Origin of the sequence: Nonomuraea cavernae (assembly GCF_040655715.1) — a bacterium.
Classification (GTDB): Bacteria; Actinomycetota; Actinomycetes; order Streptosporangiales; family Streptosporangiaceae; genus Nonomuraea; species Nonomuraea cavernae_A.
Genome location: NZ_JBFAKL010000019.1, coordinates 1 through 57,671, shown reverse-complemented (window position 1 = coordinate 57,671; position 57,671 = coordinate 1). Strand labels below are relative to the sequence as shown.

At 72.0% G+C, this 57,671-nt stretch carries 48 protein-coding genes (1 of these 48 running past the window's edge); 26 read left to right on the top strand and 22 right to left on the bottom strand.

What is annotated here, in order from left to right; translation table 11 throughout:
• The 3 genes from AB0I38_RS25870 to AB0I38_RS25860 form a co-directional block, all read right to left on the bottom strand.
• Positions 1-895: the 5' portion of a coiled-coil domain-containing protein gene (locus tag AB0I38_RS25870; RefSeq protein WP_358472313.1), read on the bottom strand. The gene continues 107 nt to the left of window position 1, outside the view; only the first 895 of its 1,002 coding nucleotides appear in the window; the start codon lies at positions 893-895; its stop codon lies off the left edge, out of view.
• A gap of 166 nt (positions 896-1,061) precedes the next feature.
• Positions 1,062-1,580 carry a hypothetical protein gene (locus AB0I38_RS25865; RefSeq protein WP_358472311.1) on the bottom strand — a complete coding sequence of 173 codons (519 nt, stop codon included), beginning with the start codon at positions 1,578-1,580 and terminating at the stop codon, positions 1,062-1,064.
• A gap of 2 nt (positions 1,581-1,582) precedes the next feature.
• Complete coding sequence (locus AB0I38_RS25860; protein ID WP_358472309.1) at positions 1,583-2,344, bottom strand: DUF4239 domain-containing protein; 762 nt, start codon at positions 2,342-2,344, stop codon at positions 1,583-1,585.
• Between the two features lie 292 nt (positions 2,345-2,636).
• Here AB0I38_RS25860 and AB0I38_RS25855 point away from each other — a divergent pair, with 292 nt between their 5' ends.
• Positions 2,637-2,987, top strand: coding sequence for a hypothetical protein (locus AB0I38_RS25855; RefSeq protein ID WP_358472307.1), 351 nt, complete (start codon positions 2,637-2,639; stop codon positions 2,985-2,987).
• Positions 2,988-3,031: 44 nt separating this feature from the next.
• Here AB0I38_RS25855 and AB0I38_RS25850 read toward each other — a convergent pair whose 3' ends face one another.
• Positions 3,032-3,667 (bottom strand): Lrp/AsnC family transcriptional regulator, encoded by a 636-nt coding sequence (locus AB0I38_RS25850; protein WP_358472306.1) that lies wholly within the window; start codon positions 3,665-3,667, stop codon positions 3,032-3,034.
• 108 nt (positions 3,668-3,775) lie between these two features.
• Here AB0I38_RS25850 and AB0I38_RS25845 point away from each other — a divergent pair, with 108 nt between their 5' ends.
• The 7 genes from AB0I38_RS25845 to AB0I38_RS25815 all read left to right on the top strand — a co-directional run bounded on the left by AB0I38_RS25845 (position 3,776) and on the right by AB0I38_RS25815 (position 10,537).
• Complete coding sequence (locus AB0I38_RS25845; RefSeq protein ID WP_358472304.1) at positions 3,776-5,350, top strand: ABC transporter substrate-binding protein; 1,575 nt, start codon at positions 3,776-3,778, stop codon at positions 5,348-5,350.
• 19 nt (positions 5,351-5,369) lie between these two features.
• Positions 5,370-6,482: an ABC transporter permease gene (locus AB0I38_RS25840; RefSeq protein WP_358474368.1), complete on the top strand. Its 1,113-nt coding sequence runs from the start codon at positions 5,370-5,372 to the stop codon at positions 6,480-6,482.
• Positions 6,479-7,345 carry an ABC transporter permease gene (locus AB0I38_RS25835; protein ID WP_358472302.1) on the top strand — a complete coding sequence of 289 codons (867 nt, stop codon included), beginning with the start codon at positions 6,479-6,481 and terminating at the stop codon, positions 7,343-7,345. Before AB0I38_RS25840 ends, AB0I38_RS25835 begins: the two co-directional genes overlap by 4 nt.
• Entirely contained in the window at positions 7,342-8,199 is an 858-nt protein-coding gene (locus AB0I38_RS25830; RefSeq protein ID WP_358472300.1) for an ABC transporter ATP-binding protein, read from the top strand. Before AB0I38_RS25835 ends, AB0I38_RS25830 begins: the two co-directional genes overlap by 4 nt.
• Positions 8,196-9,101, top strand: coding sequence for an ABC transporter ATP-binding protein (locus AB0I38_RS25825; RefSeq protein ID WP_358472298.1), 906 nt, complete (start codon positions 8,196-8,198; stop codon positions 9,099-9,101). Before AB0I38_RS25830 ends, AB0I38_RS25825 begins: the two co-directional genes overlap by 4 nt.
• Before the next feature lie 52 nt (positions 9,102-9,153).
• Positions 9,154-10,131, top strand: a complete 978-nt coding sequence (locus tag AB0I38_RS25820; protein ID WP_358472296.1) for a M24 family metallopeptidase — start codon at positions 9,154-9,156, stop codon at positions 10,129-10,131.
• A gap of 139 nt (positions 10,132-10,270) precedes the next feature.
• On the top strand, positions 10,271-10,537 hold the full coding sequence (locus AB0I38_RS25815; RefSeq protein ID WP_358472294.1) for a DUF6401 family natural product biosynthesis protein: 267 nt from the start codon (positions 10,271-10,273) through the stop codon (positions 10,535-10,537).
• A 139-nt stretch (positions 10,538-10,676) separates the two neighbouring features.
• Here the strand turns inward: AB0I38_RS25815 and AB0I38_RS25810 are convergent, their stop codons facing one another.
• A complete protein-coding gene (locus AB0I38_RS25810; protein ID WP_358472292.1) occupies positions 10,677-11,522 on the bottom strand; it encodes a mechanosensitive ion channel family protein in 846 nt (281 codons plus the stop codon).
• Positions 11,523-11,909: 387 nt separating this feature from the next.
• Between AB0I38_RS25810 and menC the strand changes: the two genes are divergently transcribed.
• Positions 11,910-13,010: an o-succinylbenzoate synthase gene (gene menC / locus AB0I38_RS25805; protein ID WP_358472290.1), complete on the top strand. Its 1,101-nt coding sequence runs from the start codon at positions 11,910-11,912 to the stop codon at positions 13,008-13,010.
• Positions 13,011-13,029: 19 nt separating this feature from the next.
• On the opposite strand, the gene AB0I38_RS25800 is transcribed toward menC, so the two are convergent.
• Complete coding sequence (locus AB0I38_RS25800; protein ID WP_358472289.1) at positions 13,030-14,340, bottom strand: serine hydrolase domain-containing protein; 1,311 nt, start codon at positions 14,338-14,340, stop codon at positions 13,030-13,032.
• A gap of 260 nt (positions 14,341-14,600) precedes the next feature.
• Between AB0I38_RS25800 and tuf the strand changes: the two genes are divergently transcribed.
• Entirely contained in the window at positions 14,601-15,767 is a 1,167-nt protein-coding gene (gene tuf, locus AB0I38_RS25795; protein ID WP_358472287.1) for an elongation factor Tu, read from the top strand.
• 12 nt (positions 15,768-15,779) lie between these two features.
• Here tuf and AB0I38_RS25790 read toward each other — a convergent pair whose 3' ends face one another.
• Both AB0I38_RS25790 and AB0I38_RS25785 read right to left on the bottom strand, forming a co-directional pair.
• Entirely contained in the window at positions 15,780-18,614 is a 2,835-nt protein-coding gene (locus tag AB0I38_RS25790) for a glycoside hydrolase family 2 TIM barrel-domain containing protein (protein WP_358472285.1), read from the bottom strand.
• Between the two features lie 54 nt (positions 18,615-18,668).
• A complete protein-coding gene (locus AB0I38_RS25785; protein ID WP_358472283.1) occupies positions 18,669-21,341 on the bottom strand; it encodes a tetratricopeptide repeat protein in 2,673 nt (890 codons plus the stop codon).
• Positions 21,342-21,640: 299 nt separating this feature from the next.
• Here AB0I38_RS25785 and AB0I38_RS25780 point away from each other — a divergent pair, with 299 nt between their 5' ends.
• The 5 genes from AB0I38_RS25780 (at position 21,641) to AB0I38_RS25760 (ending at position 25,617) form a co-directional block, all read left to right on the top strand.
• The gene (locus AB0I38_RS25780; RefSeq protein WP_358474326.1) at positions 21,641-22,252 is read left to right on the top strand and encodes a MauE/DoxX family redox-associated membrane protein; all 612 of its coding nucleotides are present in this window, start codon (positions 21,641-21,643) and stop codon (positions 22,250-22,252) included.
• A 201-nt stretch (positions 22,253-22,453) separates the two neighbouring features.
• Positions 22,454-22,663 carry a hypothetical protein gene (locus tag AB0I38_RS25775; RefSeq protein ID WP_358472281.1) on the top strand — a complete coding sequence of 70 codons (210 nt, stop codon included), beginning with the start codon at positions 22,454-22,456 and terminating at the stop codon, positions 22,661-22,663.
• A 90-nt stretch (positions 22,664-22,753) separates the two neighbouring features.
• Positions 22,754-23,320, top strand: a complete 567-nt coding sequence (locus AB0I38_RS25770; protein ID WP_358472279.1) for a TlpA disulfide reductase family protein — start codon at positions 22,754-22,756, stop codon at positions 23,318-23,320.
• Between the two features lie 9 nt (positions 23,321-23,329).
• Positions 23,330-25,150, top strand: coding sequence for an ABC transporter ATP-binding protein (locus AB0I38_RS25765; RefSeq protein WP_358472277.1), 1,821 nt, complete (start codon positions 23,330-23,332; stop codon positions 25,148-25,150).
• Positions 25,147-25,617, top strand: a complete 471-nt coding sequence (locus tag AB0I38_RS25760) for a S26 family signal peptidase (RefSeq protein ID WP_358472275.1) — start codon at positions 25,147-25,149, stop codon at positions 25,615-25,617. The genes AB0I38_RS25765 and AB0I38_RS25760 overlap by 4 nt, the downstream gene beginning before the upstream one ends.
• 113 nt (positions 25,618-25,730) lie before the next feature.
• Here AB0I38_RS25760 and AB0I38_RS25755 read toward each other — a convergent pair whose 3' ends face one another.
• The gene (locus AB0I38_RS25755; RefSeq protein ID WP_358472274.1) at positions 25,731-27,110 is read right to left on the bottom strand and encodes an NAD(P)/FAD-dependent oxidoreductase; all 1,380 of its coding nucleotides are present in this window, start codon (positions 27,108-27,110) and stop codon (positions 25,731-25,733) included.
• Complete coding sequence (locus tag AB0I38_RS25750) at positions 27,107-28,801, bottom strand: hydroxysqualene dehydroxylase (protein ID WP_358472272.1); 1,695 nt, start codon at positions 28,799-28,801, stop codon at positions 27,107-27,109. The genes AB0I38_RS25755 and AB0I38_RS25750 overlap by 4 nt, the downstream gene beginning before the upstream one ends.
• A gap of 109 nt (positions 28,802-28,910) precedes the next feature.
• On the opposite strand from AB0I38_RS25750, the gene AB0I38_RS25745 reads away from it, so the two are divergent.
• Positions 28,911-29,501 (top strand): TetR/AcrR family transcriptional regulator, encoded by a 591-nt coding sequence (locus AB0I38_RS25745; protein WP_358472270.1) that lies wholly within the window; start codon positions 28,911-28,913, stop codon positions 29,499-29,501.
• Here the strand turns inward: AB0I38_RS25745 and AB0I38_RS25740 are convergent.
• From AB0I38_RS25740 to AB0I38_RS25730, 3 genes are all read right to left on the bottom strand, one after another.
• On the bottom strand, positions 29,467-30,711 hold the full coding sequence (locus tag AB0I38_RS25740) for a M20 metallopeptidase family protein (protein ID WP_358472268.1): 1,245 nt from the start codon (positions 30,709-30,711) through the stop codon (positions 29,467-29,469). The two genes, AB0I38_RS25745 and AB0I38_RS25740, sit on opposite strands and share 35 nt — an antisense overlap.
• Positions 30,712-30,802: 91 nt before the next feature.
• Positions 30,803-34,186, bottom strand: coding sequence for a phosphodiester glycosidase family protein (locus AB0I38_RS25735; RefSeq protein WP_358472266.1), 3,384 nt, complete (start codon positions 34,184-34,186; stop codon positions 30,803-30,805).
• A 73-nt stretch (positions 34,187-34,259) separates the two neighbouring features.
• Positions 34,260-36,527: a hypothetical protein gene (locus AB0I38_RS25730; protein ID WP_358472264.1), complete on the bottom strand. Its 2,268-nt coding sequence runs from the start codon at positions 36,525-36,527 to the stop codon at positions 34,260-34,262.
• 337 nt (positions 36,528-36,864) lie between these two features.
• Between AB0I38_RS25730 and AB0I38_RS25725 the strand changes: the two genes are divergently transcribed.
• Together AB0I38_RS25725 and AB0I38_RS25720 are read left to right on the top strand one after the other, a co-directional pair.
• Complete coding sequence (locus AB0I38_RS25725) at positions 36,865-37,473, top strand: hypothetical protein (RefSeq protein WP_358472262.1); 609 nt, start codon at positions 36,865-36,867, stop codon at positions 37,471-37,473.
• A 253-nt stretch (positions 37,474-37,726) separates the two neighbouring features.
• Positions 37,727-38,449, top strand: coding sequence for a VIT1/CCC1 transporter family protein (locus AB0I38_RS25720; RefSeq protein ID WP_358472260.1), 723 nt, complete (start codon positions 37,727-37,729; stop codon positions 38,447-38,449).
• A 17-nt stretch (positions 38,450-38,466) separates the two neighbouring features.
• Here AB0I38_RS25720 and AB0I38_RS25715 read toward each other — a convergent pair whose 3' ends face one another.
• The 6 genes from AB0I38_RS25715 to AB0I38_RS25690 form a co-directional block, all read right to left on the bottom strand.
• On the bottom strand, positions 38,467-39,102 hold the full coding sequence (locus AB0I38_RS25715; protein ID WP_358472259.1) for a LysE family translocator: 636 nt from the start codon (positions 39,100-39,102) through the stop codon (positions 38,467-38,469).
• A gap of 37 nt (positions 39,103-39,139) precedes the next feature.
• Positions 39,140-41,323, bottom strand: coding sequence for an alpha-galactosidase (locus AB0I38_RS25710; protein WP_358472257.1), 2,184 nt, complete (start codon positions 41,321-41,323; stop codon positions 39,140-39,142).
• 61 nt (positions 41,324-41,384) lie between these two features.
• Positions 41,385-43,016 (bottom strand): glucose-6-phosphate isomerase, encoded by a 1,632-nt coding sequence (gene pgi / locus AB0I38_RS25705; RefSeq protein ID WP_358472255.1) that lies wholly within the window; start codon positions 43,014-43,016, stop codon positions 41,385-41,387.
• A gap of 94 nt (positions 43,017-43,110) precedes the next feature.
• Positions 43,111-44,817: an IlvD/Edd family dehydratase gene (locus AB0I38_RS25700; protein ID WP_358472253.1), complete on the bottom strand. Its 1,707-nt coding sequence runs from the start codon at positions 44,815-44,817 to the stop codon at positions 43,111-43,113.
• A gap of 182 nt (positions 44,818-44,999) precedes the next feature.
• Entirely contained in the window at positions 45,000-45,443 is a 444-nt protein-coding gene (locus AB0I38_RS25695; protein ID WP_358472251.1) for an ATP-binding protein, read from the bottom strand.
• Between the two features lie 50 nt (positions 45,444-45,493).
• Positions 45,494-45,919 carry an ATP-binding protein gene (locus AB0I38_RS25690; protein WP_358472249.1) on the bottom strand — a complete coding sequence of 142 codons (426 nt, stop codon included), beginning with the start codon at positions 45,917-45,919 and terminating at the stop codon, positions 45,494-45,496.
• A 90-nt stretch (positions 45,920-46,009) separates the two neighbouring features.
• Between AB0I38_RS25690 and AB0I38_RS25685 the strand changes: the two genes are divergently transcribed.
• The 5 genes from AB0I38_RS25685 to AB0I38_RS25665 all read left to right on the top strand — a co-directional run bounded on the left by AB0I38_RS25685 (position 46,010) and on the right by AB0I38_RS25665 (position 51,834).
• Positions 46,010-48,313 carry a phosphoketolase family protein gene (locus tag AB0I38_RS25685; RefSeq protein WP_358472248.1) on the top strand — a complete coding sequence of 768 codons (2,304 nt, stop codon included), beginning with the start codon at positions 46,010-46,012 and terminating at the stop codon, positions 48,311-48,313.
• A complete protein-coding gene (locus AB0I38_RS25680; protein ID WP_358472247.1) occupies positions 48,289-49,458 on the top strand; it encodes an acetate/propionate family kinase in 1,170 nt (389 codons plus the stop codon). Before AB0I38_RS25685 ends, AB0I38_RS25680 begins: the two co-directional genes overlap by 25 nt.
• A 173-nt stretch (positions 49,459-49,631) precedes the next feature.
• Entirely contained in the window at positions 49,632-50,114 is a 483-nt protein-coding gene (locus AB0I38_RS25675) for a cation:proton antiporter regulatory subunit (RefSeq protein WP_358472246.1), read from the top strand.
• An 8-nt stretch (positions 50,115-50,122) separates the two neighbouring features.
• Positions 50,123-51,283 carry a cation:proton antiporter gene (locus tag AB0I38_RS25670; RefSeq protein ID WP_358472245.1) on the top strand — a complete coding sequence of 387 codons (1,161 nt, stop codon included), beginning with the start codon at positions 50,123-50,125 and terminating at the stop codon, positions 51,281-51,283.
• A 104-nt stretch (positions 51,284-51,387) separates the two neighbouring features.
• Positions 51,388-51,834 carry a nitroreductase family deazaflavin-dependent oxidoreductase gene (locus AB0I38_RS25665; protein ID WP_358472243.1) on the top strand — a complete coding sequence of 149 codons (447 nt, stop codon included), beginning with the start codon at positions 51,388-51,390 and terminating at the stop codon, positions 51,832-51,834.
• Positions 51,835-51,866: 32 nt separating this feature from the next.
• On the opposite strand, the gene AB0I38_RS25660 is transcribed toward AB0I38_RS25665, so the two are convergent.
• A complete protein-coding gene (locus tag AB0I38_RS25660) occupies positions 51,867-52,721 on the bottom strand; it encodes a helix-turn-helix domain-containing protein (RefSeq protein ID WP_358472242.1) in 855 nt (284 codons plus the stop codon).
• Positions 52,722-52,868: 147 nt separating this feature from the next.
• Here AB0I38_RS25660 and AB0I38_RS25655 point away from each other — a divergent pair, with 147 nt between their 5' ends.
• Positions 52,869-53,468, top strand: a complete 600-nt coding sequence (locus AB0I38_RS25655; protein WP_358472240.1) for an NADPH-dependent FMN reductase — start codon at positions 52,869-52,871, stop codon at positions 53,466-53,468.
• A gap of 61 nt (positions 53,469-53,529) precedes the next feature.
• Positions 53,530-54,942, top strand: a complete 1,413-nt coding sequence (locus AB0I38_RS25650; RefSeq protein WP_358472238.1) for a dihydrolipoyl dehydrogenase family protein — start codon at positions 53,530-53,532, stop codon at positions 54,940-54,942.
• 7 nt (positions 54,943-54,949) lie between these two features.
• On the opposite strand, the gene AB0I38_RS25645 is transcribed toward AB0I38_RS25650, so the two are convergent.
• The gene (locus AB0I38_RS25645; protein ID WP_358474305.1) at positions 54,950-55,552 is read right to left on the bottom strand and encodes a DedA family protein; all 603 of its coding nucleotides are present in this window, start codon (positions 55,550-55,552) and stop codon (positions 54,950-54,952) included.
• Positions 55,553-55,705: 153 nt separating this feature from the next.
• On the bottom strand, positions 55,706-56,644 hold the full coding sequence (locus AB0I38_RS25640) for a fatty acid desaturase family protein (protein WP_436838783.1): 939 nt from the start codon (positions 56,642-56,644) through the stop codon (positions 55,706-55,708).
• Positions 56,645-56,968: 324 nt separating this feature from the next.
• Here AB0I38_RS25640 and AB0I38_RS25635 point away from each other — a divergent pair, with 324 nt between their 5' ends.
• The gene (locus AB0I38_RS25635) at positions 56,969-57,412 is read left to right on the top strand and encodes a CBS domain-containing protein (RefSeq protein WP_358472236.1); all 444 of its coding nucleotides are present in this window, start codon (positions 56,969-56,971) and stop codon (positions 57,410-57,412) included.
• Positions 57,413-57,671 lie beyond the last annotated feature (259 nt).

Sequence of the window (57,671 nt, the reverse complement as noted above, 5' to 3'; positions counted from 1 at the left end):
AGATGATGTACATGATGCCGAGCCGCTTGGCGTTCTTGATCGCCCAGGCGGCGATCTGGTCGCCGCGCCGCACCTCGTCCGCGGTCGGCATCGCGCCGCCGCGGCTCAGCATGAAGTCGCACGCCCGCCCCAGCGGGTGCTCGCCGCCGTCCTGGATCGCCCGATAGCACCCGATCCCGTACGGCACCGCGAACCGTTCCTGGATGAGCATCTTGACCAGGCGCATCCGGGGGGTGACGTGGTCGAGGCCCTCGGGCAGTTGCGGGACCCAGGTGCCGTCGGAGCGCCGCACGCCGGGCGCCTTGTGCAGCTGGTCGATCTTGTCCCTGATCTTCTCGATCAGCTTCTCGGCCTTGGCCTTGCGCTGGTCAAGGTCCTTCACCTGCCGGCCGAGCTCTTCGGCAGTGGCGGCCGCCTCGTTCCTGGCCTGTTCGTGGCCGTCTCTGACCTGGGCGAATCCGCTCAGCCTGGCGTTCTGCAGGTCTGTGAGGTGACGGCTGAGCGCGAGCCTGCCGAGGACGTGGCTCGGGTCCTCGGTGCGCGAGATCATCACCGCCTCGTTGGAGGCGCCGCCGGTGTAGAGGGCGACGGCCATGGTTCTCAGCTGGGTGGACTCGTGGTCGAAGACCTGTTGCGCGGCGGCCAGCTTCGCCTTGGCCGCCTTTTCCGCCTTCTCCGCCTTCTCGTGGGCGATGCGGCCGTTGTAGTAGTCGGCGATCAGCGTGTCCGACTCCTTCTGGAGGGCCGCGAGTTCCTTCCTGAGCTGGACGACGGTGGGTTTGGGCGCCGCCTGTCCGGGCGTCGCGACCGTCGTCACCACCAGCACCGCGATCACCGTGAGGGTGAGGGCTCGGAGCGGACCGCACCGCCGTCCGGCGGGGGACGCAACCGCCACGCTTCTCCTTCGCCCGTGGGACAGGGCGGATCCCCGGCGGTCGTGACAGGCCGCAGGGCGCCCTCTTTCGGAGCTGATAGTAGAGGATCACGCGACTTCCCTCGCAATTACCGCATCTTTGGCGATATGGCCTGAACATGGTGCCGCCGAGGGCCTGGCGGCGACGTCAGCGGGCGAAGGCGATGGCCGTGGTGGACGCGATCACCGTCGTCAGCACGACCATGAGGAGCACGGTGCGCAACGGGCTGCGGCGCTGAGGCGGGGGCTCGGCGGGCGCGACGCGCGGCCGTGCCGCCTCGACCCGGACGGGCTGCGGGGTCGGCTTCGGAGAGCGGGTGGTGCGCACCGGCGCCGGAACCCGGACCTCGGCCCGCACCGCGCGCGGCGTGGGGACCCGCGTGGGCGTGGGTCTGGGCGTGGGAGTGACTCGGGGGGTCGGGCTGCGCGTGGGGGCCGGCGTGGGCGTCGGAGCTGGGGTAGGGGTCACGATCACCGGCGGCACGATCTCCGGCGGCGCCCCGCACGCTCCGAGATGGATGCTGACCAGGGGCAGGTCGAGGCAGAGCGTCACCCCGAGGAAACCGGAGGAGGGCGGCCCGCCGTCGGGGTCGGCGGCGGCCGGGCCGCTCACGCACAGGACGAGCAGGGTGCCGGCGAGGAGCAGCGGCGTGCGCCTGACACCCACGGTCACACGCCTCCGGAGATCCGGGCGAACTGCTGGAGCGCGGTCCGGAAGGCGTCGGGCCCGACCGCGAGCGGTCCGTCGAAGACGTGGGAGATGTCCGCGGTCAGGTAGGTGCCGAAGCCGAGCATGGCGGCCATCGCGACCAGCGGGAGGATCGCGGCGCCGCGCGGACGCGCGCCCGCGAGGAACGGGAACACGATGACCACGACGCCGGTGAGGATGGTCAGCACCAGCACCCCGGACGGCGGGGTGGTGGCGGCGTCGGCGGTGCGCTGGGCGCGCGCGGCGGCCAGCGCGGCCAGGTGCTCCAGCACTTCGGCCTTGGCGTTCAGGGCGTCGGCGTCGGTCGTCTCGATCGCGGTGACCCTGGTGCGGAGCGCCTCGAGCCGCTCGGTGGACACCGGGTCCATCCGGCCCTGCCCCATGACCGGCCATTCGTCCCTGACCACGAAGGCGACGTAGTCGCGCAGCCCCGCGCGGACCAGGTCGGGGTCGGGCAGGTCGGTGGCCGACCAGTAGGCGTCGATCGCCGCCTGGCTCTCGGCGTGGGTGTTCTGCCTAGCGGCGTCGGCGGTGGTCCACGGAACGATGATCGCGATGGCGAAGACCAAGAGGAACATCGCCGACAGCATCGAGCCCGCGTGGCCCGCCGAGGGCCCGCCGGGCTCGGGGTCGTCGCTGCCCTTGCCCGCCAACCTGAACAGCAGCGCGGCGAGCGCCACCACGCCGACCGCCGCCGCGACCGCGAATATGTACGCCATCATGAAGATCTCCAAAGCCGGGTACGAATACTGACCGTCACCTGACTATCACAGTACGCATCCGGAGTGTTGGCACTACGCGGGTAAAACAGCGGCCAAGCGCGAAGGCGCGGGTTTCGAGCCACTTCCGGGGGCTTGGAGGACCACTTCCGAGGGCGTGGAGACCGACGACTGGACGGGGAGCCGCCGTCCGGCGCCGGGACGACTGGACGAATCGTCCGGGCGGGGTCAGCGGGTCACGCCATTCGTCCAGCCGTGCTGGCGTGATCGGGAAATACCAGCACCATGACTCCCCGTGAACCTTCTCAACGGCCGCAGATTCGTGATGGTGAGCTCGACGGCGAGCGCGGTGGACCCGGAGCGGCCCACCGAGTTCAGCTACCAGGAGGCGGACGGCGTGGTCTGGGGCAGCTACACCGGCGACACCGTCATCCACGGCCGCTTCGTCGGCACCAGGGATGGTGACGTGGTCTCGATCGCGTACGCGCACGCGCTGAAGGCGGGCGGCAAGGCGGGTGGCCAGGGCACCAGCCGCATCGAGACCGAGGCCGACGGCAGGCTCCGGCTGGTGGAGGAGTTCCGGCTCAAGGGCGACGACACATTGCACGTGAGCGTGTGCACCGAGGCCGCCGCCCCACGCGGCTAGCCCCGCCGCCGCTCACTCGTCCTCGGGTGGCCGATGGGCCCCGCTCACTCGTCCCTCCGCAGGGCGGCGCGGCCCTCGGCGGCGCCGACGAAGCGCATCTTGCCCAGCGGCACGTCACCCTGGGTCTCCTGCGCGCCTCGCCGGGCGGATCGCGGCTTGCCGCGGTCACTCGGCAGCACGTACGGCCGCTTGAGCACCTCGTCCAGGATGAACACGGTCTCCGTCGCCTTCACGGCGGGGATGCCGGCCAGCCGGTCGGTCACCATGGCGTGCACCTCGGCCACGTCCGCCATCCGCACCAGGATCATCGCGTCGTGCTGCCCGGTGGTGATCGCGCAGTACTCGACCTCGGGCATCCTGGCCAGCTCGGCCCTGAACTGCTTCCACATCTGCTGGCGCACGGTCACGAAGATCAGCGCGGTGATGCCGAGACCGGTCCTGACGTGGTCGATCTCGGCGGTGAACCGCTTGATCGCCCCGTCCGCGCGCAGCGCCTCGAACCGGGTGTAGGCACTGGCCCGGGAGATGCCCACCCGCTCGGCCAGCGCGGACACCGAGATCCTGCCGTTCTCGCGCAGGACCTCGAGGATCTTCAGATGGGTGGCGTCCAGTTCGAGACCGATGCCGATCCGTCCAGACGAAGCACCACCGCTGCCAGCATTTCTGGAACTTTCACTCATTGATACCCCTTGCCCATTTATATACGTCTTGCCGACCAGACAATGCCTGGACGATCTGCCGGACAATCCTCGGCGTATACCGACCAATCGTCCATCTGGAGGACACTCATGGCGACCCGCTCGCAGACGGCGGCTGTGTTGCTCGCCGGTGCACTCGCCCTCGCCGCCTGCGGAAGCGGCGGCGCCCAGGCGCCTGCCGCCCAGAGCGGCGCGAAGACGCTCGTGATCGACACGTCCTTCGACCTCAAGACGGCCGACCCCGGCCGCACGTACGAACCCACCGGCCTGATCGTGGGCAAGGCCACCTATGAGACCTTGCTCACCTTCGAAGGCGCCGACGTGACCAAGCCGGTGCCCGCCCTGGCCGAGTCGTACGAGCTGTCGGAGGACGGCAAGGTCGTCACGCTCAAGCTGAAGCAGGGCGCGACGTTCGCCGACGGCTCCCCGATCACCGCGGACGACGTGGTGTTCTCGCTCAACCGGGTGCGCGACATGAAGGGCACCCCGTCGTTCCTGCTCGACGGCGTCGAGGTGGCCAAGACCGACGACACGACGGTCACCCTGACGTCGAAGGCGGCGAACCCGGCCCTGCCGTACATCCTGCCGAACCCCGCGCTCGGCATCCTCAACAGCAAGGTCGCCCAGGCCAACGGCGCGACCGCGGACGCGCAGGACAAGGCCGAGCAGTACCTGAACGCCAACTCCCTGGGCTCCGGCCCGTACACGATCGAGTCGTTCAACGTGAGCAGCCAGGTCGTGCTCAAGGCGAACCCGAAGTATCACGGGACCAAGCCCACTTACGACAAGGTCGTGATCCGCAACGTCGAGGCGGCCACGCAGAAGCTGAACGTGCAGCGCGGCGACAGCCAGGTGGCGCTCAACCTGTCCGGCGACCAGGTGACCGGCATTCCGTCGACCCTGCAGGTCAAGAAGACGGCCTCGGCCAACGTCATCTTCCTGCTGGCCAACCAGAACTCCGGCGTCAGCAAGACCACGCCCAACCCGAAGTTCGTCGAGGCGGTGCGCAAGGGCGTCGACTACGCCGGTCTGCTGGAGCTGGCCGGCGAGGGCGCCACGCTGGCTCCCGGTGTGATCCCGTCGCAGCTGCTGGGCGCGCTGCCCGCGGGCGAGGCGCCGAAGCGTGACGTCGAGGGCGCCAAGGCGGCCCTGGCGGCCAGCGGGCTGTCCAACCCGACGGTCAAGCTGGAGTTCCCGTCCGAGCTGACCGTCAACGGCCTGTCCTTCCAGCCGCTGGCCGAGCGGGTCCAGGCCAACCTCAAGGAGGTCGGCATCACGGTGGACCTGGCGCCGGCGCCGGTGTCCGTCGCCCTGGACAACTACCGCAACGGCAAGGAGGAGATGGGCCTGTGGTACTGGGGCCCGGACTACCCGGACCCGAGCGACTACCTCGTCTTCACGCCCGGCAAGACGGTCGGCGAGCGGGCCGGCTGGAAGGCCGGTTCGGACAAGACGATCGAGGAGTCCGCGGAGAAGGCGGCGGCCGCGGTGGGCGACGACGCGCGCAAGGAGGCCTACGCCGACATGCAGCGCAAGCTCAACGCCGCGGGCCCGTTCATCCCGCTCTTCCAGCCGAGCCAGAACATCGTGACGGCCGCCTCCGTGACGGACGTCGAGTACCACCCGGTGTGGACGGTCGACATCGCCGACCTCGGCGCCAAGTAGGACCAGCGACGTGTCCGAGATGGACGACGCCACGGGCGCGGCGGTCTCCCCGCCGCGCCCGTCCGGCGATCCCCCGCCCGCCACGGCCCGGGGACGGCGGCGCGGCGGGAAGCACCCGTTCGCCCGGTTCCTGATCCGGCGCATCCTCACGGCCGTCCTGCTGGCCTGGGGCATCACGCTGGTCACGTTCGTGCTGACGAACCTGGTGCCGGGCGACCCGGTGGCCGCCAACCTGGGCCAGCGGGCGCTGGGCGACCCGGCCATCGTCGCCCAGTGGAAGGCCGAGCACGGGCTGGACAAGCCCCTCTGGCAGCAGTACGGGCTCTACCTGCAGGGTCTCGTCCAGGGCGACCTGGGCACCAGCCAGCAGAGTCACCGGCCGGTCAGTGCGGACCTGGCCGAGTTCGTGCCGGCGACCCTGGAGCTGGCCGGGGCGGCGATCGTCGTCTCGCTGATCCTCGGCGTGGCGTTCGGCGTGGTGGCGGCGCTGCGCCGGGACCGGTTCGCCGACCACGCGCTGCGGGTGCTGAGCCTGATCGGCATCTCGGTGCCGACGTTCTGGCTGGCGCTGGTGGCGTTCTACGTCTTCTTCTTCCGGCTGCAGATCACGCCGGGCAGCGGGCGCGTGGACCCGGCGCTCGGCGGCGCGCCACCGGTGACCGGGCTGCAGACGATCGACGCGCTGCTGGCGGGCCGGTGGGACATCTTCGTCTCGGCGGCCGGTCACCTGGTCACGCCCGCCCTGGTGCTGGCGCTCTACACGATCGGCCTGCTCACCCGGTTCACCCGCTCGGCGGTGCTGGAGGTGCTGGGCCAGGACTACGTGCGCGCCGCCCGGGCCAAGGGGCTGCCGGGCCGGGTGATCCTGTTCCGCTACGTGCTGCGCTCGGCGCTGGTGCCGATCATCACGGTGGCGGGCCTGGCCTTCGGCAGCCTGCTGTCCGGCACGGTGCTGGTCGAGGCGATCTTCGCCTGGCCGGGCATCGGCCAGTACGCCTACAAGAGCGCCACCACCCTCGACCTGCCCGCCGTCATGGGCGTCGGCCTGGTCGTGGGAGTGGTGTACCTGGTCATCAACCTGATCGTGGACGTCCTGTACGGCGTCATCGATCCCCGCGTGAGGTTGCAGTGAGACGGGATCGCAAGGGGCTGCTCGGACGGCTCCCGGAGGCGTGGCGGCAGCCGCTGGCCGTGGTGGGCATCGTGGTCGCGGTGGCCTGGCTGGTCATCGCGGTCGCCGCGCCGGTGCTGGCGCCGTACGACCCGCTGGCCCAGGAGCTGCCGCGGCTGGCTCCGCCGGGCCCCGGTCACTGGTTCGGCACCGACCAGCTCGGCCGCGACGTGCTCAGCAGGGTCCTGTACGGCGCGCGGGTGTCGATCCCGCTGACGTTGCTGCTGGTCGTGATGTCGGTGCTGGTCGGCGGCCTGCTCGGCGCCTGCGCCGGATATTTCGGCAGATGGGTGGGAGAGTCGATCATGCGGCTGGCGGACCTGGTGTTCGCCTTCCCCACGGTCATCCTGGCCATGGTGGTGGCCGCCGCCCTGGGCGCCAGCCTGACCAACGCGGTGCTGGCCGTACTGGTGGTCGCCTGGCCCTCCTACGCCCGGGTCACCCGGGGGCTGGTGCTCGGCGTACGGGAGCGGGAGTTCGTGCTGAGCGGGCGGCTGCTGGGCTTCTCCGCCTGGCGCTCGCTCCGCGTCGACGTGCTGCCGAACGTGACCGGCCCGGTGCTGGTGCTGGCCACGCTGGACATCGGCACCGCGCTGCTGCTGCTGTCGGGCCTGTCGTTCCTCGGCCTCGGCGCCAAGCCGCCCTCCCCCGAGTGGGGGGCGATGGTGGCCGGCGGCGTGGAGGTGTTCGACAGCTGGTGGGTGGCGACGTTCCCCGGGCTGGCGATCCTGACCGTCGTGCTGGCGTTCAACTTTCTCGGCGACACGCTGCGCGACGCCCTGGACCCGCGTACGGCCCGTGCCATCAAGGAGCGTGCACTGTGACCTCCCGGAGCGTGCTGGACATCAGCGGGCTGAAGGTGTCGATCGGCGGCAGGGAGGTCCTGCGCGGCGTCGACCTGTCCCTGACCGAGGGCCGGGTGCACGGCCTGGCCGGGGAGAGCGGGTCGGGCAAGACCATGACCGGCCTGGCCGTGCTCGGGCTGCTCCCGCACGGCGCGCGGGCCGGCGGCCGCATCGCGCTCGGCGACCGCGATCTGCTGACGCTGCCGCCCAAGGAGCTCAACCGGGTACGCGGCGGTGAGGTGGCCATGGTCTTCCAGGACCCGGCGACCAGCCTGCACCCGATGCTCACGGTCGGCAGACAGCTGACGGAGCACATGCGTCACCACCTCGGCGTGGGCAAGGCGGAGGCGAAGGCCAGGGCGGTCGAACTGCTCGGCAAGGTGCGCATCCCGGGCGCCGAGGATGCCTACGGGCGGTTCCCGCACCAGTTCTCCGGCGGCATGCGCCAGCGCATCGCGATCGCGATCGCGCTGGCCTGCTCGCCCAAGGTGCTGATCGCCGACGAGCCGACGACCGCGCTGGACGTGACCGTGCAGGCGGGCGTGCTGCGGCTGCTGCGCGGCCTGTGCGACGAGCTCGGGCTGGCGGTGCTGCTCGTCACCCACGACCTGGGCGTGATGTCGGCGATCGCCGACGAGGTGAGCGTGATGCGGGAGGGCCTGGTCGTCGAGACCGGGCCACGCGGCCGGGTGCTGCGCGAGCCTGAGCACCCCTACACCCGCGCGCTGCTGGACGCGCTGCCCGACTCGTCGCCCGAGTCGCCCGAGTCGCCCGACTCGTCACCTGAGCCGTCTGGCTCGTCACCTGATTCGCCGCCGGGAGAGACCTCATGACGCTGGACATCAGGGACCTGGTCGTGGAGCACCGCTCCCCCGGCCGCCCGGTCGTGCGGGCGGTGGCGGGGGCGAGCCTGACCGTCAGCCCGGGCGAGGTCGTCGGCCTGGTCGGCGAGTCGGGCTGCGGCAAGTCGACGCTGGCCCGCGCGGCCTGCGGGCTGAACCCGGTCACCGAGGGCTCCATCACCTTCGAGGGCCGGCCGGTCGCCCCGCTGGGCCTGCGGCGCAGGCGGGAGACGGGCATCCAGATGGTGTTCCAGGACCCGTACGCGTCGCTGAACCCGCGCCGCCGCGTGGGCGACCAGATCGCCGACGGGCTGCGGACCGCGCGCGACACCGCCGCCACCCCCGCCGACCTGCTGGAACGGGTGGGCCTGCCGCGTGACTTCGCCGGACGGCACCCGCACGAGTTCTCCGGCGGGCAGCGGCAGCGCGTCGCGATCGCCCGGGCGCTGGCGGCCAGGCCGCGGATGCTGATCGGCGACGAGCCCATCTCCGCGCTGGACGCCTCGGCCCAGGCGCAGGTCGCCACCCTGATGCGGGACCTGGCGGTGGACGCGGGCGCGGGCCTGCTGTTCATCAGCCACGACCTGTCGGTGGTGCGGCTGATCGCCGACCGGATCGCCGTCATGTACCTCGGCAAGATCGTCGAGGTGGGCGACACGGCGAAGGTGTGGGCCGACCCCCGGCACCCGTACACGCGGGCGCTGCTGGGGGCCATCCCCCGGCCCGACGGGATGGGCGTGCTGCCCGCCGAGCTGCCGGGGGACGTGCCCGATCCGGCGAACCCGCCGGGAGGGTGCCGGTTCCACCCGCGCTGCCCGCTCGTCATGGACGTGTGCCGGACCGAGGAGCCCGGCTTCGGCCCGGTCGCCTGCTGGCTGCACGAGCCGAAATGACGGGGTTGAGATGACACGTCTGGAATGATCCAACCGACATGAAACGGCTGACATGACGACGGGGTCGCGGGTGGCCGCCGTGCGGGCGGCCATGGCCGAGGCCGGTCTCGACGCGCTGGTGCTGCGTCCCTCACCCGATTTCCGGTTCCTGGGCGGGCGGGACGGCCCGTACCTGGTGGTCACCGCGGACGCCCTAGCCGAGACCCCCGATCCGGGACGCCTCCTCCCCACGGGGGCGCGGCGGGTGGGAGTGGATCCGGAGATGCGTGCCCGCGAGCTGTTCGCCCTGGCGATCGAGGCCGAGCTGGTGCCGGCCACGGGGGTGCTGGCACCGCTGCGGCTGCGCAAGGACCCATCGGAGATCGAGGCCGTCGGGCGGGCGGCCGCGGCGGCGGAGGCGGTCCTCGGGAAGGTGCGGGAGCTGGCCTGGTTCGGCGCGACCGAGCGGGCGATGGCGACCCGGCTGCGCATGCTGGCGCTGGAGACGGGCTGCGAGGAGGTGCTGTCCTTGCGGGTCGCGGCGGGCGAGCACACCGCCCGTCCGGACCACCCGCCGGGCGAACGGGTGATCAACCCGGGTGACGCGCTGCTGGTCTCGCTCTGCGGCCGGTGGGACGGCTACTGCGCGGAGGTGGGACGCGTCTTCGCCGTCGCCGAGCCACCGGAGGACTACGAGGCCATGTACTCGGTCGTGCTCGCCGCCCACGCCGCGGCCCTGCGGGCGGCGGGGCCGAGGCCCACGGCCGGCGAGGTGGCCGCCGTGGTCGTCGACGTGATCGACGGCAGCGGCTACGGGTCCTTCGCCCCGGACCGCTCCGGCAAGGGCATCGGCCTGGGCCACGACGAGGGCCCGTGGCTGCGGCCGGGCGACGCCACGGTCCTGGAGCCCGGGATGACGCTCTGCCTGGAACCGGCCATCTACGTGCCCGACCTGTTCGGGGCCCGGCTGGCCGACATGGTCGTCTGCGCCCCCGAGGGTCCCGTCGTGCTCACCACCTCCTCGCGCACCCTGCACGTCCTCGACCGCTGAGGGCCGGGCGCGGGTCGCGGAGCACTCGTCGGGGCGGATGGCGCTTCGCCCAGCATGGGGCGAAGCATCTTTAACTGGACATTAAGGTTATTTGGTGTTGTTCGAGGATGGATGGGCGGCTTCGCCCTTGCGGTGGCTGATGAACTCGATGGGTCACGCCCAACTGGACCGGATGGCCGCCGAGCCCGGTCTGGTGGCGGCGGTGGATCAACATGCCGCGGCGCTCCGGGACACGATCTCGCTTGACCGCGAGACGCTCGGCGACTACCTGCTGGGGTTCGCGGACGAGTTGCGGCACCTGGGCTGGACGCCCGGCGGCGAGCACGACGTCGCCGCCGTGCGACTGACCGCCATCTGCTGGCTGGCTCGGGAGCTGGGCCTGCTGGCCGACGAATCGCCCGCCTGATCCGGCCCCCCGGCCCGGCACCTCCGGCCCGGCTCTCCTGGCTCGGCACCCCGGGCGGCGTTCCGGGCGGCGTTCCGGGCAGGCAACGGATGACAAGGAAGTGACCGGGACCGGTGGGTCCCGGTCACTGTCAGGCGACTCAGAAGTCCGGGCGGTCCCGGCCGGCCGTGCCTCCCGGATCGGTGCGAGGGGGCGTACCGCCCGGCTCGCCATGGACGGGTGCGCCCGGCTCGCCGTGGACGGGTGCGGCCGGCTCACCGGCCGGCGCCATCCGCCGGGCGTCCTGACGTCCTCTCTGGTAGGCCTCGGCATGGGCCCTGGCCTGTGGGACCTGCTGCTCGATGTTGCCCAGCCAGCGTTCCCAGCGCTGCTGCATGGGCCGCACCAGGCCGCCGCCGAAGCCGATCGCGGCGATGGCTCCGATCGTGGCGAGCACGGTGATCAGCACCGGCGTCGTGACGGTGGTGGCCACGCCGATCTGGTTGAGAGCGGCGATGATGCCCAGTGCCCAGATGAACACCGCGGCGGCCGTCCCGAGCAAGGAGCCATAGGACAGGCCCCCCAGCGCGCCGGAGATGATGTCCTTGACGGCGCTGGCGATCGCGCCGGCGATCACCACGATGATGATGGCCACGACCGCCGCCGGCAGCCAGCCGACCACGGCGTTCAGCAGCGCCGAAATCGGGTTGGGTCCGAAGACGCTGAACGCCATCTGCAGGGTGACCAGCAGAATGGCATAGAAGACCACTTTGCCGACCAGGCCGCTGGCGGTGTAGTTGCCGCGTGCCAGCGCGCGGCTCACGCCGCTGCGCTCCACCGCCCGTTCGAAGCCCACCTTCTCCAGGATCTTCTCGGCGATCTTGCCCAGCGCCTTGGCGATGAGCCAGCCGATGATGAGTATGACGATGAAGGCGATCAGCCTCGGGACGAACGTGGCGATCTGCCGCCAGACATCCGTGAGGCCTTGGCCAATGTTGATATCCACGTTCTCCTCCTTCGAGGCTTACGCCACCGCGCTACCCTGAGCGCTTCGCCTCACACACGCAGAGCGACGAAACAGCGCCCACTGGCCCGCCATACCGTTCCTCACCTGGTCAAATAATCGTCACCGTGTGTGATCGAAACGGTCAACGGATGGTCATGCCGCAGGTCGCGGATCGGCCACGGGCGGCGGGGCCGGCGCTCGCCGGGCGGCCGGTGCCGTACGTGCTGGAGATCCGCCGCGCCCTCGTTCCTGACCCGGCCGTCGAGCGCCACCAATCCGGGGGGCCGTCTTGGTGACCCCGCACGAATCCCGCCCGCCGTACCGTGGCGTACGGTCGCCGTGACACCAGCGGCCCGGGCACGAGTCCTACTACGCACTGGAGAGAGCATGAAGATCACTGGAGTTGAGCTGCGGCGGATCGCGATGCCTCTGGTGGCGCCGTTCCGCACCTCGTTCGGCACCGAGACGGCCCGCGACGTGCTGCTGGTCCGGGTCGTCACGCCCGAGGCCGAGGGCTGGGGCGAGTGCGTGGCGATGTCGGAGCCGCTCTACTCCTCCGAGTACGTGGACGGCGCGGCCGAGGTGATCCGGCGCTTCCTGCTGCCGGCGCTGCCGGGCGACCTGGACGCCAATGCTGTGGGCCGCGCGCTGGAGCCGGTCAAGGGCCACCGCATGGCCAAGGCGGCGGTGGAGATGGCCGTGCTGGACGCGCAGCTCCGCGCCGCCGGCGAGTCGTTCGGCCGGTTCCTGGGCGCGACGCGCGACCGGGTGCCGTGCGGCGTGTCGGTGGGCATCATGGACTCGATCCCGCGGCTGCTCGACGCCGTCGGCGGCTACCTGGACGAGGGCTACGTGCGGATCAAGCTGAAGATCGAGCCGGGCTGGGACGTCGAGCCGGTGCGGGCGGTGCGCGAGCGGTTCGGCGACGACATCCTGCTCCAGGTCGACGCCAACGCCGCCTACACGCTGGTGGACGCGCGGCACCTGGCCAGGCTGGACGAGTTCGGGCTGCTGCTGATCGAGCAGCCGCTGGCCAACGACGACTTCGTGCAGCACGCCCGGCTGGCCGGGCAGCTGCGCACGCCGATCTGCCTGGACGAGTCGATCGAGTCCGCCGAGCACGCGGCGGCCGCGATCGCGCTCGGCTCCTGCTCCATCATCAACATCAAGCCGGGCCGCATCGGCGGCTACCTGGAGGCGCGCCGCATCCACGACCTGTGCCGGGCCAACGGGATCGCCGTCTGGTGCGGCGGCATGCTCGAGACCGGGCTCGGCCGCGCCGCGAACGTGGCACTCGCCGCGCTGCCCGGCTTCACGCTGCCCGGCGACACCTCCGGCTCGCGCCGCTACTACGCGACCGACATCACCGAGCCATTCGAGCTGTCCGACGGCCACCTGGCGGTGCCGTCGGGGCCGGGGCTCGGCGTGGAACCGATCCCGGCCGTGCTCGACGAGGTCACCACCTCCACCGAGTGGATCCCGCTCTAGCCGGCCGCCGCCGCGGCGCTCAGCCGGTTCTGGGCGTGGCGCGGGCGCCCAGGTGCACGTACGGGGAGCCGTCGGGCAGCTCGTAGAACACGACCGGGGTCCAGGCGGGGTCGCCGGGCAGGCGTCCGACGAAGGTCGTCTCGTCGACGGGGACGAGGTCTGCCTCCTGTGGCGGCTTCAGCGCGGCGAGCGGGCCCGTGTTCTCCATGCGCAGCCGGAGCCCGCCGTCGCGCCCGGTGAACGTCAGGCGGGTGCCGACCCGTTCGTAACGGCCCTCGTACCTGGCGGCGTCGGCCTCGACGGGAGTCGCGGGCGGGCCGAGCGCGGGCGGCACGGTCAGGCCGTCGAGCTCGGCGAACAGCTCGGTGACCAGGGCGCGGGTGAACGCGGCGCTGTGGCCGCCGTTGGCCGTCACGCAGGCGATCGTGCCGGTGCCGGGGACGATCCAGAGCATGGCGTGCTGGCCGATGGTGTTGCCGCCGTGGGAGATGACGCGGTGGCCGTCCCACTCGTCGAGGATCCAGCCGATGCCCCACTGGCGGCCGAGTGTGTGGGGATTGGGGATGTCGACCTGCGGCTCCCACAGGGCGCGGGGATCGTCGAGCAGGCCGCCGTCGAGGTGGGCCCGGGCGAAGGCGACCACGTCGGCGGGCCGGGCGCAGATCAGCCCCGCGGGCCCGGCCGAGCGCATGAGGCCCCACATGGGGGCGGGCTCGCCGTCCAGGTGACCCATGGCCGGGCGGAAGCGCAGCACGTCCTCGGGCAGGGTCCAGGTGTGGGTGAGGCCGAGCGGCTCGATGATCCGCTCGCGTAACACGTCGTCCCAGCGCTTGCCGTCGAGCCGTTCCAGGATGCGGCCGGCGATCACGTAGCCCGAGTTGCAGTAGGACTGGGTCGCGCCCAGGGGGTGGTTCTGCGTCAGGTCGGCGCAGGCCGCGACGTACCTGCTCACGCAGTCGTCGCCGCGTCCCGTGTCGAGGAACAGGTCGCCGTCGATGCCACTGGTGTGGGTCAGCAGGTGCCGGATCGTGACGGCCTCGGTCACCTCGGGGTCCGCCACCCTGAACTCGGGCAGCACCTCCCGCACCGGGGTGTCCAGGGACGGGCCGCCCCGCTCGGCCAGTTGCATGAGCATGGTGGCGGTCCACACCTTGGTGACCGAGCCGATCTGGAAGAGGGAGTCGGGGGTGACCTCCACGCCGGTGGCCTTGTTGAGCACCCCGGCGGCGAACTCGTGCACCTTTCCGTCGTGCAGGTAGGCGAGGGCCGCGCCCGGCACCTCGTACTCGGCGATCAGCTCGGCGAGCCGGCGGCCCGTTGTTCCAGCCACGCGATGGTCCTCTCGTTGCGGTCGGCAATTCACACATATTGCCGGAATAATCCGTTGCCACCCGGTGCTGAGAGCCACATCATGGTCATCATGTTCCGGCACGCTCAGCTCTCGGCGCCCGCACGCGCGGGCGCGTTCGAGCGTGCCTTCGACGGCCTGGAGCGCTGACCTCTTCCCGTAAGTCCTGAGTGTGACCCGGCGGGGGGAGGTAGCCGACCCTGACGGGTCACCACGGATCCAGGCTTCGAAGGAAAGAGACCATGGCCAAGCAGGCCTACGCACGCAACAAGCCGCACCTCAACATCGGCACGATGGGCCACGTCGACCACGGCAAGACCACGCTGACCGCCGCGATCACGAAGGTGCTCGCGGAGCGCGGGCAGGCGACCTACACGCCGTTCGAGCGGATCGACCGCACCCCGGAGGAGCACTCCAGGGGCATCACGATCAACATCTCGCACGTCGAGTACGAGACCGCCGGCCGGCACTACGCCCACGTGGACATGCCGGGCCACGCCGACTACGTGAAGAACATGATCACGGGGGCGGCGCAGCTCGACGGGGCCATCCTCGTCGTGTCCGCGCAGGACGGCATCATGCCGCAGACCCGGGAGCACGTGCTGCTCGCCAGGCGGGTCGGCGTCGAGCACCTGGTCGTCGCGGTCAACAAGGCCGACGGCGCCGACCCGGAGCTGACCGACCTGGTCGAGCTGGAGCTGCAGGAGTTGCTCGCCGAGCACGGCTACGACGACGTCGCGATGGTCCGGGTGTCCGGGCTGCGCGCCCTCGCGGGCGACCCGGAGTGGACGGCGTCGATCGACGCCCTGCTGCGGGCGGTCGACGAGCGCATCCCCGTGCCGGTCCGGTACGTGGACGCGCCGTTCCTGATGCCCGTCGAGAACGTGCTCACGGTCACCGGCCGGGGCACGGTCGTCACCGGGGCCATCGAACGCGGCACGGTCCGCGTCGGAGACCAGGTGGAGGTCGTCGGGTTCGGCGACGGGTTCACCGCGGTGGTGACCGGGGTGGAGACGTTCGGCAAGACGATGGAGCGGGGCGAGGCGGGCGACAACGCCGCGGTCCTGCTGCGCGGTGTCCGCCGCGAGCAGGTGCGTCGCGGCATGGTGCTGGCGGCGCCCGGCAGTCAGCGGGCTCGCCGGACGTTCACCGCCAGGCTCTACCTCCTCACGCCGGAGGAGGGCGGGCGGCGGCGGCCGGTCGCGCCGGGATACCGGCCGCAGTTCTACCTGCGGACCACCGACGTGCCGGGGCAGCTGATCCTGGACGGGCCCGCCCAGCCGGGTGACACGGTCGAGGTGACGGTCGAGCTGGGCAAGGCCGTCGCGGTCGAGGCAGGGCTCGGCTTCGCGATCCGCGAGGGCGGTCTGACCGTCGGCGCGGGCACCGTCCTCACCGTCCCCGACTGACCATCGGGGAGGTCAGGCCGGGCTGAAGCGGAGGCGGAAGGTCGTCTCCCTGGCCTGGAGGTCGTACCCGGGCAGGGTGCCGGGGCCGCAGCTCGCGGTCCCGGCGCCCTGCTGGGCGAGGTCCAGGTTGACGTGTACGCGCTCACCCGGCACCAGGTCGGGACGGTGGCGGGCGCGTTCGAGGTCGGCCGTGCTCCAGCGCCGGGCGGTCAGCCCGAACACCGGGTCGCCGGTGACCCGAAGCCCCTGGCCAGGGCCGGTCAGCTCGGCCCAGCGGACGTCGGCCCGGTGCCCGTTCTCCTGGGGGTAGACGTACGGCGTCTGCAGTTCCTCGACGGTGGAGGACCACCTGCCGACCCTGGCGGCCAGGCCGGTGTCGGGGTACGCCTCGCCGGGGCCCCGTCCGAACCAGGTGACCCGGTCGAAGGAGGCGGGCAGCGCCATGACGACGCCGAGCCTTGGGACGGGCTCGGTCCACTCCCCCTCGGGCACGATGTGCACGGTCAGTCCGAGCCCGTCGTTCACCTCGGTCCACCGGTAGACGACGCGCAGGCCGAGGTCGGTGGCGGCGGGGGCGACCCTGGCGCGCACGACCAGGCCGTCACCGGTCTCGACGGCGTCCACCCGGTGGGTGAGCCGGTGCAGGCCGAGCCGTCGCCAGGTCCGTACGAGTCCGCCATAGCGGTCGTTGTCGATCGGCGCCCGCCACAGCTCCAGCCGCGGTCCCTCGGCCTCGATGCCGAACAGCCGCACCAGCCGCCCGGTGACGGGGTCGAAGTGCCCGCCACCGACGATCACCTCCCCCGCGACGACACCCGGCCCTCCGGCCCCCACGACCGGGGGCGGGGCCGGGGTTCCCGGCGCGGTGGCCGCTCCGCCCGACGTCGGCGCGGGGGCGGGAGGCGACAGGCGGGACTGGGCCCAGGCCACCTCGTGGCCCGCCTCGGCCCAGGGTTCGTCGGCCGCCAGCACGGCGCGGACGGTCAGCCAGAGCTCTCCGTCGTTCCCGCCGGGCAGGGCGGGCAGTCCGGCCTCGCCTCCGGTGGCCGGCACGTCGAACGTGAACTCGCTGACCGGCACCCCGTCCACCTCGACCACGCCGAGGAAGGCCAGGGATGAAAGGTCCCGGAACCCATACCGGTTGACGATCCGCACCGCGTCGCCGGTGAACTCGAACCGGACCGGCTCGAACACCTTCTTGAGGTCGAGCAGCCCGGGCGACGGTGTCCGGTCGGGCAGGACCAGCCCGTCGACCACGAAGTTCGAGTCGTGCAGCGGCTCGCCGTAGTCGCCGCCGTAGGCGTACTCCAGGTCCGGGTGCGCCAGGCCGTGGTCGATCCACTCCCAGACGAACCCGCCGGCCAGCCTCGGATGGCGTTCGAACAGCTCCTGGTACTCGGCCAGGCCGCCGGGCCCGTTGCCCATGGCGTGGGCGTACTCGCACTGCAGGAACGGCATCGCGCGGCGCCGCGCGTCGAGGGCGGGGTCGGCGAGCGGCTCCTCGGCGCCGCGCCCGATGGCCTCGACCTCGGCGTGGGTGGCGTACATCCGCGAATAGACGTCGGTGTCGGCGCAGGACCGGTCGCCCTCGTAGTGGATCGGCCGCGACGGGTCGCGCTCGCGGGTCCAGGCGGCCATGGCGGCGAGGTTGCGGCCCACGCCGGCCTCGTTGCCGAGCGACCACATGATCACGCTGGGATGGTTCTTGTCCCGTTCGACCATCCGGCGCATCCGGTCGAGGCACGCCTCGGCCCAGCGCGGGTCGTCGGCGGGGTTGCCGCGCCAGCCGACCTGGCCGAAGCCGTGCGTCTCCAGGTCGCACTCGTCGATCACCCACAGGCCGAGTTCGTCGCAGAGGTCGAGGAAGGCGGGGTGCGGCGGGTAGTGGCTGGTCCTGACCGCGTTGACGTTGTGCCGCTTCATCAGCAGCACGTCCTCGCGCATGGTCTCGTACGGCACCGCGCGGCCGTGCTCGGGGTGGAACTCGTGCCGGTTGACGCCCTTGAGCAGCAGAGGACGCCCATTGGCCAGCAGGACGCCGTCCTCGATGGAGACGGTGCGGAAGCCGACGCGCAGCCGTACGGACTCGTCGGGGAGGGTCACCACCGCGTCGTAGAGGCGGGGCGTCTCGGCCGTCCACGGCTCGACGTCGAGTGTGATCTCGGCGCCGGCCGGGAGGTCTGTGACGCCGAGCTCGGGGACGCTCAGCCGGCCGGAGCCGTCGAAGGAGAGCGTGCCGCGGCCGCCGGTGCAGGAGGCGCGGACGAAGACGTCGGCGGCCGAGCGGGTCAGCGTCACGTCGCGGAAGATGCCCGGTAACCACCACATGTCCTGGTCTTCCAGGTAGCTCGCGGCCGACCACTGGTGGACGCGCACGGCCAGCACGTTGCGTCCCGGCACCAGGAAGGGGCCCGCGTCGAACTCGACGGGCAGCCGGCTGCCGGTGGAGAAGCCCAGCTCGTGGCCGTTGAGCCAGACCCGGGCGCAGGAGTCGACGCCCTCGAAGCGCAGCCGGCCGCCGCTCCAGCCGTGGGGCAGGTCGAAGGCGCGCCGGTAGTCGCCGGTCGGGTTGTCGTCCGGCACGTGCGGCGGGTCGAGCGGGAAGGGATAGGAGACGTTCGTGTAGGCGGGGGCGCCGTGCCCGTGCAGCGGCCAGTGCGACGGCACCGGCAGATCGTGCCAGGCCGAGTCGTCGTAGCCGGGTTCGGCGAAGTCCTCGGGGACGTGCGCGGCCGGCGAGAGGCGAAACCGCCAGACGCCGTTGAGGCCGAGAGATGGAGCGTCGCTGCGCAGGGCCGCCCGGGGGGCGAGACGACCCGCGCCGGGGGTGAAATGTGCGAGGTTCATCCCGGCCGAGCCTAACCTTGCGATTTAAGCAGGTCTACCGCCGGCCCGCTCCGCTCACACCGTCCGCGCATCGGCGGGACGGCGCGGCGGCCTCACATCCGGCGAGCCGGCATCCTTTCCCGGCGGGAGGGCGTCCTCGGGAAGCCCGAGCCTTCTCGCGAGTTCCGCTGCGGCCGGGGAGCCCACCTCACGGTAGAGCCCGAACACCTCGACGAGGAGATCCCGCGCCGCCGGATCGCCCGCCCGCTCTGCGGCGGAGGCGAGAGCGAGCAGCGTACGCACCCGCAGCGCCGGAACGCGCTTATCCGTCCAGAACTGCAGGCATTGGCGGAGACGCCCGACGGCCTCGGGGACGCCCTGTCTGGCCTGCATCTCACCGAGACTCAGCTCGGTGAGGACGAGACCCCAGCTGTGCCCGCTTTCCTGGAACACAGCCGCCGCGGCGGTGAGCGCCTCCTCGGCCTCACCCGACCGATGATCCTCATGCGCGAGCGCCTCGCCGAGGGCCCGCAGGCTCTGGGCCACGCCGATGGGATCGCCGACCCGCGTGAACAACGCGGCAGCCCGCCGTGCGGCCTCCGCGGCCTGCGCGGTCCGGCCGTCGGCGCTGAGCGCACCTGACAGTCCTCGCAGGGCGTAGGCCTGGGCGAACCGATCGCCGCAGGCGCGGGCCCCGGCCAGAGCGGTCTGTATCACTTCGACGGCTTGGGCGGTGTCGCCGCGCTGCCGCAACACGAACCCGAGGCTGGTGAGCGCGATCGCCCTCGTCGCGTGCCTTCCGACGTCACCGAGCTCCTCGGCCGCGCCGCGCAGTGCGGCCTGCGCCTCGTCGAGGCGGCCGCTCAGGCTGAGGACGAAACCGAGGTCCTTGCGCGCCATGGCGGCACCGGCCGGATCCGCGAGCTCTTCGGCCAGTTCCCGGGCCGCCCGCAGTGTCGACACCGCCGCCTCCTGCTCGTCGAGTTCCACGAGACAGCTACCGAGGCTCCGCAGCATCGCCGCCTCGCCCGCCCGGTCTCCGCCGCGGCGGCACGCCTCCAGCGCGATCTCCGTGGCCCTGTGCCAGTCGTCGTAGTAGGCCCTCAGCTCGTAGAAGTCGGCGGCGCACGCGGCGAGGCTCCATGCCGTCCCGGTCAGCCCCGCCTCGGCGCATGCCCGTACCAGCGCACCCAGCGTCTCCCGCTCGGCCTCGAACCACTCGATCGGATGCCCGGCCGCGACGGCGAACGCGTTCGCGTCGTCCAAGAAGGCGGGATGGCTCCGGTCGTCGAGATGGAACCGTTCGCAGCGCAGTCGGTCTTGAGCGTGCCGGGCGAGGGCCAGCCACCCGCCGGCGGCCCGGGCGAGCGCGGCCCGCCAGTCCGATTCCCCGATCCGGGCCCGCCTGCACTCGCGCGCGTACAGCTTGGTCAGGTCGTGAAACCGATAACGTGGCTGGCCGGCCGGGTCGGGGCCGACGGCGTCCGCCAGCCGCGCGTCGAGCAGTTCCTCAAGCGCACCGCCTCCCGCTACGGAAGGGGTATCGAGCAGCATGGCCACCGCCCATTCAGGGAATGAGTGGACGTTCAGCTCACCGAGCAGCGCGAACGCCCGCGCGGCGTTGGGCGAGAGTTCTTGGAAGGCGAGGTGGAGTCCTGGGCGCACCGCGAGGTCGCCGTGGCGCAGCTCATCGAGCCGGACTCGCTCGTCGGCCAGCTTCGCGGTCAGCGTCGCCACCATCCAGGTCGGCCGCGCGGCCAGCCGTGCCGCGGCGATCCTGACGGCGAGGGGCAGCCCCCCGCACATGGAGACGAGCTCTTCGGCGGCGTCGGGCTCGGCCTGCACCCGCCGGTCGCCGGCCACACGACCGAGGAGGTCCACCGCCGCCTCCGTCGGCAAGGGGGACAGGTCGACGGCGGTCACACCGGGAAGCCCCGTCAGCGGGACACGGCTCGTGACCACCATCGCGCAACCTGCCGCAGGCAGGAGCGGCTCGACGTCGCCGTGACCGGTGGCATCGTCGATCACGAGTAAGATCCGCCGTTCGGCGAGTCGTGCCCGCAGCAGACCCGCTCGCTCGTCGACCGCGGCCGGCAGCGCCGCCCCGTCCAAACCGAGGGCGCGCAGCAGCTTGTCCAGCACCTCCCCCGCACCCGCCGGCTCACGTGACCCATCACCGAGCCGCGCGAACAGCTGGCCGTCCGGGAACAGCGGAGCGAGCCGGTGGGCGGCGTGCACCGCCAGCGCCGTCTTCCCGGCCCCCGGAGGGCCGGACACTGCCACCAGCCTGCCGCCTTGGGACTCTGTACCGAGCACCGCGCACATCTTCGCGATCTCGCAGTCGCGCCCCACGAAGTCAGGAAGGTCCGCAGGCAGGTTGCGCAACGGCTGCCGCCCCACGTCGTGACGACCGGCCGGCCGGTCGTCACCGGAATGCTCGTCCCGGCCCGGCTGGGTCATCCGGGTGGAAGGGCTGATCCGGTCTGACGCGCCCGCGCGGCCGGCCCAGGAAAGCGCGCGTGCGACCTGGACGAACTCCTCGCGTTCGCTGTTCGTGAGATTCAGGGCGAGTGCGAGCCGATCGACGGTGTGCGACCGCGGAGTGCGACCCCGGCCGCGCTCTATATCGCCGATGGAGCGCGCGCTGATCTCCGCCAGTTCGGCCAGCGCCTCTTGAGTGAGCCGACGCCGAAGCCGGTGGTGTTTCAGCAGAGCCGCGAATGTCTCGTTATCGTTAAGCTCTCTCATGATCGTATAAATCATCCGTCCTGTCGAACGTCGGGTCCAATGTCCTGGCATAACGACGCCGATCCGATATATCCGTTTAGGCCAGCTCTATATTGACTTCGGCTGGACAGGAGAACCATGACCCACGTGTTCAACCGAGCGTCAGGCCATCGTCACCGGACGCGGAGCCGGCGCGGGACGGCCCCGCTTCCGACGGGGGCCCGCCGCCACCGTACGTACCCAGGCCCATTCGCCCCGCCCCGCGGCGCGAGTGGCGCCCGCTCCCAGACGCGCATCCTCCACGCGACCGTGGGCCTGTGATGACCTACATCGCTCTGCTGTGCCAGGGGATGCTCACGGTCGTCTTCCTCGTATCAGCGGGGAGCAAACTACGGAGCCGGGCAAGGCTGCGCGCCTTCGCGATCTCGCTGAGCACGATGCGGCTGGTCCGGGATCGCCACGTACGACCGGTGGCGCTCGCCATCGCCGTCGGCGAAGCGGTCACCGGAGCGCTTCTCGCCGTCCCGGTCACCAGAGACGCCGGATTCGCCGCCGCCGCGGCGTTGCTCATGGTGCTGACCGCCGGTGTGGTGGTGGTCCTGCTGCGCGGGGACGCCCAGCCGTGCCGCTGCTTCGGCGAGTCCTCCACCCCGCTCGCTCCGCGTCATGCGGTCAGAAACGTGCTGCTCGGCGTCGGCGCGCTCGCCGGATTCACGGCGCCGGACGTCCTGCCCGCCGCGGCGTGGACGATCATCTGCCTGATCGCCGGTGCGGTGGCGGGACTCTTCATCACGATGCTGGACGATCTCGTCGACCTGTTCGCTGGGACGCCCGCCGCCGCTGAGGCGACGGGATCGCGGTCCCCCGCCACGGATCCTCCGCGTTCCCAGGGCGCACCAGACGGCACGCGCCGTCGACACGACCAGCCCTGACGCGCACCTGGCGTGTGACGCGCCTCGGCATGGCCGGCCGGATACGGGCATTGGATCAGGTCACTTCGCCGCAACCGCCTTGGCCGATCAGCATGCCCCTCGTCCGGAGCAACGTCCGGTCCGTCGTCCTGTTCATCCGATCGGCGCGGTTCTTGAATGTGCGAGACGTACACGTCCTTGCGTCGCCTGTAGGAGGATTCCATGACACGTACGATCACCGCCCTCGCCGACCGGCTCGCCGCGCTGGTGGCCCCCAAGGCGGAGGCCAGCGCGGCCTGTACCCCCAGGTGCGACCCCTACGACATCTTCTGTTACTGCTCGGGCGCCCACATGTATGCCAAGGCGGGCTGCATCACCGCCGATTGCAAGTACTACGTCACGAAGTGCAAGTACGTCGGCCTGGGCTGCTGACCACCGTCTGAGATCCGCCGCTGTCACGGGTTCACCCTGACAGCGGCACCTCTACGACCCGCTGTACCGCTCACATCGTTTGGAGACTCGATGACGTACACGGCCGTCGCCACAGCCCTGGTCGGGTTGCTGGCCGCCGCCAACCTCCTGCTCACCTTCGGCCTCGTCCGCCGGCTGCGTGAGCACACCACCGAACTCGCGAACCTGCGCGACGCCTCACGCGACGGATCCGACTCCGTCACGCTGCCCGCCGGCTCCCGGGTCCGTGACTTCCTCGCGGAGAGTGTCGACGGCCGGCCCGTCTCCCTCGACACGCTAGGCCCCCGGCCGCTCGTCGGGTTCTTCTCGATCACCTGTGCTCCGTGCAAGGAGCGGCTGCCGGGCTTCGTCGAGTACGCCGCCGCGAGGACCGCCGGCCCCGACGCCGTCCTCGCGGTGGTCGTCGGCGCGCCGGAGGACGCGGCGGACACCGTGGAGCTGCTGCGCCCGGTCGCGACGGTCGTCGTCGAGACCGACCGCGGTCCGATCCAGGAGTCCTTCGGCGTCGGCGGCTTCCCCGCCTTCCTACTGCTCCAGGACGGCGCCATCACCGCCACGAGCTTCGAACTGCCATCGATCACGCACCACGACGCGCCCATCCTCCCGTCCGTCGGGTGACCCGTTTCCATGATGCTCCGCACCGCGGGCCGTGCCCTGGCGACAGCCCGACGTGCCGCTCCTCTCCAGTTCGGCGGATACCTGGTCCTGGCAGTCGTCGCCGGCCTCGCTCCCCTGGCCCTCGCGTGGCTGACCAAGTCCATCCTCGACCGTCTGGCGGCCGGCTCGGCGCTGTGGACGGACATCACGGTGTCCGCCGCGAGCCTGGCCGCCGTCGGAATCCTCATCGCGATCCTTCCCCACGGGACCCGGTACCTCGAGAACGAGGCCGAGCGCCGGGTCTCCCTCGCGACCACGGAAGAGCTGTACGCGGCCGTGAACCGGTTCGTCGGACTGAGCCGACTCGAGGATCCGGCCTTCCAGAACCACGTCCAGATCGCGCAGTCCTCCGGGGCGGCGAGTTCCGGGATCGTGGTGCGATCGACGGTGGGCGCCGTCCAGGGGATACTCACCATCGGGGGCTTCTCCGGCGCGCTCCTCCTGCTCGGCCCCTGGGTGACAGCGGTGGTGCTGATCGGTGCCGTACCCACGATCATGGCCGAGATCGCGCTGAGCCGTCGCCGGGCGGCCATGGTCGCGCGCGTGAGCCAGGCGCAGCGTCGGGAGATCTTCTACGCCAGCCTCCTTCTCGACCCCGACGCGGCCAAGGAGATCCGGCTGTTCGGTGCGGGCGCGTTTCTCTGGGGCCGGATGGCCGCGGAAATCCGCAACGTCAACGCCGCCGGCCGCCAGATGGACCGCCGGGAGCTGGCCGTCCAAGCCGGGCTTGCCTTCCTCTCCGCGGGCATCGCCGGCGGGCTCCTGCTGTGGGCGGTGCGGTTGGCGGTCACAGGAACGTTGACGGTAGGAGACATCGCGCTGCTGGTGACCGCGATCGGCAGCGTGCAGAGCGCCCTCGGCGGACTGGTCACCGACATCGTGTCGGCGCATCAGGCGCTTCTGCTCTTCCAGCACTACACGACGGTGATCGACGCTACGCCCGACCTTCCCGTTCGGGAGGATCCCAGGAGCACCCCGCCGCTACGCCGAGGGATCGAACTGCGTGACGTCTGGTTCCGCTACGCGGACGATCAGCCGTGGGTGCTCCGCGGCGTGAACCTCTTCCTCCCCGCCGGCCGTACGACCGCCGTCGTCGGACTCAACGGCGCCGGCAAGTCCACGCTGGTGAAACTGCTCTGCCGGCTCTACGAGCCGGTCAAGGGCACCGTCCTCTGGGACGGGGTCGACATACGCGATCTCGACCCCACCGAGCTGCGCCGCCGGATCCGCGCCGTCTTCCAGGACGCGACCGCCTACGACCTGACCGCTTTTGAGAACATAGCCATCGGTGACCTCTCCTCGATGGACGACCGGGGGCGCGTCGAGGCCGCCGCACACACCGCCGACGTGCACAACGTCATCACCGCGCTGCCGCACGGATACGACACGTTGCTGACCCGGATCTTCTTCGCGGAGGATTCGCAGGACGACCCGCGGTCGGGCGTCGCCCTGTCCGGAGGCCAGTGGCAACGGCTCGGAATCGCGAGGGGCCTGCTTCTCGCGCGGCCCGATCTGCTGATCCTCGACGAACCGAGTGCCGCGTTGGACGCGGAGGCCGAGCATGAGATCCACTCGCGGTTCCGCGCGCACCGGCGGAGGCTGACCACTCTGCTGATCTCCCATCGGCTGGGAACGGTCCGTGAGGCGGACCTCATCGTGGTGCTGGCCGACGGAGTGATCATCGAACAGGGGACCCACGACGACCTCATGGCGATCGAGGGCGCCTACGCGCGGCTCTTCACCATCCAGGCCGCGGGGTACCGTTCAGCCGCCCCGGAGGCCCGGGCATGATCGGAGTCATCACCGCCACGGTCGCGCTTCTGGTCCTCGCCGTGCTCGCGATCAGACATCGCGTCCTCGTCGTATCCGTCGTCGGGCGCAGCATGTCCCCGACGCTGAGCGCTGGTGATCGCGTTCTGGTGCGCCGGACCCCGGTCGGCCGGGTACGCCGCGACGATGTCGTGCTGATCCGCCGGACCGGGCCCTGCCGGCCCGGGGACCCGGCGGGCACCCTGGAGGGAGCCCTGCTCGTCAAACGGGTCGCGGCCGTGGCGGGAGACCTGGAACCGGCCTGGCTTCCGGCCTGGTGCCGGAGTGGCGGGGGCGTGGCGCCAGGGACGATCGTGGTCCTCGGTGACAACCTGGAGGTCAGTCAGGACTCCCGGCATTTCGGCGCCGTGCCGGGCGACCAGGTGCTCGGCGTGGTCCTGCGGCGGCTCGGCGGCGACGCGTTGCCGCCTGGCCGGGCGAGCTCATAGGCACGGGCCGCCGGGTGCCGGCCCGGCGTATCCGCCGGGTCGCCACAGTGATCGTCCGGTGTCCGGCCTGACGATGTCGCCACCGGGCCGGGCCCCTATGGAGATGCGTGGCTTCAGGGTGGTGCGTTGATCTCGGCGCGCTCCTGGCGCAGCTCGCGGGCTGTGCGGGCGACGTACCTGAGCAGGTCGGTCCGGTCGGTGCCCGGGCGCAGCAGCGCGCGCAGCGTCCAGCCGGCCAGGCGGGGCGTGGTGAGCGCCTCCCCGGGCCGGACGATGCGCGAGTAGACGTCCAGGAAGCGCCGCATGAGGGCGGGGTCGGCGCGCAGCGCGCGGTGCATCTCGACGTCGAGCGGCCCGACCGGCTCGGCCCGGCCGGTGCGCTCGGTCCAGTAGAACGTCTCCAGGCACTCGTGGTCGCGCCGCCGCTCCCAGGCCGCGACCGCCGCGTCCACGCCGGCCGGTGCGCCGAGTGCTTCCTGGAGGGCTGGGTCCGCCGTGCCGGGTGCGGGATCTCCCGCCGTCGCGGGGCCGGTCTGCGCGGCGAGGGTCTCTCCCAGCAGGCGGCCGAAGCGCAGGGCGTCGCGGATGCCCTGCGCCGTGACCGGGTCCTTGAAGTGGCCGGCGTCGCCGGCCAGCGCCCAGCCGGGCCCGTTGGAGGCCCGGAAGTACGACTCCAGCGCGTGGGCTCCGAAGACCTTGGACCGCCGTACGCAGCCGCGCAGCCGCTCGCGCAGGCCGGGCAGCAGCTCGTCGATCGTCCGGTCGTACTCCTTCTCCGGATCCTGCTGGAAGTCGGCGGACCGGGCGTCGGGCGGCATGAGCAGCACCAGGGTGAGCCCGTCGTCGCACGGGAACGCCGTACCCAGCTCGGCCCCCTGCCGCCACTGCGCCGCCACCGGCCGCAGCTCCTCGCGCGGGTCGTCGAAGTAGGCGTAGTAGCAGGCCCGGCCGTCCCGCCTGCTCAGGTACGGCTGGGCGGCGCCGACCAGCCGGGCGACCGTGGAGCGACGGCCGTCGGCGCCGATGACGAACGGCGCGCGCAACGCGTAGGCGCGCCCGCCGCGCTCGCTCACCTCCACCCCGGCGACCCTGCCGTCCGACCAGATCAGGCCGGTCACCCGGGCGCCCTCGCGCACCTCGGCGCCCGCCGCCCGTGCCGTCTCGACGAGGGCCAGGTCCAGCCCGGTACGGCGCACGCACATGGCGTAGTCGATGCCGTCGACCGGGCTGTACCCGCCGGCGGCCCGGACACCGGGGATCTCGACGGACGCGGTCGGCAGCCGGGGCGCGCCCAGCGACTCGACCCGGTCCAGGGCGCCGAGCCGGGCGAGCTCGGCCAGCCCGCCCGGCCACATGAGGTGGGTGGAGATCGTCGGTGAGGGGAAGCGCGCGGAGTCGACCGCGATGACCCGGCGTCCCGCCCTGGCCAGGGCGGTGGCGGCGGCCGACCCCGCGCATCGAGCCCCGACGATCACGACGTCCGCGTCGGTCATGGCCATCGGGTGTCTTGGATGTCCCACTTGTTGGGCAGGCCGAGCCGGTAGCGCGCCTTGTCCTCTGCCTTTTCCAGCTCGAACAGCGGCGAGCGGTAGAGCTGGTGCACCGAGCACCGCGAGGCGTTGGAGCCGTACGCGTCGAGCAGGGCGTTGACGGCCTGGCGGGCGCCCTGGCAGGCGCCTTCCATGGTGGTGACGTTGATGGGAGTGCGCACCCAGTCGCCGGCCAGGAACAGGTTGGGGATGGCGGTCTTGGAGTCGGGCCGTTCCTTCCACGACCCGGGGTGCTGGATGAACAGCGGCTCGTCGTTGGTGCCGTTCTGGATGGCCGGGTCGAGGAACCAGGAGTGCAGCGCGCTGTCGGTGATCTCCGGCGTGTGGGCCTTGATCTCGGCCCAGGCCTCGGTGGCGATCTCCTGCGGGGTGCAGTCCTTGGCCTTCTTGCCGTTGAACGTGCCGGCGGTGAACCAGTCGGAGATGATCGCGGACAGGCAGTCCTTGACGGTGCCGTCGCCGTACGTGGTGAAGTCCCTCTTCCAGAACTGCGCCTGGCTGATCGAGGTCACGGCCCAGGCCGAGTCGACGTAGTTCACGTGGCCCGGCGTGAGCGGCACCTCCTTCTTGAGGAAGAACATCAGGCCGTTCATCCAGTCCTGCCGCAACCGGGGGATGCCGGCCAGCCTGGGGTCGGCGGCGACGAGGGCGGGCGTGACGAGCTTGGCGGCGCGTTCGGAGGGCATGGAGACGATGAACCAGTCGGCGCTGATCGTCCGGCCGGGCCCGGCCGTCGCGCCGGTGATCTTGCCGCTGGACAGCGTGAGCCCGTCGACGTTCCAGCCGACGTTGAAGACCACTCCCCGGGAGCGGAGGTAGGCGACCCACGGGTCGAGCCACATCTCGCTGGTGGAGCCGTTGAGCACCCGGTCGATGGAGGCGCCCGGCTCGTTGCCGAGCCCGAGGATGCTCCACAGCGTCGCCTCGCCGACCAGGCCGATCGAGTGGGTGCTGGCGTCCTTGGACTTGGTGGCCGCGAGGTTGCGGATGGTGCCGTCGGCGAAGAACTTGTTGTACTCGTCGGAGAACCAGCCGGACCTGATGTAGTCGGCCCAGGTGATGTTGTCCCACTGGCCGAGGCGGCGCTCGTCGGAGCTGGTGGCGTAGACGCCGATCTTCTGCGCGAAGAACGTCGCCTCGGTGAGCGAGAGCTTCAAGACCGTCTGCAGGCCGGAGATGATCGTGGAGATGAGGCTGCTGAGGGAGTAGATCTGGGGGTTCGGCGGCAGCGGGAACGGGAAGGGCGCGGTCAGGTCGGGGCGTCCCTGGCGTGACAGCAGGTAGGACGTGGCGCGGGTCAGGTTGCCCCAGCAGCCGTTGCTGTTGCCGGGGAACGGCGTGCGCCGCATCGTGTCGGTGAGGTCGAAGTAGAACCCGGGGAAGAAGCGGAAGCCGTGCTCACCGGGTAATCCGGTGGGCGTCATGATGCTGCGGGCCTTGCCGCCCAGGGCCTTGCGCTCGTAGACGGTGACCTCGAAACCCCGCTCGATGAGTTCGTGGGCCGCCGACAGGCCCGCCACCCCTCCCCCCAGGATGGCCACCCGCTTTCCGGGGGCCTGCGCGGCTCCGATGACGCTCACGGTGGCCGCCGCTCCCGTGATCTTGAGGAAGTCTCTGCGCGTCGCCTCACTCATGTCGCCTCCAAGGCGTGAGGTGCTTTGCACAGATTCGTAACACGTTGTTGGCGCTTCGCCAATAGAGATTGGCGTATCGATAGTTGGGGAGACAGCAGGTGTGGCACGCATGGATCCCGACGACCGCCGCCAGCAGATCCTCGCCCGCGCGCAGACGCTGTTCCGCGACCGGCCCTACGGCGAGGTGTCCAATACCGAGATCGCCGCCGCGGCGGGCGTCAGCCGCGGCTTGCTCAACCACTACTTCGGCACCAAGCGCGAGCTCTACCTGGCCGCCGTGGCCGAGATGCTGGACGTGCCGCCGGTGCCCGTGCCCGAGTACGTGGCCGGGGCCAGCGTCCGCGACCGGGTGTGCGAGAGCGTCAACGGCTGGCTCCAGCTGCTCGAGGACAACCAGGAGACCTGGCTGGCCGCGCTCGGCACGGGCGGCGACCCCGAGCTGGAGCAGGTGGTGGACCAGGCGAGGGAGGGGATCGTCGACCACATCATCGAGGTGGTCGGGCTCGGCCCGCTCGCCCGGTCACGGCCCGAGGTGCGCGGGATGCTGCGCGGCTTCAGCGGGATGGCCGAGGCCACCTCGGCCGAGTGGCTCAAGCGCGGCCGGCTGACCCGCCCTCAGGTGCACGAGTTCCTGGAGGAGACTCTGGTCAGGCTGCTGGAGGACGTCATACCCCGGGTTCTTGACGATCCGCCGCGGTGAGATAGCCGGCCAGCAGCGCCTCGGCCACGTCCGCGACGGCCGCCGGGCCGGGCAGGAACTCCGCACTGTGCAGCCCCGACACCGTGTCCACTCCGACGAACATCATCAGCGACGGCGCGACCGACGCGTAGTAGGCGAAGTCGTCGGCGCCGCACGACCGCAGCTCCTCGGTGACGGTCCTGCCGCCGTGCCGCAGCAGCTCCCCCGCCTGCATGGCCAGGTCCTCGTCGTTGGCGAGCACCGGCTCGCCCGGCAGCACCCGCACCTCCGCGTGGCAGCCGTACGCCCTCGCCACGTCCTCGACCAGCTGGGTGAAGCGGTCGTGCAACTCGAAGCGCCACCGCTCCGACATCGCCCGCAGGGTCCCCCGTGCCGTGGCCTTGGACGGGATGACGTTCGGCGCCGTTCCCGCGTTGATCGTGCCGAACGTGACCACGGTCGGCACCATGGGGTCGGCGACGCGGCTGACGAGCTGCTGCGCGGCCGCGATGACCTGGGCCAGGCCCACGACCGGGTCGCGGGCGAGGTGCGGGTAGGCGGCGTGCCCCGCCGAGCCCCTGATCGTCAGCTCGAACTCGTCGGCCGAGGCGTTGACCGGGCCGGGCGTGCAGGACACCATGCCGGCGGGCAGCACGGGCTGCACGTGCGCGCCGATCATGGCGCGGACCTGGTGGCGGTGGAGCACTCCCGACTCGACCACGTCGTAGGCGCCCGACGGGAAGCCCTCCTCCCGGGGCTGCAGCACGACGAGCAGCGGGGCCACCGTGGCCGGTCCCGGGCCCGCCACCGGGGACCTCCGCGGCCCCCAGGCCTCGCCGTTCTCGCCCGATCCGGGCCAGGACTCCCCGGCGGCCCGGACCTTGTCCACCGCGCGGGCCAGCGCGACGACGGCGGCCAGGTGCACGTCGTGCCCGCAGGCGTGCATGGCGCCGTTCGCGGAGGCCCACGTGACGCTCGTGCGCTCGGCGATGGGCAGCGCGTCCAGCTCGCCGCGCACGGCCACCGACGGGCCCGGACCGCCGATCCTGACGACGGCGCCGGTGTCGGCCACGTACTCGACGAGCCCGCCCGTCAGCGCGTCGAGCACCAGCTTGAGGCTGGGCCCCTCGCGCCCCGACAGGCACGGCTGCGCGTGCAGCTCCCGTCTCAGCCTCTCGGCGGCGGGCAGCTCGGCCCGCAGCGCCTCCCGCAACAGCGCCCCCGTACTCACGCACGCTCTCCCTTCTCTGGCCGGATCTCGCCCGCCCCTACCCCTGTGCGCGTCTGGATCACCCGTCGCCGGTGACGGGATCGCCGTCAGGTCAGGCGGCGGCCTTGGCCGCCACCGCGATCACCGCCTCGCGCTCCACGCCGCTGACCGTCACCGTGACCGTGACCTGGCCCACGCGCAGCGCGGTGAGCGTGCCGGTGTCCGGGTCGAGGACGGCGACGTGCCGGCTCCCGGCCGACGAACGCGAGCCGACGTGCAGGCCGGCCGAACCCGACCACCGCACGGACACGGGATAGGCCGCGGGCACCGTCCGGGCGTCCTGCCGCACCGTCGCCGTGACGGAGCCGGTGCCGCCCACGGGGAGCGAGGCGGGCGCCGTCAGCGTCAGCTCGTCCACGTGCGGGCGGGTCTGGGCGCCGATCCAGGTGGGCGCGTCCACGAACCAGTTGCGCCGGACGTGCTCGGCCTCCTGGGCGCTCACCGGGTCCACGCCCCACAGCGACCAGCCGGTGAACCCGCCGTCGTCCGCGGGCGTGGCCGGGTTCTTGCCCGAGTTGCCGTTGATGACGTACGGCACCGCGTCGACCCGCGCCGCGTGGAAGGTGCCGACGTGCGCCCCGATGAACGCGGCGCCCTTGCCGGTCGTCCGCTGGAAGTCGGCCAGCCACCCCTCGACCAGCGCGGCCTCCTTGCGGTCGCCGAGCTGGCTGCCCTTGCCGGGCGTGGGGTCGCGCGGCGGCACGTGGAAGACCACCGCCACCGAGCCGACCGACGCGTCACGGGCCGCCGCGTCGAGCTGCGAGCGCAGCAGCGCGACCTGCTCGTAGCCGCCGCCGCGCAGGTTGAGCCGCGAGGTGTCCAGCGTGACGAACCGGGTGCCCTTGTGGTCGAAGGTCCGGTAGGTGTCACCGAACACGGCCTTGAAGTTGTCGATCCTGCCGCCCATCACCTCGTGGTTGCCGGGCACGTAGTGGTAGGGCAGAGTCCCGCCCAGCTCCTCGTCGAGGATCGTCTTGGCCAGCGCGAAGTCCTCCGGCGACGCCTCGTCCACCAGGTCGCCGTTGATCAGCAGGAAGTCGGGCGCGGCGGCCTTGATCTCGCGCAGCGTGCGGCGCGCGTTGCGGACGATGTCGCTGTCCGGGTCGCGCGCGACGAACTGGGCGTCCGACATGACCGCGAACCGCCACGGCATCCTGGCCACCTCGGGCTGGACCACCGGGTCGGCCACCTTCGCCGCGGCCGGCGCGTCGATCGACGGCGGCACCTTGGCCACCAGCCCGTCGATCAGGATCTCGTTCGTGTACTTCTGGTCGGCCCTCGTCTCGGCCACGTAGAAGCGGCGCAGCCTGAGCGGATGGTTGACGCCCGCCGGCACGGCGAACTCGACGAACTGCCAGCCGGTCCACGTCATGTACGGGCCGCGCAGGATCTGCGACTGGCCGAGCGCGTCGTAGAACTCCAGGCTGGGCCACTCCCCCTTGCCGGTGGAGTGGATCCACATCCCGAACGCCTGCGGCTGGCCCGGGATCTCCAGCTGCCGGGGCGGGCCGGCGTAGGCGGCCCGCGTCGCCGTGGACTGGGTGAAGTCGTAGGCCAGCTTGAGCCCGCTCCCGCTCTGTCCAGGCGCCGCCGACAGCGAGCCGGTGGCCCGGGCCGCGGCGAACGCCCAGGAGCCGGCGTCCTCGAAGTCGGCCACCGGTTTGTCCTCGAAGCCCACGGTGACGGGCACGGCCGCGCTCACCTTGCCCACCTTGGCGGTGATCAGCCCCGAACCGGTGTCCCGCTTGGCCTTCACGGTGAAGTAGCCGTGTTCCGACGGCGTGACCTCGAACAGGTCGCGGTCGTAGGACAGGGTGAGGTCGCCGGGCTCGATGGGCGCGGAGTTGCCGTTGCGGTCGTAGCCGACCACGCCGAACGTGGCGGTGCCCGAGGCTCCGGGCAGGCCGACCCGGTCGGTGGTCATGCCGAGCCGTCGCAGGGGCTGGAGCACGGTGAGCTCCAGCGTGCCCTTGGCGCCGCCTCGAGAGGCGGTGACGGTCGTCTGGCCGGGCACCAGGGCGTGGAACCGCCCGTCGCGGATCACGCCGTGCGCGATCGGCGCGGCCTTCCAGGACGGCGTTCCGGCGGCGGGGCCGTACGTCTCGTCGTATCCGGCGGCGGTCAGCCGCCTCGTGAGCCCGGGGAAGACGCGGTCGGGGCGGCCGCCCGCGACGGGCGAGGCACCGGGCGCGCGGGCCGGGTCGGCGGCGGTCTCCAGCCAGAAGCCCTTCAGCTTGCCGCTGCCCTCAGGCGCGAACAGGGCCAGGCCGTTGGGGACGTGCCGCTCGCCGCCGTCGGACGGGCTGTTCTCGACCTGCACCTCGGCGGCGCCGGGCTCGCGGGCGAGCAGGGTCGAGGAGCCGCCGCCGTCGAGGTTGAGCGCGTTGGCGGCGCCCAGCTCGGCCATCAGCTCGGCCAGCTCGTTGAGCGTGACACCGCGGCTGTCGGCCTGGCGGCCGTCGACGGTCAGCAGGTGCATCGTCCGGCCGTCGGCGGAGAAGCCGACCGCGGTGCGCGGGTGCGCGGCCGGGTCGGCCGAATTCTGCACCACGCCGTCCTTGACCAGCACGTAGTTGCCGCCCACCGCAGCCTTGACGGTGCCGCCGTCGGACGCCTTCGGCCGGTACGTCACGTCGACGCGGTCACCGGCCTTCAGCGCGGCCAGCGCGGCGGCCCCGGCGTCGCGGCCGAGCAGGATCGTGGTGCCCGCGGGGATGGGGCCGCTGCCGGCGGCCTGGCGTACCTCGGTGATGACCCCGTCCACCAGCTCGACCTCGGTGACGGCGGCGGCGCCCTCGACGGCGCGGGCCCGCGAGTAGGAGCCCCACAGCGGTGTGAACAGGCCGATCCCGCCCGCCTGGACGAGCTGGTTGAACTGGGTGAGTGTGATCGGGGAGCCGCCCGCGGGGGTGGCGGTGCCCTCGAAGTACATCTTCAGCACCCGGCCCACGCCGTCGCCGGTGATCGCGACGGCGTTGTCGTGGCCGGCGACGGGCGACTGGACGAGGGAGCCGTTCTGGACGCCGATGCCCTGGGCGGCGCCGGAGTTGTTGATGTCGAAGAAGTCGCCGTTGACGGCGGCGACGGCGCGGGCGCGGTTGGCCGGGCCGGACAGCGGCTCGGTCTTCGACACCTCCCCCGAGTAGACGTAGTCGGCCTTGGCACTGCCAAGGTCGGCGGTGAGCGCGTCGGCGCGGAGCCAGCCGAGCGTGTCGTAGCGGTCGAACGAGGTGAGGGAGATGCCGGGGGCGACGGGCCTGGTCTTTCTGTCCGTCTCCAGCCGCTCCCCGGAGGCGGCGGCGAGCAGGGTCGAGGGGGGCGGGTAGGACGACGCGGTGAGGGCGTCCTCTGCGGGGGGCTGCGGATCGGCCAGCGCGGGCGCCGCGATGCCTAAGACGAGCGCGGCGGCCGCGGCCGCGTAACGGAGGGTCTGCACGACCGAACTCAATCGCCCATGGCTATTACTTTCAAGACTTGGCGATGAACTAAAGGAAAATTTCAGGCCTTGATCAGATTTGACCCGGCACGGGATCGGCCCGCGGCACGCGCCCACCGCGCCGGTCGGACTCACCGGCCCTGCCAGGCTCACCCAGCTCACCGGCGCTGCCAGGCTCCCCCGGCTCACCGGCCCTGTCAGGCTCCGCCGACTCGCCGGGCCCGGCCGCCTCACCGCCGAGCGGCTCCACCTGCTCCGGCAGGCGGAGCCCGGCGTAGAGGACCAGGGGCACGGACAGCGACACGGCCATCGACAGGACGGCCGTGCCCGAGTCGTTGACCAGCATCCCGATCACGCCGCTGACCAGAGCCCCGGTGAGACCGGCGCGCAGCATCGGGGCCCGCGTGAACGCCTGGGGCAGCAGGCCCGCGCTGGCCTGCCCGGGCCGCAGCAGCGCGAAGACCAGGAACGCCAGGCCGACGATCACGATCGGCATCAGGTTGGGCGAGAGCATGGTGTTGAGCATGGCGCCGAGCTTGCGGCCGATCATGGGCAGGAAGGTCCCTTCGATCACCTGCCCGACGAACCGGCCCAGGTGCGTCTGGGAGCCGGGCGGGCGCAGGTGGTCGAGCACCGCGATGACCGACACGGCCAGGCCGCCCAGCACGCAGAACCCGGCGAGTTTCACCAGCGAGACCCGCTTGCCCGCCACGAGCAGCGCGGTCACGGCGATGCCCGGGACGAACGCGATCACGCCGCCGAAGTCGCTGCCGATGCCCGGCCAGCCGGCCAGCAGCATGGCCACCACGCCCAGCGTCGCGACGATCGTCACCGCGAGCCGCCGCCGCCCGGCGCGCACCAGGTGGTCGGCGGCGAGCGCGGTCACCATGAGCACGGCCGTGGCCAGCAGCGCGAACGGGATGTTGGCCAGCCCGTGGTAGCGCCCGCCGACCACGGCGGTGTAGCCCATCAGGCTGTTGAACTGCAGGGTCGTGCCGGTGAGCAGGTCGCCGACCAGGACGGCGGCGGTGACTCCGGCTACCACGGCGGGCGGCCCCAGCGGGTGGCGCCGCCACGGCCCGGCCATGGCCACCAGCAGGATGAGCCCGGCCAGGCCGGCCACCCCGCCGACCAGCGCCACCGCGGGGTGGTCGCCCCGCGCCCAGGGCAGCAGGTTGACCAGGTACGTCGAGACGGGGATGGAGGCGAGCCCGAGCGCGACCACGCCCACGGCCACCGGCCGCCTGCGCCGCGCCAGCAAAAGGTAGGCGATCACGTAGAACGCGACCTGGCTGATGGCGAACGCGGTGAAGAACACGCCGGTGGTCAGTCGCACGGTCGTGCCGGCCAGGTCGGCCCTGCGCAGGTCGGCGGCGGCCTCGTCGAGACCGGTGGCGCGGCCGAGCGCCCACGGCGAGCCGACGACGGTCGGCGGGATGGCGATGCCGGCCGCGGTCAGCACGGTGGGCGTGATGTCGGGCAGGATCACGATGTCCTCGCGCCGCGTGGACGTGGTGCCGACGAACGCTCCGGCCGCTCCGGGCCGCTTCCACATGACGACCCGCAGGTGCGGCACCGAGCCGTGGTCGCCGATCCCGGCGAGCACCACCTCGGAGTCGGCGGGGATCCTGGCGAGCGCCGCCCCGACCTCGGCGTCGGCGGCGCGCACCGCCTGCTCGCGGCGGGCGGGGGCGAGGGCGTCGGGTTCCTTGGGCAGCCTGCCGTCGCTCAGGTAGGGGCTGATCAGCTCGTCCACGTCGACGGCGACGACCTTGCAGCGTGACCAGTCGGCCAGGCCGGCCGGGTCGGCGGCGTAGAGGTCGACGGAGCCCTTGCGGTCGGCCAGCGCCAGGGCCGCGCCCCGGCCGACCGCGGCGGTGCACTGGCCGGCCGCGTGCACGGCCTCGCCGAGGGTTCCGGCGTAGGTGCCGTCGCGCGCGGCGAGCAGGTCGGCGAAGCCGGGAACCGTCGCGCCCGCGCCCTGCGGGGCGGGCTCGGGCGGCAGGCCGCAGCCGTGGCCGACTGCGGACCGCACCCCGGCCGAGACGGTCAGCCAGCCGTCGTGGGGGCAGGTGACGGTGCCCAGGGTCTTGACCGAGACCGAGCCGAGCCCGCTCTGCCCGGCCAGCCGCCACAGGTTCGGGGTGATCGTCGGGTCGAGGTCGTCCCAGTGCAGGCCGGGCACGCCGATGAAGGCCACCCGTCCGTCGGCCTGGCCCGTGACCTGGCTCGTGGCCTGCCCTGCCACCTGGCCCGTGGCCTGGGCGGCGGCGTGCGCGCCCGAGGCGGGCAGCGCCCAGCACAGCGTCGCCGCGACCACGAGCAGTAGCGCCTTCCTCACCGTCAGCCCCCATGAAAGTGAGAAGCCCGCGGGGCGATCTCCGATGCGCCGCGCGGTGCTCCCGTCGAAAAGTCGTCGGCAACGTAGCACGGGGCCGTCCGCGATCGCGTCACCTTTTGATCAACGTTCCGCGCGCGTTATCGCGCCCGCCCTGCCGCGGTCCAGGTCGGACGTTTCGCCCGGTGCCGGGACCCCATCACTGGCGTCCGGGCGGCCGACGGCGCAGACTGGAAAGACGGCGATCCGTGGAAGTGGAGCACCCGTGGACAACAACCTAGATCACATGCCGGTTCTGTCCCGAGGTAGGCATCGAAACCCGAAACGGGGTGCCTGCTTCATGGAGCTGGCGTCCTACCTAGCCGGAGAACGGTGGAGCGATCACCCGGCCTGCACGCACCCGCTGCTGGCCGCTCTCGCCCGCCTGGTCAACGACAACGTCGGCGACGAGAGTCGCGCCGAGCTCGTCGAGCTGGTCCCGTCGATCATCGGCCTGACCGGCGGCGACCTTCGCGTGGACGCGCAGATCGCGTTGCGCTGCGCGACGACCGCGCTGCCGGTGGCGGCGGCCGAGCGCCAGCTCGCCCTGGCGGTGTCGGTTCTGGCCGCCGAGGAGATGCTGGCCAGGCTCGACGGCGCGCCGTCGGGGCGGATGAGCGAGCGCAGCAGGGAGGCGATGGCCCAGGTGCCGCACGCCGCCGAGCAGGCCAGGCGGTTCAGCCGGGCGGCGCGCATCACCGAGAAGGGCTTCCGCCGCTACGCCGCGCCCAACGCGGTCCAGCTCGCGGTGGTCGGGATCGTGCAGGCGTGCATCCCCGATCCGGACAAACTGCTGTGTGAGCTGCTGACGGGTGCGATCGGCGACTGCTCGGCGCTGATCCGCGGCGCGGACCCGGCCGCCGGGGCCGAGACCGCCCGTGAGGGGCGAGCCGTCCCCGCCCACGTCTGACGCGCCCGGCCGAGCCGGGAGTGACTCTGATCACCTCCGGCCGGTGACTCATGCCCTCCCGTGACGGCCTCCGGAAGGTGCTGATCAGCTGATCAGAGGCGGCCGACCTCCGTCATCATTCCCTCAAATTTTCGCGACATGGTGTCACGAAACCAATGGAAGCGCAGGTCAGGCTAGCCTCCCCTTCGTTGCGACACGTACGGAAATATGTCTAAATTTTCATACGAGTTGTCATCAGAAGGGGAAAGGTGTCATGACCATCGAGCTCGCCCAGCCGCACTCCCCGGAGCGGCACCACTCCCACCGGGACGTGTCCGGAGGGTGGTTGCGGCCGGCGGTGTTCGGCGCGATGGACGGGCTCGTCTCGAACTTCGCGTTGATCGCCGGAGTGGTGGGCGCGGCGGGCCCGGGTCAGGCGGCGGTGCTGGCGGGTTTCGCGGGGCTGGCCGCCGGGGCGTTCTCGATGGCGGCGGGCGAATACACGTCGGTGAAGTCGCAGACGGAGCTGATGCGCGCGGAGATCGCCGTGGAGCGCCGCGAGCTGGCCCGTAACCCCGTCGGCGAACAGGCGGAGCTGGCCGAGCTGTACCGGTCCCGCGGCCTGGACGCCGAGCTGGCCGAGCAGGTGGCCGCCGGGCTGTCGGCCGACCCGGAGCAGGCGTTGCGCGTGCACGTGCGCGAGGAGCTGGGCGTCGACCCGGACGACCTGCCCTCGCCCTACCTGGCCGCCGCGTCGTCCTTCGGCGCGTTCTCCGCCGGGGCGCTGGTGCCGCTGGTGCCGTTCCTGTTCGGGGCGTCGGGGCTGGGGGTGGCGGTGGTGCTGAGCGTGCTGGCGTTGTTCGGGTTCGGGGCGGTGGTCGCCCGGCTTACCGCCCGGCCGTGGTGGCTGGGCGGCCTGCGGCAGCTGGGGCTGGGCGTCGGCGCGGCGGCCGTCACGTACGGACTCGGCCACCTCCTCGGCGTCACGATCGCCTGACATTCCACGGGCACGCCCTAGGGACGGCTGGAGGCCGCCAGGTTGACGCCGAGCCCGATGAGGGCGGCGCCGGTCAGACCGTCGATGCTCCGGCGTACGGCCGGCCTGGCGAACACCTTGCGCAACGCCCCCACGATGTTGGCCACCACCATGAACCACGCCACCGTCCCCGCGAGCGCGATGACCGACAGCACCAGCGCATCGCCCAGCGCGGCGTCAGAGGCGACGAACTGCGGCACCAGGGCCACGAAGAACAGCGCCGCCTTGGGGTTGAGCACGTTCGTCAGCAGCCCTTCGGCGAACGCCGCCCACGAGCTCCGGCCACCCGGATCCGGCACGTCCAGGCTCAGCTCGCCGCCCGAGCGCAGGGCCGCCCGCAGCGCCTTGACGCCGAGGAACAGCAGGTAGGCGGCGCCGATCACCTTGACCACGCCGAACGCCACCGCCGAGGCCGCCAGCAGGGCCGCGATGCCCGTCGCCGCGGCCGCCACCCAGGCGAACACCCCAAGGGAGATGCCCGCCGCGGCCGCCATGCCGTGGCCGCGACCGGAGACCGCGGAGCGGCGGACGACGACCGCGAAGTCCGGCCCGGGAGACATCGCCCCGAGCATCACCACTCCGCCGAAGGCCACGATCTGCGTCACAGAGGTCATGACGCCCCACCCTACGGCGCGCGGGCGGGCCGAAGCCCTACGTCCGTCGCAACACCACCATCTCGCTGCGGTAGTCGGCGCCCGCGTACCGCCAGGTCGGCAGGATCAGCCCGTGGTGCATGAGCGTGGCGCCGTGCCGGTCGACGCCCTGGGCGTCCCGGTAGACGGCGTCCGGGTCGAGGCCGGCCAGCCGCAGCCGCCGGGGCTGCCGCGGGTCCAGCGTGTACGGGTTGTAGGCGAGCACGACGACCCGGTCACCGAGCGTGTACTGCACGGCCGAGGCGGTGCTGCCGGGCGTGCCGTCCAGCCGGTGCAGGACGCCGTGCTGGATGACCGGCCGCACCGCCTTGTAGTCGGCGACCAGTCGCCGTGCCTCCTCCAGCTCCTCGTCGCTCCACCGGGTCAGGTCGCCGCCGATGCCGAGCGTGCCGGCCATGGCGACGTGGAACCGGTAGCGCAGCGGCACCGCGCGGCCGGTGATCGGGTTGGGGCTGTCGGTGACCCAGCAGGACATGGCGCTCGCCGGGTAGAGGTAGGAGAAGCCCTGCTGGATCGGCTGCCGGTCGCGAGCGTCGGTGTTGTCGGAGGTCCACACCTGGTCCGTACGCCGCAGCACGCCGAAGTCGATCCGGCCGCCGCCACCGGAGCACGACTCGATCCTGAGCCGCGGATGCCTCCGGCGCAGCTCGTCCATGATCGCGTAAACGCCCCTGGTGTGCTCGATCCAGAGCAGGTCGCCGCCCTCGGCCCAGCCGGCCTGGCTGAAGCTGCGGTTCATGTCCCACTTGAGGTAGGCCAGGTCGTGCTCACCGACCAGGCCGTCGAGCCGGCCGAGCGCCCAGGCGCGCACGTCGTCGCGGGCGAAGTTGAGCACCAGCTGGTTGCGCATGGTGTCGCGGCGGCGTCCGGGATAGTGCAGCACCCAGTCGGGATGCTCACGGTAGAGGTCGCTGTCGGGGTTGACCATCTCGGGCTCGACCCAGAGCCCGGGCAGCATGCCCAGCTCGCGGACCCCGGCGAAGAGCGCGCCCAGGCCGCGCGGGAAGCGGTCTGGGTTCGGCCACCAGTCGCCGAGGCCGCGGGTGTCGTCGGTGCGCCTGCCGAACCAGCCGTCGTCCACGACGAACAGCTCCACACCCAGGCCGGCGGCCCTGCGGGCGAGGTCGAGCTGGCCCTGCTCGGTGACGTCGAACCAGGTGGCCTCCCACGAGTTGTAGAGCACCGGCCGTTCCTCGTCCGGGGTGGGCAGCACGTGCCGGCGAGCGTGCTCGTGCCAGGCCCGGCTGGCCGCGCCGTGGCCGCCGTCGGTGTGCAGGCCGAGCGCGGGCGGGGTGCTCAGGGTGGCGCCGGGGGCGAGTGGCCAGGACAGGCCCTCGTGGCCGAACCCGGCGCTGACCGCCACGTCGCCTTCGGGCCGCCGCTGGGTGGTGAGCCGCCACGAGCCGCTCCAGGCCAGCGCCACGCTCCAGACCCGGCCGCTGGTCTCGGTGGCGTCACCGATCATGATCCACGGGTTGGCCTTGTGGGAGGTGGTGCCGGTCCTGCTGGTGAACGTGGTCTCGCCGGGCGGCAGCTCGCCGTGGTGCAGGTGGGTCTCACTCCCCCATCCGCCCGCCACACCGGTGTAGCGGAATCCGGCCTGCTCGGGGATGACCCAGCTCCCGGAGTCGGCCCGCCGCAGCCGCACGGGCTCGGCCGACTCGTTGGTCAGGGTCACCCAGCGTTCGATGACGTCGCAGTCGTCGAAGACGCGGAACCGCAGGCTGACGCGCAGGCCGTAGGCGTGGTCGCGCAGCACGAGGTCGAGCTCGTTCTCGCCGTGGACGGCCTCCTCGAAATGGAGCTCGACCGAACGCACGCCGCCCGGGTAGACGGCCTGCAGCGACGGCACGCCCCAGCGGCGGCCGCCGTCGACGGGCAGCAGCTCGGCGGCGTCCGCGGGGTCGAGGAAACCGGTGGGGATCCCGCCCGGCAACGGGTCGGTGAGCTGGCCGAGCGCCGCGACGGGCGGGCGCGGGCCCCAGTAGTGCTGGACGACGCGGGTCTCCCCGCCTGTCCAGGCGCGCGGCTCCGCACCTGTCCCGTCGTCTGGCTCGACGTCTGTCTCGATGGCTGGCTCGACGGCTGTCGCCGGATCTGTCTCGACGCTGAAGACGTACGCGGTGGCCGGGGTGAGCGCCGCCCAGGTGTGGTCGCGGCCGGGTACCGGGATGAGGGGCATGCTGAGATCGTCGGACGGCCGGGCACCGGCCGTCAACGCGGGCACACCCCCTGGAGCGCGATCAGGGACGCCGGCCGCGCAGCTCCCGGTAGGCGCGCACGAGCTGCTCGGTGGACGCGTCGGGGAAGGCGACCGGCGGCTCCTCGGAGGTGAGCGCGGGCGCCAGGTCGAGCGCCATCTTCTTGCCCAGCTCGACGCCCCACTGGTCGAAGGAGTCGATGCCCCAGATGGTGCCCTCTACGAACACGATGTGCTCGTAGAGCGCGACGAGCTGGCCCAGCGTGAAGGGGGTGAGCTTGGGCGCCAGGATCGTCGAGGTGGGCCGGTTACCTGGCATCACCTTGTGCGGGACGAGCCCGGCCGGCGCGCCCTCGCCCGCGATCTCCTCGGCGGTCTTGCCGAACGCGAGCGCCGAGGTCTGCGCGAACAGGTTGGCGTTGAGCAGGTCGTGCATGCCCTCGCGGTCCTCGAACGGCTCGGCGAAGCCGATGAAGTCGGCGGGCACCAGCCGGGTGCCCTGGTGGAGCAGCTGGTAGAAGGCGTGCTGGCCGTTGGTGCCGGGCTCGCCCCAGAAGATCTCGCCGGTGGCGGCGGTGACGGGCTCGCCGTCGGCGCGCACCGACTTGCCGTTGGACTCCATGGTCAGCTGCTGCAGGTAGGCCGGGAAGCGGTGCAGCCGCTGGCTGTAGGGCAGGACGGCCCTGGTCTCGGCACCGAAGAAGTCGGTGTACCAGATGCCGAGCAGCCCGAGTATCACGGGCATGTTGGCCCCGAACGGCGCGCCGCGGAAGTGCTCGTCGATGACGTGGAAACCGGCCAGCATCTCGCGGAAGCGCTCGGGCCCGATGGCGAGCATCAGCGACAGGCCGATGGCACCGTCGTAGGAGTAGCGCCCGCCCACCCAGTCCCAGAAGCCGAACATGTTCGCCGTGTCGATGCCGAACTCGGCGACCTTGGCGGCGTTGGTGGAGACGGCCACGAAGTGCCGGGCGACGGCGTCCTCGCCGAGCGCGCCGACCAGCCAGTCGCGGGCGACCTTGGCATTGGTGAGGGTCTCAAGCGTGGTGAACGTCTTGGAGCTGATCACGAACAGCGTGGTCGCGGGGTCGAGCCCGGCGAGGTTGCCGGCGATGTCGGCCGGGTCGATGTTGGAGACGAACCTGGCCTGGACGCCCGCGTCGGCGTAGTCGCGCAGCGCCTCGTAGGCCATGGCCGGGCCCAGGTCGGAGCCGCCGATGCCGATGTTGACCACCGTCGTGATCGGCTGCCCGGTGGCGCCGCGCCACTCGCGGGAGCGGACCCGGTCGGCGAAGGCGCTCATCCTGCCGAGCACCTCGTGCACGTCGGCGGTCACGTCCTGGCCGTCGACGACGAGCGCCGCGCCGGGCGGCGTCCGCAGCGCCACGTGCAGCACCGCCCGGTCCTCGCTGACGTTGATGTGGTCGCCGCGGAACATGGCCTCGACGCGCTCGCGCAGCCCGGCCCGCTCGGCCAGCGCCACCAGCAGGTCGATGGTCTCGGGTGTCGCCCGGTGCTTGGAGTAGTCGAGGAGGAGGTCACCGGCGGTCAGCGTCATCCGCCCGGCGCGGCCGGGGTCCTCGGCGAACAGCTCGCGAAGGTGCCTGCCCGTCAGCTCCTCGTGATGCTTGGCCAGTGCCGTCCACTCGTGGCTCTGGGTGATGTCGCCGCCCACGTCTTCCTCCTCGTACGGTCGAAAACCGATCACATGCTGCCGTAACCCCGTACCCGGCTGGGACGATTCCGCGCACGGCGGAGTGACTTTGCCGTCAGTGGGAGTCGCGTCCCACGCCGTCGCCGCTCGACCCGGTGAGGAAGTCGAGGTCGGCTCCCCGGTCGGCCTGGGTGACGTGGTCGACGTAGAGGCGTTCCCAGCCGCGTACGGGGCGGGCGTGGCCGGTCATGACCGGCTCGCGGGCGGCGAGTTCGCCGGCGGGCAGGTCCACGTCGAGGCGGCGGGCGGCCACGTCGAGCACGATGGGGTCGCCGGTGCGCACCCGGGCCAGCGGCCCGCCCGCGGCGGCCTCCGGCGCGACGTGCAGGACGACCGTGCCGTAGGCGGTGCCGCTCATCCGGGCGTCGCTGATCCGCACCATGTCGCGCACCCCCTTGGCCAGCAGTCTGGCGGGCAGCGGCAGGTTGCCGACCTCCGGCATGCCCGGGTAGCCCCTGGGCCCGCAGCCGCGCAGCACCAGCACGGACGTCTCGTCCACGTCGAGGTCGGGCGAGTCGAGCCGGGCGTGGACGTCCTCGACGCCGTCGAAGACGACGGCCCGGCCGCGGTGCCGGAGCAGCTCGGGCGAGGCGGCGGCGGGTTTGATCACGGCTCCGTCGGGGGCGAGGTTTCCGCGCAGGACCGCGATGCCCGCGTCGGGCAGCAGCGGGTCGGCACGCCGCCTGATGACGGTCTCGTCCCAGATGGCGGCGTCCGCGAGGTACTCGACGAGCGGCCGGCCGGTGACGGTCGGCGCGGCGGGGTCGAGCAGGTCCTCGACCTCCTTCAGCAGGGCGAGCAGCCCGCCCGCCCGGAACAGGTCGTCCATCAGGTGGCGGCCGGCGGGCTGGAGGTCGGCGAGCAGCGGCACCCCGGAGCCCGTGCGGTCGAAGTCGTCGAGGGTGAGCGGGACGCCCAGCCGGCCGGCGATGGCCAGCAGGTGGACGACCGCGTTGGTGGAGCCGCCGATCGCGGCGAGGGTCACGATCGCGTTCAGGAACGAGCCCCGGGTCATCACGTCGCTCGGGCGGCGGCCCTGGCGCACCAGGTCGACGGCGAGCCGGCCGGTCTCGTGGGAGCGCTGGAGCAGCCTGCTGTCGGGGGCGGGGGTGCCGGCCGTGCCGGGCAGGGTCATGCCGAGGGCCTCGGCCACGCAGGCCATGGTGGAGGCGGTGCCCATCGTGTTGCAGTGGCCGCGGCTGCGGATCATCGACGACTCCGAGCGCAGGAACGCCTCGCGGGACAGCGTGCCGGCGCGCACCTCCTCGCTGAGCCGCCACACGTCGGTGCCGCAGCCCAGGGGCACGCCGCGGAAGTGGCCGGTCAGCATCGGGCCGCCGGGCAGCACGACCGCGGGCAGGTCGACCGAGGCGGCGGCCATGAGCAGCGACGGGATCGTCTTGTCGCAGCCGCCGAGCAGCACCACGCCGTCGACGGGGTTGGCGCGCAGCATCTCCTCGGTGGCCATGGCGGCGAGGTTGCGCCAGAGCATCGCGGTAGGCCGGACGTTGGTCTCGCCGAGGGAGACGACCGGCAGGTTGAGCGGGATCCCACCGGCCGCCCACACGCCCTGCTTCACGCTTTCGGCGATCTCGTTCAGGTGGGAGTTGCAGGGGGTGAGGTCGGAGGCGGTGTTGGCGATCGCGATGTGCGGCCGCTCGCCGTCGAACGCCTCGTCCGGCAGGCCGCGGCGCATCCAGGCGCGGTGGATGTAGGAGTTTCGGTCGTCACCTGAGTACCAGCGCGCACTGCGAAGACCCATATCCGGCACCATATCGCGACCTGTCCGGATATCCAGGGGGACACCGGACGCCGGCCGGGGATCGAACCGGACGCCGGACGGCCGGGGACCGGCCGGCAAACGAACGGGGGGCCGGGAGCGAACGGGGCTCGGCCGGGAACGAGCGGCGGATGCCGGAGGCCGAGCGCCGGGGTCAGGCGCGGTCAGGCGCGGTCGGCGGACCCGCTGGCGGGCCGGAACCGCTCGGCGCGGCCTCCGGGCAGTTTCTTGGCGATGAGGACGGTGGTGCCGGCGGGCCCGGTCGCGAAGACGGCGCCGTCGGTGAGCCGGCGGATCAGCCAGATGCCGCGGCCGCCGAGCTGCGAGGGCTCCGGCAGCTCGGACTCGTCGAGGTAGCGCGAGGGGATGCCGCCGCCGGAGTCTCTGACCTCGCAGAGCAGGGTCTCGCCCTCGCGCCACAGGCGCAGCCGGCCCTGCCCGCCGCCGTGGGCCAGGACGTTGACCAGGCACTCGTTGACCGCCATGACGAAATCTTCGAGCCGCTCGCCGAGCAATCCCTGCTCGCGTGCGTGATGGTGGACCGCGGCGCGTGTGTCGGCCAGACTGCTCTCCGCGAAGAACGTGACGAGCAGCGGTGGGGGGTCCACATCACCAGAGTCCGCGTTCACCCGCCCGCCTACCAGAGCTGAATGGGGCCCTATGGCACAGCGCCCTCGCGTTCGGAGAGGTCCATGGCGATGTGTACGGCGGTGCCATCCGGGCCGGTCGTAAGGGCGACCTTATCGGCCAGGCGGCGGATCAGCCAAATGCCCCAGCCTCCCAGCGAGGACGGCGGCGGCGGATCGGTGCGGTCCAGCCGTCGCGCGGGGATGCCGGGCCCCCGGTCCTCGATCTCGCAGTGCAGGACGCCGCCCTGGCACCACGCGCGCAGCCGGCCGCGCCCGCCGCCGTGGGCGACGGCGTTGACCATGGCCTCGTTCACCACCAGCGCGAGGTCGATCACCCGCTCGGGCGGCATTCCCCGCGCCCGGGCCAGGCTCATCGTGGCGGCGCGCGCCCGCGGAATGTTCTTGCGGGTGAAGGGAATGGCGAACGCCTGCTCGTCTGCTCTCCTGGTCTCCATGACGCCTCGCTGCTCGACGGGTTCGCATCCTCTGCCCAGGAGAGGCGATCTAATCCGATTGAGCCGTCAGTTTGGAGGAATCAGCTAGTCATGGACCAAATCGACGCCTTCTGGCGTGCGGCGAACTACCTGTCCGTAGGCCAGATCTACCTGCTCGACAACCCGCTGCTGACCGAGCCCCTCCGGCCCGAGCAGATCAAGCCGCGCCTGCTCGGCCACTGGGGCACCACGCCGGGGCTGAACTTCTGCTTCGCCCACCTCAACCGGCTCATCAAGGAGCACGACCAGGACATGATCTACGTCGTCGGCCCCGGGCACGGGGGCCCGGCGGCCGTGGCGCTGTCCTGGCTGGAGGGCTCCTACTCCGAGAAGTACCCGAACGTGTCGCAGGACGCGCCGGGCATGCGGCGGCTCTTCCGCCAGTTCTCCTTCCCCGGCGGCATCCCGAGCCACGTCGCGCCCGAGACGCCGGGCTCCATCAATGAGGGCGGCGAGCTGGGCTACAGCCTGGCGCACGCGTTCGGCGCGGCGTTCGACAACCCCGATCTGATGGTGGCGTGCGTCATCGGCGACGGGGAGGCGGAGACCGGCCCGCTGGCCGCCAGCTGGCACTCCAACAAGCTGCTCAACCGCCGGCGCGACGGCGTGGTGCTGCCGATCCTGCACCTCAACGGATACAAGATCGCCAATCCCACCATCCTGGCCCGGATCCCGCTGGAAGAGCTGATCAAACTCATGGAGGGGTACGGCTACCGGCCCCACCTCGTGGGCCCGGACCACCTGGAGATGGCGACCACGCTCGACCAGGCCTACTCCGAGATCGCCGCCTACAAGGCCGGCCAGGCCGACCGGCTGCCGATGATCATCCTTCGGACGCCGAAGGGCTGGACCGGGCCCCGCGAGGTCGACGGCCTGCCCGTCGAGGGGACGTGGCGCTCGCACCAGGTGCCGCTCACCGACGTACGGAACCGGCCGGACCGGCTGGCCCAGCTGGAGGAGTGGATGCGCTCCTACCGGCCGGAGGAGCTGTTCGATACCGACGGCCGCCCGGTGCCCGAGATCCTGCGGTCGGTGCCGGTGGGTCCGCGCCGGATGAGCGCCAACCCGCACGCCAACGGCGGCGAGCTGCTGCAGCCGTTGCGGCTGCCCGACTTCCGGCCGTACGCGGTCGAGGTGAAGGCGCCGGCCACCCAGTCGACCGAACCGACCCGGGTGCTGGGCGGGCTGCTGCGCGACGTCATCGCCGCCAACCCGTCGATCTTCCGGCTCATGGGGCCCGACGAGACCGCCTCCAACCGGCTCTCGGACGTCTTCTCAGTCACCGACCGGGCCTGGGACGCGGCCATCGAGCCGACCGACGAGCACCTGGCCCCCGGCGGGCAGGTCATGGAGGTGCTGAGCGAGCACCTGTGCCAGGGCTGGCTGGAGGGCTACCTGCTGACCGGGCGGCACGGCCTGTTCAACTGCTACGAGGCGTTCATCCACATCGTCGACTCGATGTTCAACCAGCACGCCAAGTGGCTGGAGATCTCCCAGAAGATCCCGTGGCGGCTGCCGGTGGCCTCGCTCAACTATCTGCTGTCCTCGCACGTCTGGCGGCAGGACCACAACGGCTTCAGCCACCAGGACCCGGGCTTCCTGGACGTGGTGGTCAACAAGAAGGCCGAGGTCGTGCGCGTCTACCTGCCGCCGGACGCCAACACGCTGCTGTCGGTGGGCGACCACTGCCTGCGCTCGCGCAACTACGTGAACGTGATCGTGGCGGGCAAGCAGCCGGTGCTCGACCTGTTCACCATGGACGAGGCCATCGCCCACTGCACCCGAGGGCTGGGCATCCTGCCGTGGGCCTCGACCGACGCCGGGGACGACCCGGACGTGGTGCTGGCCTGCGCCGGCGACGTGCCCACCCTGGAGACGCTCGCCGCCGCCGCGCTGCTGCGCGAGCACCTGCCGCAGCTGAGGGTCCGCGTCGTCAACGTGGTCGACCTGATGCGCCTGCAGCCGCATACGGAGCACCCGCACGGCATGACGGACACCGAGTTCGACACGCTGTTCACCGCCGACCGGCCGGTCGTCTTCAACTTCCACGGCTACCCGTCGCTGATCCACCAGCTCACCTATCGCCGCAACGGGCACTCCAACCTGCACGTGCGCGGCTACAAGGAGGAGGGCACCACGACGACGCCGTTCGACATGGTCATGCTCAACGACATCGATCGCTTCCACCTGGTCATGGACGTGATCGACCGCGTCCCCGGCCTCGGCAGCACCCAGGCGCACCTGCGCCAGCACATGGTGGACACCCGGCTGCGGGCGCGCGCCTACACCCGTGAGCACGGCGAGGACCTTCCGGAGATCAGTGGATGGACATGGCCGAACGCATTCTCGTCGTGAACACCGGCTCCTCCTCGATCAAGTACGAGCTGATCGACGTCGAGACCCGCGGCCGCCCGGCCCGGGGCCTGGTCGAGCGGATCGGGGAGGAGCGGGGCCGGCTCACGCACCACTGCGGCGACGATCCGCCGTACGAGAGGGAGGGGCGCTTCCCCGGGCACACGGAGGGGCTGGCCGCGGTGCTGAAGGCGTTCGCCGAGAGGGGACCGGAGCTCGACCCGGTGGCGGTGGGGCACCGGGTGGTGCACGGCGGCACGTTGTTCCGGGATCCGGTGCTGGTCGACGACCGCGTGATCGCCGGGATCGAGGAGCTCGCGCCGCTCGCGCCGCTGCACAACCCGGTCAACCTGATCGGGATCCGGGCGGCGCAGGACGCCTTCCCGGGGGTGCCGCAGGTGGCGGTGTTCGACACGGCCTTCCACCAGACGCTGTCGCCGGCGGCGTACACGTACGCGGTCCCCGAGGAGTGGGGGGTGCGGCGATTCGGCTTCCACGGCACGTCCTGCGCGTACGTGTCGGAGCGGGCGGCGGCGATGCTGGGGCGCGAACCGGAGCGGACCAGCATGATCGTGCTGCACCTGGGCAACGGCGCGAGTGCCACCGCGATCATGGGCGGCCGGAGCGTGGACACCTCCATGGGGCTGACGCCGCTGGAGGGGCTCGTCATGGGCAGCCGCTCGGGCGACGTCGACCCCGCCCTGCCCGGCTACCTGCAGCGGGTGACCGGGATGGACGGCGAGGCCACCGAGCAGGCGCTGACCCGCCGCGGCGGCCTGCTCGCGCTCGCCGGTCACTCCGACATGCGGGAGGTACGGCGGCGCGCGGCCGGCGGCGACGAGCGGGCGCGCCTCGCCCTGGACGTCTACACGCGCCGGATCCGCAAGTACGTGGGCGCCTACTACGCGCTGCTCGGCCGGGTGGACGCGATCGTCTTCACCGGTGGCGTGGGCGAGCACGACGCCGCCACCCGCGCCGCCGCGACGGAGGGCCTGGAGCGGCTCGGCATCACCGTGGATCCGGCGCTCAACCAGGCCGAGTCCACCGGCGAACGCGCCGTGTCGCCCCCGGGCTCCGAGGTGACGGTGCTCGTCATCCCGACCGACGAGGAGTGGGAGATCGCCCGCCAGGCGCTGACCCTCTTGTGAACCCGACTTCTCACGAAGTATGACGACATGAGGTGAAGTTGTATGGCAGTCCCGGCATTGGGCCTACCATCTGTGCGTTGCCCGGAGATCAGGCCGCTTCCTACGGAACGGACAGATCTCCCAAACTGCTAAAGTAACCGCGAAATGCGTAAAACGGGTGGGTGGGATAGACGGTGGAGGTCGAGCAGACGGCGTTGCCCGGTATCGGGTTGCGTCACGAGTTCACTACGCGGTCAGGCCAGCGGATCGGTGTCATCTCACACCGGACCGGACGACGGGATCTGGTCATCTATGACAGCGAAGACCCTGACCGGGTGTGCGACTCGGTCAAGCTCAACGACGAAGAGGCCGACGCGCTGGCCGAGCTCCTCGGCGCTCCGCGCATCGTGCAGCGCCTCAACGCCCTCCACGAGCAGGTGGAGGGCCTGGTGAGTCTGCAGATTCCGATCCCGTCCGGCTCCCCGTACGTGGGGCGGCCGATGGCCGACGCGCGCGTGCGGACGCGCACCAGCGCCTCGATCGTCGCGGTGGTGCGGAGCGGGCGGGTCTTCGCCAGCCCCGCCCCCGACTTCGTGTTCGACGAGAACGACGTCGTCGTCGTCGTGGGCAGCGCGGACAGCACCTCCGAAGTGACCGACATCCTGGCGCACGGGTAGGGCCGAGGGTGCACCATACCGCCATCCTTTTCCTCGAATTCGGTGCTGTTCTGCTGGGATTGGGCGTGCTCGGCGCGCTCGCGCTGCGCGTCGGCATCTCGCCCATCCCGCTCTACCTGATCGCCGGCCTCGCCTTCGGCACCGGCGGAGTGCTCCCGCTGGCCACCAGCGAGGATTTCATCTCCGTCGGCGCCGAGATCGGCGTCGTGTTACTCCTGCTCACACTGGGCCTGGAGTACAACGCCGACGAACTCGTGGCGAGCCTCAAGGGCAACGCCCCCGCCGGCATCGTCGACCTGGTGCTCAACGCCGCGCCCGGCGCCATCTGCGCGCTGCTGCTCGGCTGGGGGCCGGTCGCCGCCGTGGCGATGGCCGGCGTCACCTATGCCACCTCCTCCGGCATCACCGCCAAAGTGCTGTCCGATCTGGGGTGGATAGGTAACCGCGAGACCCCGACCGTCCTGTCCTTGCTGGTCTTCGAAGACCTGACGATGGCGGTCTACCTGCCGGTGCTGACCGCCATGCTGGCCGGTCTGAGCCTGGCCGCCGGGGCCGTCACGGTGGCGATCGCGCTGGCCACGGTGAGCGCCGTCCTGCTGATCGCACTGCGCTTCGGCAAGTGGATCGAGGCGTTCGTCTCCAGCCCCAACAACGAGGTGCTGCTGCTGAAGATCGTCGGGCTCGCGCTGCTGGTGGCCGGGCTGGCGCAGCAGCTGCAGGTCTCGGCGGCCGTCGGCGCCTTCCTGGTCGGCATCGCGCTGTCGGGACAGCTGGCCCACGACGCGCAGGCGCTGCTGGCGCCCCTGCGCGACCTGTTCGCCGCGGTGTTCTTCGTCTTCTTCGGCCTGCAGACCGATCCCACCAAGATGCTCCCGGTGGCCGGGCTGGCCGCGCTGCTGGCCCTGATCAGCATGATCACCAAGCTGCTGACCGGCGCGTACGCGGCCCGCCGGGCGGGCATCGCGACGGCCGGCCGGGCCCGCGCGGGCATCGCGCTCATCCCGCGCGGTGAGTTCAACATCGTCATCGCCGGCCTGGCGGTGGCCGCCGGCGTGCATCCCGACCTGGGACCGCTGGCCGCCACGTACGTCCTCATCCTGGCGGCGTTCGGACCGCTCGCGGCCAAGGCCGTGCAGCCGCTGATCACGGCCATCGCCAAACGCGCCTGACCCGCTACCGCCGGCCCGGCCGGACGTCGTCGGTGATTTCTGTCGGTGGGGGGTGGCAGGCTGCTGGGGCGAGCCGGTGGCCGGCCCGCGGTGAGGAGATCCAGATGGAACAGCAGGAAGTCACGGACAGCCCGGTCGCCTGGGTGGCCGAGCACGTCCAGAAATATGTCGACAGCGACGGTGCTTCCGGGCAGCGCTACCAGGGCATAGACGCCCTGCTGCTCATCACCCGGGGCCGCCGGACGGGCATTCTGCGCCGCACCGCGCTCTTCTATGGCAGCGACGGCGACCGCTACGTCGTCGTCGGCTCCAACGGCGGGCTGGCCGAGCACCCCTCGTGGTTCCACAACATCGTGGCCGACCCTGACGTGCGGGTGCAGGTGGGCGCCGACAAGTTCGCCGCCCGCGCCCGCTTGGCGGAGGGAGCGGAGCGCGCCCGGCTGTGGGAGCTGATGCTGAAAGTCTTTCCCACCTACGCGAATATGCGGAAGAAGACCGAGCGCGAGCTGCCCGTGGTGGTGATCGAGCGATCAGCTCCGCCGGCCAGCTGATCGCGTGTGCCCGCTGACCCCGTATGGGCCGCTCAACCCGACACCGCGCGCAGACCGCCGGGACGGCGACCGGTCAGGCGGTCGAGTGCGAGCGCGGTCGCGTCGTCGGCCGGAAGGTAGACGACCAGGTGCTGCCCGTCTTTCACCGGTAGCTCCAGCGTCTCGTAGGCCAGGCGCAACTCCCCCGCCTCGGGGTGCGTCAGCCGCTCGACCCCGGTGGGTGACGGCGGCCCGGCCGGTGCGGCCAGGCGGTCGGCGAACGGGGCGCCCGCGACGATGGTCAGCTCGTCGGCGAGGTGCGACACGTGCGGGTCATCGCGGGACGATTCGAGCTTGAGCATCGCCACCAGCTCGTCGGCGACGCGCTCCCAGTCGGGGTAGAGGGCACGCGCACGGGAGTCGGTGAACACGAACCTGACCAGGCTGGGCGGGTCACCGTCGAGCAGGCCGAGGGGGCCCGCCAGGCGTTCGTAGCCGGACGTGCGGGCGAGCACCTCGCCGAGGCGGTTGAGCAGCAGAGCCGGTGCGGGCTCCAGCCGGTCGAGCAGCGCCCGCACCGTCGGCCGCACCGAACGGGCGGGCGGCACTCCGGCCGGGCAGAGGACGTCGCCGGCGGCTCCCTTGGTCAGGCGGCGCAGATGGATCCGCTCGTCCGGGTCCAGGCGCAGCGCGTCGGCGAGCGCGCCGAGGACCTGCGCCGACGGGTGGCGGTCGCGCCCCTGCTCCAGCCGTGCGAGGTATTCGACGCTCACCCCGGCCAGCGTCGCCAGCTCGGACCGGCGCAGCCCCGGTGTGCGCCGCCGGGCACCGGCGGGCAGCCCGACGTCGGCGGGGGTGACGGCTTCGCGGCGGTCGCGCAGGTAGGCGCCCAGCTCGTTGATGGTCACGGGTGGACACTACCGGCTGCCTGATCCCGGAGGGTGGCCCTGACAGTGCCCGTCTCGGCCCGGCCTTCCAGCCCCTCGCCGATCACCGCCAGCCTGATGGCAGCGGCGCCCGACCTGCGGACGCCGGCGAATCGACGGGAGTTCGGCATGTCCGATCAGAATCTCAAGCTCGTGGTGGTGCTCGGCAGCGTCAGGGAGGGCCGGTTCGGCGCGATGATCGCCGAGTGGTTCACCGGCGAGGTCCGGCGGCACGGCCGGTTCGACCTCGACGTCCTCGACCTGGCCGAGGTCACCCTGCCGGTCGCGCTGCCCGCCGACCCGGACGACCTGAAGGTCCCCGGCAGGCGCCCGGCCGAGCTGGCCGCCCTCGCCGGGCGGCTGGCCGGGGCCGACGCGTTCGTCGTGGTCACGCCCGAGTACAACCACAGCTTCCCCGCCTCGATCAAGCACCTGATCGACTGGCACTTCACCGAATGGCAGGCCAAGCCGGTGGGCTTCGTCTCCTACGGCGGCATGGGCGGGGGCCTGCGGGCGGTGGAGCACCTGCGCGGGGTGTTCGCGGAGATGCACGCGGTGACCGTGCGGCACACCGTGAGCTTCGACCGGCCCTGGGAGCGCTTCGGCGCCGACGAGCGCCCGGTGGACCCCGACGGGCCGGGCGGCGCCGCCAAGATGCTGCTCGACCAGCTCGGCTGGTGGGGCTCCGTGCTGCACGACGCGCGGCTCGCCACTCCCTACACGCATTGAACGGAGCCACCCCCCGGCCGGTCGTGAAAGGCTGGAGGCAGGACTGACAGCGGAGGCCGACGTGAGCGACGAGTTCGATGTGATCGTGGTGGGCGCCGGTCCCGCCGGTGAGAACGTGGCGGATCGGGTGGTGCGGGGCGGGCTCACGGCCGCCATCGTGGAGCCGCGGCTGGCCGGCGGCGAATGCTCCTACTGGGCGTGCGTGCCCAGCAAGGCGCTGCTGCGCCCGGTCGACCTGGTCGCCGAGGTCGGCAGGGTGCCCGGCCTGTCGATCGGGCCCATCGACGCGGGCGCGGTGCTGGCCAGGCGCGACGAGGCGGTGTCCCACTACGACGACGCCGGCCAGGTGCGGTGGATCGAGGGCGTGCCCGCTGAGTTCGTCCGCGGGCGCGGGCGGCTCGACGGCGCCCGGCGCGTACGGGTGAGCGTGCCGGACGGCTCCGAGCGGGTGCTGACCGCCCGGCACGCCGTGGTCCTGGCGACGGGCAGCACGGCCGCGGTCCCACCGGTGCCGGGGCTGCGCGAGGCGGCCCCCTGGACGAGTCACGAGGTCACCGCGGCCACGTCGGTGCCCGAGCGGCTGACCGTGATCGGCGGCGGCGTGGTGGCCTGCGAGATGGCCCAGGCCATGCACGGCCTCGGCGCGCGGCAGACCACCGTGCTGGTGCGCGGCGACAGGCTGCTGGACAGGATGGAGCCGTTCGCCGGCGAGTTGCTCGCCGAGTCGTTCGCCGACGCGGGCATCGAGGTGCGGACCCACACCGAGGCGGTCCGGGTGGAGCGGCCGGAGCCGGGCGGCAAGGTGACCGTGCACCTGCCGGACGGCCCGCCGATCGAGTCCGACGAGCTGCTGGTGGCGACCGGCCGCGTCCCCGCGACGACCGGGATCGGCCTGGAGACGATCGGCCTGCCCGGCAAGGGCACGGTCGAGGTGGACGACAGCATGCGGGCGACCGCCGTCGGGGACGGCTGGCTCTACGCGGTCGGCGACGTCAACGGGCGCGCTCTGCTGACGCACATGGGCAAGTACCAGGCGCGGCTCTGCGGCGACGTCATCGCCGCGCGGGCCCGGGGCGAGCGCGACGACCTGCCGTCCCTGCGTGACACGGCCGACGCGTACGGTCCGCCGCAGGTGGTGTTCACCGACCCGCAGATCTGCTCGGTGGGGCGCACCGAGGCCGCGGCCCGCGCGGCGGGCTTCCAGGTGCGGGCGGTGGAGTACGACCTGGGCTCGGTCACGGGCGCCTACCTCCTCGGCGACGGCTACCGGGGCCGGGCCAAGATGGTGGTGGACGAGGAGCGGCGGGTGCCGCTCGGGGTGACGTTCGCCGGGCCGGGCGTGGCGGAGCTGCTGCACTCGGCGACGATCGCGGTGACCGGCGAGGTGCCGCTGGACCGGCTGTGGCACGCGGTGCCGGCCTTCCCGACTGTCAGCGAGGTGTGGCTGCGGCTGCTGGAGGCCTACGGGCTCTGACGGGAGGTCAGTCCTTCCGGCTCTCGGCGGCGCGGCGGTTCTTCCGGTTCTCGGCGACGCGGCGGCCGGCGAAGATCAGCAGGCTGAGCACGACGAGCACGAGCACCACGTTGGAGGCGCCGCCCACGTAGGTCTGCACCAGCGACCACTGCTCGCCGAGCAGATACCCGGCCAGCACGAGCACGGTGTTCCAGATGAGGCTGCCCAGGGCGGTGAGCAGCGAGAAGGCGGCCAGCGGCATCCGCTCCAGGCCGGCCGGGATGGAGATCACACTGCGGAAGAACGGGACCATGCGGCCCAGGAAGACGGTCCGTCGGCCGTGGCGGGCGAACCAGTCCTCGGCCTTCTCCACGTCGGCGGGCTTGAGCAGCGGGATCTTGGCGGCGAGGGCGAGGGTGCGCCGCCTGCCGAGCAGCGCCCCGACGCCGTACAGGATGAGCGCCCCGGTCAGCGAGCCGATCGTGGTCCAGACCAGCACCTCCCACAGGGTCATCTCCCCCCGGGAGGCGGCGAAGCCGGCCAGCGGCAGGATGACCTCGCTGGGCAGCGGCGGGAACAGGTTCTCCAGCGCGACGAGGAACCCGGCGCCGGGCGCCCCGAGCGATTCCATGAGTCCGACCGCCCAGCCCGCGATGCCGTCAGGGGTCGTGGCGGGGTTCGTGGATGTCGTCAACGCCGCTCCTGGGGTTCTCGCGTGGCCGGAGCATGACTCCTAACCGCTGGGCGCCGTTGTATGCGTGGCCGTCGCCCGCGGCGGGCGAGATCAGCGGCGCAGGGGCTCTCCCACCGCGTGCAGGTGGCGCAGGGCCTGGCCCCACGACGCGAGCAGCCCGCACTCGGTGTAGTTCACGCCCAGCGCCGCGCAGTGCTCCCGCACGAGGGGTCGTGCCCGGCGCAGGTTGACGCTCGGCATGCTCGGGAACAGGTGGTGCTCGATCTGGTGGTTGAGCCCGCCCAGGGCGGTGTCGACCAGGAGTCCTCCGGTCACGTTGCGGGAGGTGAGGACCTGGCGGCGGAGGAAGTCCAGCCGGTCGCCGGCGGTGAGCACCGGCATGCCCTTGTGGTTGGGCGCGAACACGCACCCGAGGTAGACGCCGAAGAGCGCCTGGTGCACGATCATGAACACCACCGCCTTGCCCACCGGCAGCATCGCGAGGATCCCGCCGAGATAGAGGGCGAAGTGGGCGAACAACAGCAGCGCCTCGGCCCACCGGTTCCGCAGCGTGGGGCGGCGCAGCCCGCGCACGCTCGACACGTGCAGGTTGACGCCCTCCAGCGTCAGCAGCGGGAAGAACAGGAACGCCTGGCGGCGGCCGATGAACCTGGCCAGGCCGCTGCTGGCCTCGGCCTGCCTCACCGACCAGATCAGCACGTCGGGCGAGACGTCGGGGTCGTGGTCCTCGTGGTTGGGGTTGGCGTGGTGGCGGGTGTGCTTGTCCTGCCACCAGCCGTAGCCGAGGCCGATGCCGAGGTTGCCGACCAGCAGACCGGCCGTCGCGCTCGCCCGGCGGGTGCGGAAGACCTGACCGTGCGCCAGGTCGTGGGCCAGCAGCGCGACCTGCCCGAACATCACGGCCAGGAACACGGCGACGGCGAGCTGCCACCAGGAGTCGCCGATCAGGGCGAAGGCGACCCACCCCCCGGCGAACAGGCCGCCTACGACGGCGATCCGCGCCGCGTAGTAGCCGGGTCGGCGCTCCAGCAGGCCCGCCTCGGCGACGCGCCGCGACAACCGCGCGAAGTCGCTTCCCCTCTCGTCACGTTCGGCAGGAGGGCTCATGGCTCTCACGGATGTCACGGTTCCTCCGATGCGGGAGCGAGTGGTAGGCCCCCAGCATGGTCGCTCAGCGGAGGAAACGGAGCCCTGCGCGCACCCCGGCCCGTGGTAGTGCCAGCCTTACCATCCGGATCGTCCTGGAATGGCCCGTCCACCGGCTGACCGGGGGATAATGCCGGTTGTGAGCCGATAGGTTGGCCCGGGCGTCGGGAAGCTGGGTCGGTGTTCGTTCACCTCGGGAGGACCCCCATGCGTGCCATCGACCTCGTCACCGAGTTCCCCACCGTCACGGTCGACACCCCGGTGATCGACGCGGCTCGGCTGCTGGCCGATCAGGATCTGCCCGGCCTGATCGTGGTCGACGAGCGGGGCCGGCCGCTGAGCATCCTGCCGGGCACCCAGGTGCTGCGACTGGCCGTCCCCACCTACTGCATGGACGATCCCGCGCTGGCCCGCGTGGTCGACGAGGCGCACGCCGACCTGTTCCTGCGCTCTCTGGCCCACCGGACCGTTCGGGAGGCGCTGCCGGACAAGCCGCGCGAGCTGCCCGTGAGCGGGCCGGACGCCACGGTGCTGGAGCTCGCGGCGCTGATGGCGCGTACGCACAGCCCCCTGGTCGCCGTGGTCGAGGGCGGCTCGGTGCGCGGGGCCGTGACCCTGCAGGCGCTGGTGGATCGCCTGGTCCGGGGCTGAGGGAGCTCCCGCGTCGCGGAGCGGTAGATCACATATGCCGTCAACGCGACATGCCTGTTACGGTAGGCCACTGCCCCGGGGAAGCCGGCCGGCAGATCAGTGCTGAAGCCGTTTGACATCCTCCCCCGCCTGAAGACGGGGGATTCCAACGGCAACTACCCCACGAGGAGGAGGTCGCGTTGAGGTTCGCGGTTCATCGGCTCGCCCAATGGCGAGCCTCCCCGCGCAGCAACCGCATGCCCCGCGGCCGTGTCGCGTA

Coding starts and splice junctions, on each gene's coding strand:
- AB0I38_RS25860 (WP_358472309.1), bottom strand. CDS start 2,344: ATGATGGCGTACATATTCGCGGTCGCGGCGGCGGTCGGCGTGGTGGCG.
- AB0I38_RS25850 (WP_358472306.1), bottom strand. CDS start 3,667: ATGAGTGAAAGTTCCAGAAATGCTGGCAGCGGTGGTGCTTCGTCTGGA.
- AB0I38_RS25845 (WP_358472304.1), top strand. CDS start 3,776: ATGGCGACCCGCTCGCAGACGGCGGCTGTGTTGCTCGCCGGTGCACTC.
- AB0I38_RS25840 (WP_358474368.1), top strand. CDS start 5,370: ATGGACGACGCCACGGGCGCGGCGGTCTCCCCGCCGCGCCCGTCCGGC.
- AB0I38_RS25825 (WP_358472298.1), top strand. CDS start 8,196: ATGACGCTGGACATCAGGGACCTGGTCGTGGAGCACCGCTCCCCCGGC.
- AB0I38_RS25820 (WP_358472296.1), top strand. CDS start 9,154: ATGACGACGGGGTCGCGGGTGGCCGCCGTGCGGGCGGCCATGGCCGAG.
- AB0I38_RS25815 (WP_358472294.1), top strand. CDS start 10,271: ATGAACTCGATGGGTCACGCCCAACTGGACCGGATGGCCGCCGAGCCC.
- menC (WP_358472290.1), top strand. CDS start 11,910: ATGAAGATCACTGGAGTTGAGCTGCGGCGGATCGCGATGCCTCTGGTG.
- tuf (WP_358472287.1), top strand. CDS start 14,601: ATGGCCAAGCAGGCCTACGCACGCAACAAGCCGCACCTCAACATCGGC.
- AB0I38_RS25790 (WP_358472285.1), bottom strand. CDS start 18,614: ATGAACCTCGCACATTTCACCCCCGGCGCGGGTCGTCTCGCCCCCCGG.
- AB0I38_RS25785 (WP_358472283.1), bottom strand. CDS start 21,341: ATGAGAGAGCTTAACGATAACGAGACATTCGCGGCTCTGCTGAAACAC.
- AB0I38_RS25780 (WP_358474326.1), top strand. CDS start 21,641: ATGACCTACATCGCTCTGCTGTGCCAGGGGATGCTCACGGTCGTCTTC.
- AB0I38_RS25775 (WP_358472281.1), top strand. CDS start 22,454: ATGACACGTACGATCACCGCCCTCGCCGACCGGCTCGCCGCGCTGGTG.
- AB0I38_RS25770 (WP_358472279.1), top strand. CDS start 22,754: ATGACGTACACGGCCGTCGCCACAGCCCTGGTCGGGTTGCTGGCCGCC.
- AB0I38_RS25765 (WP_358472277.1), top strand. CDS start 23,330: ATGATGCTCCGCACCGCGGGCCGTGCCCTGGCGACAGCCCGACGTGCC.
- AB0I38_RS25760 (WP_358472275.1), top strand. CDS start 25,147: ATGATCGGAGTCATCACCGCCACGGTCGCGCTTCTGGTCCTCGCCGTG.
- AB0I38_RS25755 (WP_358472274.1), bottom strand. CDS start 27,110: ATGACCGACGCGGACGTCGTGATCGTCGGGGCTCGATGCGCGGGGTCG.
- AB0I38_RS25750 (WP_358472272.1), bottom strand. CDS start 28,801: ATGAGTGAGGCGACGCGCAGAGACTTCCTCAAGATCACGGGAGCGGCG.
- AB0I38_RS25745 (WP_358472270.1), top strand. CDS start 28,911: ATGGATCCCGACGACCGCCGCCAGCAGATCCTCGCCCGCGCGCAGACG.
- AB0I38_RS25725 (WP_358472262.1), top strand. CDS start 36,865: ATGGAGCTGGCGTCCTACCTAGCCGGAGAACGGTGGAGCGATCACCCG.
- AB0I38_RS25720 (WP_358472260.1), top strand. CDS start 37,727: ATGACCATCGAGCTCGCCCAGCCGCACTCCCCGGAGCGGCACCACTCC.
- AB0I38_RS25715 (WP_358472259.1), bottom strand. CDS start 39,102: ATGACCTCTGTGACGCAGATCGTGGCCTTCGGCGGAGTGGTGATGCTC.
- AB0I38_RS25710 (WP_358472257.1), bottom strand. CDS start 41,323: ATGCCCCTCATCCCGGTACCCGGCCGCGACCACACCTGGGCGGCGCTC.
- AB0I38_RS25700 (WP_358472253.1), bottom strand. CDS start 44,817: ATGGGTCTTCGCAGTGCGCGCTGGTACTCAGGTGACGACCGAAACTCC.
- AB0I38_RS25690 (WP_358472249.1), bottom strand. CDS start 45,919: ATGGAGACCAGGAGAGCAGACGAGCAGGCGTTCGCCATTCCCTTCACC.
- AB0I38_RS25685 (WP_358472248.1), top strand. CDS start 46,010: ATGGACCAAATCGACGCCTTCTGGCGTGCGGCGAACTACCTGTCCGTA.
- AB0I38_RS25680 (WP_358472247.1), top strand. CDS start 48,289: ATGGCCGAACGCATTCTCGTCGTGAACACCGGCTCCTCCTCGATCAAG.
- AB0I38_RS25665 (WP_358472243.1), top strand. CDS start 51,388: ATGGAACAGCAGGAAGTCACGGACAGCCCGGTCGCCTGGGTGGCCGAG.
- AB0I38_RS25655 (WP_358472240.1), top strand. CDS start 52,869: ATGTCCGATCAGAATCTCAAGCTCGTGGTGGTGCTCGGCAGCGTCAGG.
- AB0I38_RS25645 (WP_358474305.1), bottom strand. CDS start 55,552: ATGGAATCGCTCGGGGCGCCCGGCGCCGGGTTCCTCGTCGCGCTGGAG.
- AB0I38_RS25635 (WP_358472236.1), top strand. CDS start 56,969: ATGCGTGCCATCGACCTCGTCACCGAGTTCCCCACCGTCACGGTCGAC.